This window comes from Bradyrhizobium sp. SMVTL-02 (assembly GCF_051853005.1).
Taxonomy (GTDB): domain Bacteria; phylum Pseudomonadota; class Alphaproteobacteria; order Rhizobiales; family Xanthobacteraceae; genus Bradyrhizobium.
The window spans coordinates 4,307,654-4,363,170 of the sequence record NZ_CP182469.1; the positions used below are offsets into that span (position 1 = coordinate 4,307,654).

52 protein-coding genes and 5 pseudogenes (1 of these 57 cut by a window edge) are annotated in these 55,517 nt (G+C 63.0%); 27 read left to right on the forward strand and 30 right to left on the reverse strand.

Going from position 1 to position 55,517, the window contains the following annotated elements:
* Nucleotides 1-1,572, reverse strand: the 5' portion of a protein-coding gene (locus tag ACNJYB_RS20310) for a DUF3141 domain-containing protein (protein WP_439368063.1). The gene continues 699 nt to the left of window position 1, outside the view; the window shows 1,572 of its 2,271 coding nt (coding positions 1-1,572); the start codon lies at nucleotides 1,570-1,572; the stop codon falls past the left edge of the window.
* A 73-nt stretch (nucleotides 1,573-1,645) separates the two neighbouring features.
* Here ACNJYB_RS20310 and ACNJYB_RS20315 point away from each other — a divergent pair, with 73 nt between their 5' ends.
* The 4 genes from ACNJYB_RS20315 (at nucleotide 1,646) to ACNJYB_RS20330 (ending at nucleotide 6,972) form a co-directional block, all read left to right on the forward strand.
* On the forward strand, nucleotides 1,646-1,819 hold the full coding sequence (locus tag ACNJYB_RS20315; RefSeq protein WP_439368064.1) for a hypothetical protein: 174 nt from the start codon (nucleotides 1,646-1,648) through the stop codon (nucleotides 1,817-1,819).
* Between the two features lie 131 nt (nucleotides 1,820-1,950).
* Entirely contained in the window at nucleotides 1,951-2,976 is a 1,026-nt protein-coding gene (locus ACNJYB_RS20320; protein WP_439375604.1) for an HlyD family secretion protein, read from the forward strand.
* A complete protein-coding gene (rbbA, locus tag ACNJYB_RS20325) occupies nucleotides 2,973-5,753 on the forward strand; it encodes a ribosome-associated ATPase/putative transporter RbbA (RefSeq protein WP_439368065.1) in 2,781 nt (926 codons plus the stop codon). Before ACNJYB_RS20320 ends, rbbA begins: the two co-directional genes overlap by 4 nt.
* A gap of 1 nt (nucleotide 5,754) precedes the next feature.
* A complete protein-coding gene (locus ACNJYB_RS20330) occupies nucleotides 5,755-6,972 on the forward strand; it encodes an ABC transporter permease (RefSeq protein WP_439368066.1) in 1,218 nt (405 codons plus the stop codon).
* Between the two features lie 12 nt (nucleotides 6,973-6,984).
* On the opposite strand, the pseudogene ACNJYB_RS20335 reads toward ACNJYB_RS20330, so the two are convergent.
* A pseudogene (locus ACNJYB_RS20335) lies at nucleotides 6,985-7,296 on the reverse strand (phosphate acyltransferase); the annotation flags it as partial.
* An 8-nt stretch (nucleotides 7,297-7,304) separates the two neighbouring features.
* Here ACNJYB_RS20335 and ACNJYB_RS20340 point away from each other — a divergent pair.
* Both ACNJYB_RS20340 and ACNJYB_RS20345 read left to right on the forward strand, forming a co-directional pair.
* Complete coding sequence (locus tag ACNJYB_RS20340) at nucleotides 7,305-7,550, forward strand: hypothetical protein (RefSeq protein ID WP_439368067.1); 246 nt, start codon at nucleotides 7,305-7,307, stop codon at nucleotides 7,548-7,550.
* Nucleotides 7,551-7,787: 237 nt separating this feature from the next.
* Nucleotides 7,788-8,135, forward strand: a complete 348-nt coding sequence (locus tag ACNJYB_RS20345) for a hypothetical protein (RefSeq protein ID WP_439368068.1) — start codon at nucleotides 7,788-7,790, stop codon at nucleotides 8,133-8,135.
* A gap of 608 nt (nucleotides 8,136-8,743) precedes the next feature.
* On the opposite strand, the gene ACNJYB_RS20350 is transcribed toward ACNJYB_RS20345, so the two are convergent.
* Complete coding sequence (locus tag ACNJYB_RS20350; protein ID WP_439368069.1) at nucleotides 8,744-9,097, reverse strand: hypothetical protein; 354 nt, start codon at nucleotides 9,095-9,097, stop codon at nucleotides 8,744-8,746.
* A 94-nt stretch (nucleotides 9,098-9,191) separates the two neighbouring features.
* On the opposite strand from ACNJYB_RS20350, the gene ACNJYB_RS20355 reads away from it, so the two are divergent.
* Nucleotides 9,192-9,335, forward strand: a complete 144-nt coding sequence (locus ACNJYB_RS20355; protein WP_439368071.1) for a hypothetical protein — start codon at nucleotides 9,192-9,194, stop codon at nucleotides 9,333-9,335.
* 10 nt (nucleotides 9,336-9,345) lie between these two features.
* Here ACNJYB_RS20355 and ACNJYB_RS20360 read toward each other — a convergent pair whose 3' ends face one another.
* Together ACNJYB_RS20360 and ACNJYB_RS20365 are read right to left on the reverse strand one after the other, a co-directional pair.
* Nucleotides 9,346-9,606: a hypothetical protein gene (locus ACNJYB_RS20360; protein ID WP_439368073.1), complete on the reverse strand. Its 261-nt coding sequence runs from the start codon at nucleotides 9,604-9,606 to the stop codon at nucleotides 9,346-9,348.
* A gap of 181 nt (nucleotides 9,607-9,787) precedes the next feature.
* Complete coding sequence (locus tag ACNJYB_RS20365) at nucleotides 9,788-10,573, reverse strand: SGNH/GDSL hydrolase family protein (protein WP_439368074.1); 786 nt, start codon at nucleotides 10,571-10,573, stop codon at nucleotides 9,788-9,790.
* A gap of 116 nt (nucleotides 10,574-10,689) precedes the next feature.
* Between ACNJYB_RS20365 and ACNJYB_RS20370 the strand changes: the two genes are divergently transcribed.
* From ACNJYB_RS20370 to ACNJYB_RS20390, 5 genes are all read left to right on the forward strand, one after another.
* Nucleotides 10,690-11,928: a hypothetical protein gene (locus ACNJYB_RS20370; protein ID WP_439368076.1), complete on the forward strand. Its 1,239-nt coding sequence runs from the start codon at nucleotides 10,690-10,692 to the stop codon at nucleotides 11,926-11,928.
* Between the two features lie 5 nt (nucleotides 11,929-11,933).
* Nucleotides 11,934-12,518, forward strand: a complete 585-nt coding sequence (locus tag ACNJYB_RS20375) for a protein-S-isoprenylcysteine O-methyltransferase (RefSeq protein ID WP_439368078.1) — start codon at nucleotides 11,934-11,936, stop codon at nucleotides 12,516-12,518.
* A gap of 488 nt (nucleotides 12,519-13,006) precedes the next feature.
* Entirely contained in the window at nucleotides 13,007-13,720 is a 714-nt protein-coding gene (locus tag ACNJYB_RS20380; protein WP_439368079.1) for a hypothetical protein, read from the forward strand.
* 333 nt (nucleotides 13,721-14,053) lie between these two features.
* Nucleotides 14,054-14,518 (forward strand): Rap1a/Tai family immunity protein, encoded by a 465-nt coding sequence (locus ACNJYB_RS20385; RefSeq protein WP_439368081.1) that lies wholly within the window; start codon nucleotides 14,054-14,056, stop codon nucleotides 14,516-14,518.
* A gap of 792 nt (nucleotides 14,519-15,310) precedes the next feature.
* On the forward strand, nucleotides 15,311-15,439 hold the full coding sequence (locus ACNJYB_RS20390) for a hypothetical protein (RefSeq protein ID WP_439368083.1): 129 nt from the start codon (nucleotides 15,311-15,313) through the stop codon (nucleotides 15,437-15,439).
* A gap of 653 nt (nucleotides 15,440-16,092) precedes the next feature.
* On the opposite strand, the pseudogene ACNJYB_RS20395 reads toward ACNJYB_RS20390, so the two are convergent.
* The 15 genes and pseudogenes from ACNJYB_RS20395 to pncA all read right to left on the reverse strand — a co-directional run.
* Nucleotides 16,093-16,581 (reverse strand): annotated as a pseudogene (locus ACNJYB_RS20395) (IS5/IS1182 family transposase); the annotation flags it as partial.
* Between the two features lie 286 nt (nucleotides 16,582-16,867).
* Nucleotides 16,868-17,911 (reverse strand): IS110 family transposase, encoded by a 1,044-nt coding sequence (locus tag ACNJYB_RS20400; RefSeq protein ID WP_128944741.1) that lies wholly within the window; start codon nucleotides 17,909-17,911, stop codon nucleotides 16,868-16,870.
* Nucleotides 17,912-17,934: 23 nt separating this feature from the next.
* A pseudogene (locus ACNJYB_RS20405) lies at nucleotides 17,935-18,840 on the reverse strand (IS5 family transposase); the annotation flags it as partial.
* Nucleotides 18,841-19,243: 403 nt separating this feature from the next.
* Complete coding sequence (locus ACNJYB_RS20410; RefSeq protein WP_439375460.1) at nucleotides 19,244-20,425, reverse strand: IS91 family transposase; 1,182 nt, start codon at nucleotides 20,423-20,425, stop codon at nucleotides 19,244-19,246.
* Between the two features lie 6 nt (nucleotides 20,426-20,431).
* Nucleotides 20,432-21,292: a tyrosine-type recombinase/integrase gene (locus ACNJYB_RS20415; protein ID WP_439368084.1), complete on the reverse strand. Its 861-nt coding sequence runs from the start codon at nucleotides 21,290-21,292 to the stop codon at nucleotides 20,432-20,434.
* 464 nt (nucleotides 21,293-21,756) lie between these two features.
* The gene (locus tag ACNJYB_RS20420) at nucleotides 21,757-22,938 is read right to left on the reverse strand and encodes an IS91 family transposase (RefSeq protein ID WP_439375460.1); all 1,182 of its coding nucleotides are present in this window, start codon (nucleotides 22,936-22,938) and stop codon (nucleotides 21,757-21,759) included.
* A 6-nt stretch (nucleotides 22,939-22,944) separates the two neighbouring features.
* Complete coding sequence (locus ACNJYB_RS20425) at nucleotides 22,945-23,805, reverse strand: tyrosine-type recombinase/integrase (protein ID WP_439368084.1); 861 nt, start codon at nucleotides 23,803-23,805, stop codon at nucleotides 22,945-22,947.
* Between the two features lie 229 nt (nucleotides 23,806-24,034).
* Nucleotides 24,035-24,358, reverse strand: a complete 324-nt coding sequence (locus ACNJYB_RS20430; protein ID WP_439375605.1) for a hypothetical protein — start codon at nucleotides 24,356-24,358, stop codon at nucleotides 24,035-24,037.
* A 237-nt stretch (nucleotides 24,359-24,595) separates the two neighbouring features.
* The gene (gene ilvD / locus ACNJYB_RS20435; protein ID WP_439368085.1) at nucleotides 24,596-26,446 is read right to left on the reverse strand and encodes a dihydroxy-acid dehydratase; all 1,851 of its coding nucleotides are present in this window, start codon (nucleotides 26,444-26,446) and stop codon (nucleotides 24,596-24,598) included.
* A gap of 151 nt (nucleotides 26,447-26,597) precedes the next feature.
* A pseudogene (locus ACNJYB_RS20440) lies at nucleotides 26,598-26,778 on the reverse strand (ABC transporter permease); the annotation flags it as partial.
* A pseudogene (locus ACNJYB_RS20445) lies at nucleotides 26,778-27,089 on the reverse strand (ABC transporter permease subunit); the annotation flags it as partial. The pseudogenes ACNJYB_RS20445 and ACNJYB_RS20440, both read right to left, overlap by 1 nt.
* Before the next feature lie 260 nt (nucleotides 27,090-27,349).
* Nucleotides 27,350-27,733 carry a GrlR family regulatory protein gene (locus ACNJYB_RS20450; RefSeq protein WP_439368087.1) on the reverse strand — a complete coding sequence of 128 codons (384 nt, stop codon included), beginning with the start codon at nucleotides 27,731-27,733 and terminating at the stop codon, nucleotides 27,350-27,352.
* A 36-nt stretch (nucleotides 27,734-27,769) separates the two neighbouring features.
* Nucleotides 27,770-29,803 (reverse strand): NAD(+) synthase, encoded by a 2,034-nt coding sequence (locus ACNJYB_RS20455; RefSeq protein WP_439368089.1) that lies wholly within the window; start codon nucleotides 29,801-29,803, stop codon nucleotides 27,770-27,772.
* 143 nt (nucleotides 29,804-29,946) lie between these two features.
* The gene (locus tag ACNJYB_RS20460; RefSeq protein ID WP_439368090.1) at nucleotides 29,947-31,062 is read right to left on the reverse strand and encodes an alpha/beta fold hydrolase; all 1,116 of its coding nucleotides are present in this window, start codon (nucleotides 31,060-31,062) and stop codon (nucleotides 29,947-29,949) included.
* A gap of 16 nt (nucleotides 31,063-31,078) precedes the next feature.
* Nucleotides 31,079-31,705 (reverse strand): bifunctional nicotinamidase/pyrazinamidase, encoded by a 627-nt coding sequence (pncA, locus tag ACNJYB_RS20465; RefSeq protein ID WP_439368091.1) that lies wholly within the window; start codon nucleotides 31,703-31,705, stop codon nucleotides 31,079-31,081.
* Nucleotides 31,706-31,973: 268 nt separating this feature from the next.
* Here pncA and glk point away from each other — a divergent pair, with 268 nt between their 5' ends.
* From glk to ACNJYB_RS20480, 3 genes are all read left to right on the forward strand, one after another.
* Nucleotides 31,974-32,951: a glucokinase gene (gene glk, locus ACNJYB_RS20470; protein ID WP_439368093.1), complete on the forward strand. Its 978-nt coding sequence runs from the start codon at nucleotides 31,974-31,976 to the stop codon at nucleotides 32,949-32,951.
* 149 nt (nucleotides 32,952-33,100) lie between these two features.
* Nucleotides 33,101-33,304, forward strand: a complete 204-nt coding sequence (locus ACNJYB_RS20475; protein ID WP_439368094.1) for a hypothetical protein — start codon at nucleotides 33,101-33,103, stop codon at nucleotides 33,302-33,304.
* Between the two features lie 151 nt (nucleotides 33,305-33,455).
* A complete protein-coding gene (locus tag ACNJYB_RS20480) occupies nucleotides 33,456-33,659 on the forward strand; it encodes a hypothetical protein (protein ID WP_439375793.1) in 204 nt (67 codons plus the stop codon).
* Between the two features lie 52 nt (nucleotides 33,660-33,711).
* On the opposite strand, the gene ACNJYB_RS20485 is transcribed toward ACNJYB_RS20480, so the two are convergent.
* Nucleotides 33,712-34,089: a response regulator gene (locus ACNJYB_RS20485; protein ID WP_439368095.1), complete on the reverse strand. Its 378-nt coding sequence runs from the start codon at nucleotides 34,087-34,089 to the stop codon at nucleotides 33,712-33,714.
* A 112-nt stretch (nucleotides 34,090-34,201) separates the two neighbouring features.
* The gene (locus ACNJYB_RS20490) at nucleotides 34,202-35,032 is read right to left on the reverse strand and encodes a Spy/CpxP family protein refolding chaperone (protein ID WP_439368096.1); all 831 of its coding nucleotides are present in this window, start codon (nucleotides 35,030-35,032) and stop codon (nucleotides 34,202-34,204) included.
* Nucleotides 35,033-35,534: 502 nt separating this feature from the next.
* Between ACNJYB_RS20490 and ACNJYB_RS20495 the strand changes: the two genes are divergently transcribed.
* From ACNJYB_RS20495 to ACNJYB_RS20520, 6 genes are all read left to right on the forward strand, one after another.
* Complete coding sequence (locus tag ACNJYB_RS20495; RefSeq protein ID WP_439368097.1) at nucleotides 35,535-36,875, forward strand: ABC transporter substrate-binding protein; 1,341 nt, start codon at nucleotides 35,535-35,537, stop codon at nucleotides 36,873-36,875.
* Nucleotides 36,876-37,023: 148 nt separating this feature from the next.
* Entirely contained in the window at nucleotides 37,024-37,962 is a 939-nt protein-coding gene (locus tag ACNJYB_RS20500; protein ID WP_439368099.1) for a carbohydrate ABC transporter permease, read from the forward strand.
* Nucleotides 37,962-38,873 carry a carbohydrate ABC transporter permease gene (locus ACNJYB_RS20505; RefSeq protein ID WP_439368100.1) on the forward strand — a complete coding sequence of 304 codons (912 nt, stop codon included), beginning with the start codon at nucleotides 37,962-37,964 and terminating at the stop codon, nucleotides 38,871-38,873. The genes ACNJYB_RS20500 and ACNJYB_RS20505 overlap by 1 nt, the downstream gene beginning before the upstream one ends.
* A 6-nt stretch (nucleotides 38,874-38,879) precedes the next feature.
* Entirely contained in the window at nucleotides 38,880-39,980 is a 1,101-nt protein-coding gene (locus ACNJYB_RS20510; RefSeq protein ID WP_439368102.1) for an ABC transporter ATP-binding protein, read from the forward strand.
* A 35-nt stretch (nucleotides 39,981-40,015) separates the two neighbouring features.
* Nucleotides 40,016-41,005, forward strand: a complete 990-nt coding sequence (locus tag ACNJYB_RS20515; protein WP_439368104.1) for a hydroxyacid dehydrogenase — start codon at nucleotides 40,016-40,018, stop codon at nucleotides 41,003-41,005.
* 167 nt (nucleotides 41,006-41,172) lie between these two features.
* Complete coding sequence (locus tag ACNJYB_RS20520; protein ID WP_439368105.1) at nucleotides 41,173-41,664, forward strand: hypothetical protein; 492 nt, start codon at nucleotides 41,173-41,175, stop codon at nucleotides 41,662-41,664.
* Nucleotides 41,665-41,886: 222 nt separating this feature from the next.
* Here the strand turns inward: ACNJYB_RS20520 and ACNJYB_RS20525 are convergent, their stop codons facing one another.
* Nucleotides 41,887-42,384, reverse strand: a complete 498-nt coding sequence (locus ACNJYB_RS20525; RefSeq protein WP_439375606.1) for a DUF1993 domain-containing protein — start codon at nucleotides 42,382-42,384, stop codon at nucleotides 41,887-41,889.
* Between the two features lie 113 nt (nucleotides 42,385-42,497).
* Between ACNJYB_RS20525 and ACNJYB_RS20530 the strand changes: the two genes are divergently transcribed.
* The 3 genes from ACNJYB_RS20530 (at nucleotide 42,498) to ACNJYB_RS20540 (ending at nucleotide 44,878) form a co-directional block, all read left to right on the forward strand.
* Complete coding sequence (locus ACNJYB_RS20530; protein ID WP_439368107.1) at nucleotides 42,498-43,292, forward strand: transporter substrate-binding domain-containing protein; 795 nt, start codon at nucleotides 42,498-42,500, stop codon at nucleotides 43,290-43,292.
* 227 nt (nucleotides 43,293-43,519) lie between these two features.
* Nucleotides 43,520-44,344: a DUF2147 domain-containing protein gene (locus ACNJYB_RS20535; RefSeq protein ID WP_439368108.1), complete on the forward strand. Its 825-nt coding sequence runs from the start codon at nucleotides 43,520-43,522 to the stop codon at nucleotides 44,342-44,344.
* A 177-nt stretch (nucleotides 44,345-44,521) separates the two neighbouring features.
* Nucleotides 44,522-44,878: a hypothetical protein gene (locus tag ACNJYB_RS20540; RefSeq protein WP_439368110.1), complete on the forward strand. Its 357-nt coding sequence runs from the start codon at nucleotides 44,522-44,524 to the stop codon at nucleotides 44,876-44,878.
* 65 nt (nucleotides 44,879-44,943) lie between these two features.
* Here ACNJYB_RS20540 and ACNJYB_RS20545 read toward each other — a convergent pair whose 3' ends face one another.
* Entirely contained in the window at nucleotides 44,944-45,348 is a 405-nt protein-coding gene (locus ACNJYB_RS20545) for a (R)-mandelonitrile lyase (protein WP_439368111.1), read from the reverse strand.
* A gap of 23 nt (nucleotides 45,349-45,371) precedes the next feature.
* Nucleotides 45,372-46,070, reverse strand: a complete 699-nt coding sequence (locus tag ACNJYB_RS20550) for a ribonuclease activity regulator RraA (protein ID WP_439368112.1) — start codon at nucleotides 46,068-46,070, stop codon at nucleotides 45,372-45,374.
* Nucleotides 46,071-46,329: 259 nt separating this feature from the next.
* Here ACNJYB_RS20550 and pxpB point away from each other — a divergent pair, with 259 nt between their 5' ends.
* Genes pxpB through ACNJYB_RS20565 form a run of 3 tightly spaced genes read left to right on the forward strand, consistent with a single transcriptional unit; the run spans nucleotide 46,330 to nucleotide 48,896 of the window.
* Nucleotides 46,330-47,061, forward strand: a complete 732-nt coding sequence (gene pxpB, locus ACNJYB_RS20555; RefSeq protein WP_439368114.1) for a 5-oxoprolinase subunit PxpB — start codon at nucleotides 46,330-46,332, stop codon at nucleotides 47,059-47,061.
* Nucleotides 47,058-48,095 (forward strand): biotin-dependent carboxyltransferase family protein, encoded by a 1,038-nt coding sequence (locus ACNJYB_RS20560; RefSeq protein WP_439368115.1) that lies wholly within the window; start codon nucleotides 47,058-47,060, stop codon nucleotides 48,093-48,095. The genes pxpB and ACNJYB_RS20560 overlap by 4 nt, the downstream gene beginning before the upstream one ends.
* 30 nt (nucleotides 48,096-48,125) lie before the next feature.
* Nucleotides 48,126-48,896: a LamB/YcsF family protein gene (locus ACNJYB_RS20565; protein WP_439368117.1), complete on the forward strand. Its 771-nt coding sequence runs from the start codon at nucleotides 48,126-48,128 to the stop codon at nucleotides 48,894-48,896.
* A gap of 52 nt (nucleotides 48,897-48,948) precedes the next feature.
* On the opposite strand, the gene ACNJYB_RS20570 is transcribed toward ACNJYB_RS20565, so the two are convergent.
* The 5 genes from ACNJYB_RS20570 to ACNJYB_RS20590 form a co-directional block, all read right to left on the reverse strand.
* The gene (locus ACNJYB_RS20570) at nucleotides 48,949-49,101 is read right to left on the reverse strand and encodes a hypothetical protein (protein ID WP_035666020.1); all 153 of its coding nucleotides are present in this window, start codon (nucleotides 49,099-49,101) and stop codon (nucleotides 48,949-48,951) included.
* A 327-nt stretch (nucleotides 49,102-49,428) separates the two neighbouring features.
* Nucleotides 49,429-51,036: a sulfite reductase subunit alpha gene (locus tag ACNJYB_RS20575; protein WP_439368118.1), complete on the reverse strand. Its 1,608-nt coding sequence runs from the start codon at nucleotides 51,034-51,036 to the stop codon at nucleotides 49,429-49,431.
* The gene (locus tag ACNJYB_RS20580; RefSeq protein WP_439368120.1) at nucleotides 51,033-52,814 is read right to left on the reverse strand and encodes a NirA family protein; all 1,782 of its coding nucleotides are present in this window, start codon (nucleotides 52,812-52,814) and stop codon (nucleotides 51,033-51,035) included. Before ACNJYB_RS20580 ends, ACNJYB_RS20575 begins: the two co-directional genes overlap by 4 nt.
* 335 nt (nucleotides 52,815-53,149) lie before the next feature.
* The gene (locus ACNJYB_RS20585) at nucleotides 53,150-54,313 is read right to left on the reverse strand and encodes a CmpA/NrtA family ABC transporter substrate-binding protein (protein ID WP_439368122.1); all 1,164 of its coding nucleotides are present in this window, start codon (nucleotides 54,311-54,313) and stop codon (nucleotides 53,150-53,152) included.
* A complete protein-coding gene (locus tag ACNJYB_RS20590) occupies nucleotides 54,310-54,900 on the reverse strand; it encodes an ANTAR domain-containing response regulator (RefSeq protein WP_008564898.1) in 591 nt (196 codons plus the stop codon). Before ACNJYB_RS20590 ends, ACNJYB_RS20585 begins: the two co-directional genes overlap by 4 nt.
* Nucleotides 54,901-55,517 lie beyond the last annotated feature (617 nt).

Consider the following 55,517-nt stretch of genomic DNA (forward strand, 5'->3'; position numbering starts at 1 on the left):
GAAAGAATAGCCGACCCGCAACGGGTTCAGCTCAATCACGGCGCGCGCCACCTGCGGACCGCTCACCATCTTGACCCACGGTTGCGCGAAGGTCTGATAGAGCGCATTGTTCAGCTCGGAGATGCGCGCGGCCGCAGCGAACTCGCGCTCGTCCTCCACCGTATTGCAGCCCAGCGCGCGGATGTCGTCGAGCCCACGCTCTTCGATAGCCAGATCGTAATCGGCAGCCTCTCCCTCGCCTGCGGACTTCTCCGTGATTACGATCTCGTAGAGCCCCGGCGGCATCGCATCGATAAGCTCCATGTTGTTGACGAATTGAGCATGATCCTTTGCCGCAATCTTGGTGCCTACGAAGATCGCCAAATGGCCGGCGGTGGCATCGATCGTATAGAAGATCCGCTGTCCGCAGTCCCGGATCTCGTCGACACTTCGATAGTTGTCCAGAATCCAGTCGAGCGCCTGCTGCGGCGGCGTAATATTATCACCGTGCGAACAGAAGCAAACGATCGGCGCCTTGATCTCGCGCAGGTCGAGGCGAATTCCCTCGCTGGTCACGATCTGACCCGTCGAGAGCTTGTTGCCGATGAACAAATTGTCGACCATCCATTGCATCTCTTCTCCGCGCAAGACGACGAAATCACCCCACCACTTCTCGAACTCCAGATAGCGGCTTCTCTCCTGCTCGGGGTTGGCCCAGATGTTGTATTGTTTGGTCCAGAACGTATTCGCCGGATTGAGATTGTCGAAATTCGCGACCAGCCATGCGGCGTCGAAGATGCCGTTTCCCATGTCGCTCATCATGCGATCGAGCCAGCTTCCGCCATACCAGCCGCCGAGATAGCGCATGGCATTTTTGCCGTGCACGCCGCCCCAATAGGACAGCGGAGTACCCGCCACGACGATCGGACCGACCAGATCGGGGCGCATGCAGGCGGCCAACATCGCATGCCAGCCCGCTTGACAATTACCGAACACGAACGGCTTGCCAAGTGCGCCGGGATGCAGGTCTGCCACCTTCTTCAGGAAGATGGTATGGGCGCGAGCCACGTCTTCGATCCGCTGGCCCTCGACGGGCGCGGCGGAGAAGCCGGCGAAGTAAACCGGATGTCCGGCCTTGAATGCGTCCCCAATCTCGCTCAGCTGTTTGAATCCCCCGATGCCGGGACCCTGTCCAGCGCGCGGGTCGACGACATAGACCGGGCGTTTGCGGTCATCGATCTCGACGCCCGCCGGCGGAATGATGCGCAGCAAGGAGTAGTTGACCGGATGAGGAAGCTCGTCGCCCCGCATCACCAGTTCGCTGTCGTAAATCAGGACAGAAGTGGCGCCATGGGCCATCATGTCCTCATGCTGGTTGCCCCGCTCGCGCAGGATGTCCAGGAAAAGAATGGATCTCTGCCAAAAGTCGCGCGCATAGTCGGCAACGGCATTGGATGGAATCGACTTTTCCCAAGCACGCGCATGCGCGCCGATTTCATGAAGAGCCGTTGGCGCCGCCTGTCCTATCTGGCTTAAGGCGTTCTCTAAGACGCGGGGCGGCCTCAGCGCTTGAAGTGAGCTCAGATCTGTCATGGCTTAAACTCTCGGTGTGGTCTACTCGCCGACGGGGCTCTTAAATGTTTATCTCCGCTTCGCTGGCGATCCGTTGATCGAGATCAATCCGCATCTTGCGAGATTGAGGTTGCTCGCGAAAATCGACAGCCGACAGGCTTTTCTCGTCGGGGTACGGATAGTGCGGTGTGTGCCGATTCGCGCCACTTTGATTGGGATCAACATGCCGGTGCTGTTTTCTGTCATCATTCTGTTGATCCGGACCTGAACCAGACGTTGCGGGCCCGGAGCATTCTCGATCGCAATTGGTAAAACGGTTCATTGGGTTACAGGAGAAGTATCGTGTCCGCACATACTTTACTTCAGCGCGAACTGAAGTTGCTTCAGACGTTTTTGGTCATGCTCATGGCCGTGCTTGGGATTTCCGCCGCCCTCGCGATCGGCAGCGCCAACGCCCAGGAGAAGCCGACGAACCCCGTTGCCGACGCCAAGAAAGCGGTAGAAACGCTGATCAATCACCTGCGCGGTCGCGACATGCCCGAGGGCATCGTGAAGACGAATGGTCGTATCGAGGCCACCCAGGTGGACGTGGCCGCCAAATATGGCGGTCGCCTCGCGACATTATCCGTCGACGAGGGCGATGAGGTCACCGCCGGCCAGGTTGTCGCCACCATCTCGTCACCGGAAACGGAAGCCCAACTGCGATCGGCGCAGGCCCAGGTGCTGAAAGCAAAGCAAGCCTATGCGGAATCTCTCGCTCTGATCGCGCAGCGCAATAGCGACTTGACGTTCGCGAGGACCGACTATGAGCGCGGAAAGACGCTGCTGCAAAATGGGAATATCGCGCAGCAGGTTGTCGACCAGCGGCGCAACAGGTTCGAAGCGGCCGACGCCGCCTTCGTTGCGGCCAACGCTCAGCGCGACGAGACCGAAGCGTCGATCAAGTCGGCCGAAGCCGAGGTCGAACGGCTTCAATCAATCATTGTCGATCTTGCGCTGGTCTCGCCGAGGAGCGGACGCGTGCAGTATCGACTTGCTCGAGCCGGGGAAGTGGTGTCCTCGGGGCAGCGCATTCTGACGATTCTCGATCTCAGAGACGTCTACATGACGATCTATTTACCTGCCGAACAGGCCGGCCGACTCAAGATCGGCGATGAGGCCAGGACCATTCTCGATCCGGTGCCGCAATACGTCTTGCCCAACACGATCAGCTTCGTGGCGACCGAGGCACAGTTCACGCCGAAGAGCGTGGAAACGACGGAGGAGCGTGAGAAGCTGATGTTTCGCGTCAAACTCCAAGGTGATCCGAAGGTACTGGATCAGTATCACAAGTTCGTAAAAACAGGCGTCCGCGGTCTCGCCTTCGTGCGTACGGACCCGAGAACCGCGTGGCCCAAAGAGCTTGAGGTAAAGCTCCCGCAATGACCGGAACCTTTGTCGCTCGAGTCGAGCACGTCGTGCACCGCTACGGCAAGCTGCAGGCGGTCGATGATCTCACGCTCGATATTCCCGCCAATTGCATGGCCGGGCTGATCGGGCCCGACGGCGTCGGCAAATCCACTTTGCTCGCCCTCATTTCCGGAGTGCGAAAGATACAAACCGGCAAGGTCACGGTGCTCGACGGCGACATGGCGGACGAGCAACATCGCCGGGAGAGTTACGCGCGCATTGCCTACATGCCGCAGGGGCTCGGCCGCAACCTCTACCCGACGCTCAGCGTCTTCGACAACATCGATTTCTTCGGCCGCCTGTTCGGCCAGGGCGCCTCCGAGCGCCGCATGCGCATTGACGAGTTGCTCAAGGCCACCGGCCTCGACCCCTTCGGCGATCGACCCTGCGGCAAGCTCTCAGGCGGCATGAAGCAGAAAGTGAGCCTCTGCTGCTCCCTGATGCACGATCCCGATCTCCTCGTTCTCGACGAACCGACCACCGGCGTCGATCCGCTCTCGAGACGGCAATTCTGGGAGCTGATCGATTCGATCCGCGCCCGCCGTCCGCAGATGAGCGTGATCGTCGCAACCGCCTACATGGACGAAGCCAGTCGATTCGACTGGCTCGCTGCCATGAATGACGGCAAGGTCATCGCCCAGGGTGCTCCGAAGGAGATCCTCGCCAAGGCAGGCAAGAGCAGCCTCGACGAAGCCTTCATTGCCCTGCTCCCTCCGGAAAAGCGTGGCCAACATCAGGAGGTCATCGTACCGCCGCGCACCGAGACCGACGACAAAACGGCGGCAATCGAGACCCAAGGGCTTACGCGCCGGTTCGGCGACTTCGTCGCCGTGGATCATGTGAGCGTCAGCATCGGGCGTGGCGAGATCTTCGGATTCCTCGGCTCAAACGGCTGCGGAAAAACCACCACCATGAAAATGATGACGGGACTTCTGCCCGTGACGGAAGGTTCAGCCAAGCTGTTCGGGAAACCGATGGCGGCCGATGACATGGAAGCGCGACAGAACGTCGGCTACATGTCGCAGGCCTTCTCGCTCTACAGCGAGTTGACCGTGAGGCAGAATCTGGAACTGCACGCCCACCTCTACCATCTGCCAGCGAACGAGATCGATGCCAGGATCGGCGAGCTGCTGGACAAATATGATCTGAAGGACGTGGTCGGCGCCAAGCCGGAAAGCCTGCCTCTTGGAGTCAAGCAGCGGCTGCAGCTTGCCGTTGCCGTGCTGCACCGGCCGCTCATGCTGATTCTCGACGAGCCAACGTCGGGGGTCGATCCGGTCGCCAGAGATGCTTTCTGGCGCACCTTGATCGATTTGTCGCGCAACGACGGCGTCACCATTTTCCTCTCGACGCACTTCATGAACGAAGCGGAGCGCTGCGACCGCATTTCCCTGATGCATCAGGGTCGGGTGCTCGCGGTTGGCGCGCCCAAGGAGCTCGTCAAGCAACGAGGCAGCGTCTCTCTCGAGGATGCGTTCATCTCCTATCTGGAGGAAGCTGGCGGAAAGGACAAGAAGTCCGAGCAGCCCGAGCCTGCTGCAGCGCCTGCCGAGAAAGCCGAGCCGCAACTGCCAGCGGCCGCGGCCCGACCCGCGGTGCCGCAATCGTCCAAGCTGTTTGATCCCGGACGGCTTTGGGCCTATGCGAGGCGTGAAGCCATGGAACTCATGCGCGATTCGATCCGGCTGGCGTTCGCGTTCGTCGGACCTGTCGTTCTGATGTTTGCCATGGGTTATGGCATCACATTCGATGTCGAAAACCTGAAATATGCAGCCTTCGACCAGGACCGGACGCCGGAAAGCCGCAGGCTGCTCGAAAGCTTCTCGGGCTCGCACTATTTCTCCGAACAGCCTCCGGTCAGCTCCGTCGAAGAGCTCGAGCGACGCATGCGCAGCGGCGAGCTGGCCTTGACGGTTGAAATTCCAGCCGGCTTCGGACGTGACGTCGCGAGTCGGCATTCGCCGGAGGTCGCCTTCTGGATCGACGGCGCCATGCCGTTCCGGGGCGAGACCGCGAAGGGCTACGTCACTGGCCTGACCATGCGTTACGTGCAGGACACCATCACAGAGCGGTACGGGCCGAATCCGCCATCCAGCGTCTATCTCGGAAACGTCAAGATCGAAAACCGATTCCGCTACAACCAGGCTTTCAAAAGCGTTTATTCGATGGTTCCGAGCGTGGTCGTCATCATCCTGGTCCTGATCCCGGCCATCATGGCGACGATCGGCGTCGTACGCGAGAAGGAAACCGGCTCGATCTCCAATTTCCGGTCCACGCCGATCACCAAATTTGAGTTCCTCCTGGGCAAGCTGTTTCCCTATGTGGTTGTCGGCATGCTGGCGTTTGTCCTCATGTTGCTGATGGCGTTCTTTGTCTTCCACGTGCCTGTCAAGGGATCCTTCGGAGCGCTGGTGCTGGGAGCCTTGCTTTACGTGTTCTCGACCTGCGGCTTCGGGCAGGTCATCTCGACCTTCACCAAGACCCAGGTTGCGGCAGTCTTTGCGACCACGGTTATTGCACTCATTCCGGTGATCAACTTTTCAGGTCTGCTCGTGCCAGTCTCTTCATTGACCGGCTCGGGAAGGATAATCGGTCTGGCATTTCCAGCGGCTTGGTTTCAGCCGATCAGCGTCGGCACCTTCACCAAAGGACTGAACTTTTCCGATCTCGGGCTCAATGCCCTCGTCCTCTTCGTTTTCTTTCTCGTTTACTTCACTGCGGCTCATATCTTCCTTCAGAAGCAGGAGACCTAAGATGTCGGTAGCGGGCCCGGCGGCCGATTCACGGCAACAGGCAACGACGCCTGCCGAGACCAAGAAGCGGGGCGAGGGTTGGTTCGGCAAGCTGCGGCTGCACGCGGCCAACATCTACCGTCTTACGGTCAAGGAGCTGCGCAGTTTCCGCTCCGACCCGATCATGATCCTGCTGGTCGTCTATTCCTTTAGCATCGCGATCTACGCCGCGGCCACCGGCGCCTCGACGGAAGCAACTAACCTCTCGGTAGGGATCGTCGATGAAGACCAGTCCGATTTGTCGCGCCGTATCGCCGATGGTCTCACGCCGCCCACGTTCAAGCGGGTGATACAGCTCACAGCCCCAGAGCTGGATCCCGCGATGAACGCGCAGCGTGTCCTTTACGTCATCGAGATTCCTGCCAAGTTTCAGGAGGATATTCTCGCCGGGCGGGAGGCTACTGTTCAGATCGATGTCGATGCCACGGCCGCCGCCCAGGCGTTCAATGGCATGACTTACATCCAGAACGTCGTTAACAACTACGTGATGCAGTTCGTTACAGGACGCGAGCCAGGGATAGGCATGCCGGTCAAGGTGCTGATCCACGCAAAGTTCAATCCGAATCTGAAGTCGAGCTGGTTCACCGCGGTGATGCAGATCATTAGCAACTTGACCATGATTACGGTCATGCTCACCGGCGCTGCGCTCATTCGCGAGCGCGAGCAGGGTACCGTCGAGCACCTCCTCGTCATGCCTGTTGTCCCGGTTGAGATCATGCTGTCGAAGATCCTTGCCAATGGCGTCATCATCGTGGTCTCGGCCGGCTTATCGCTGGTCCTGGTGGTGCAGTGGTGGCTGCAGGTGCCGACTGCAGGATCGACCCTGCTGTTTCTGGCAGGCTCGTGCTTTTATGTCTTCACGGTCGCAGCGCTGGGCATTGCGCTCGGGACCATCGCTTCCACGATGGCCCAGTTCGGCCTCCTGTCGATTCCGGTGTTGTTGGTCATGATGCTGTTGTCGGGCTCAACGACGCCATTGGAAAGCATGCCGGTGTGGTTGAAAAATATCATGTTGGTGATCAGCCCGACCCCGCATTTCGTGATTTTCGCGCAGGACGTGCTTTACCGCGGTGCGGATGCTTCGATCGTCTGGCCCGAGATCGTTGCCACAACCGCTATCGGCAGCGTCTTTTTTGGCGTTGCCCTGTACCGCTTCCGCCGCGTGATCTTTAGCGGCTGAGGAGCCGGCAGATCACCGGGCGCGCAGCTTGTCCGAACTACTCGTCAAGACGATCGGAACGCGGGCTCCCAGCACGATGGCCGCGCTAACGGCTCCCGACATGAACGTCAGCTGCTTGACCAACATGTTTCCGGATTCGATGTCGGGCACGAGCAGGATGTTCGCTCTGCCGGCCACCAGCGCCATCTTGCACAGCGCAGCCGCTTCCACGGTCGATGGGATCTTCTTGGTGACGTGTTCGACCGCCGAAAGTATCGCAAGCCTCGGTTCATCGAAACGAAGGACGTTCGCCAGATCTATCGAGGCCGACTCTGCGACCGAACGAACGCTGGATGGCGGCCCTCGTTGATGCCGGGATGGACCCGACCTACGTGGCCGAGCGCGTGCTCGCCGGGATCCAGAGCTATGATCTCTACATCCTCACCCATCCGGAGGTGCGCGACGTCGTTGCCGGCGGCTTCAATCAGATCCTGACCGCCTTCGACAAGGCCTCGCTCCACGAGCCCTCAGCGCCTCCGGAAGCAATCTCCGCGCGCGCCCAAGCGGCGGTCGCTGTGACGTGCGTCACACGCCCATAGGTGGGGCTCCCATCGATCGAAATTGGGTTTCTGATGCGCGCCGCCAAGTCTTTGGTATCAATACCTTTTTGCGCGAATGCCGCGAGGAGATTTGGAAGTGCGCGGGGCCCGGCTGTCCTCCCGGCAACGCCCCGCATCCAGGCGCAAGACGCAATACCGCGGGGTGGCATCGCCGAGCCGGAACTTTGCTCGTGTCACGCCGTTCCCGTGGGCAGCCGCGAACGAGAGCCAAAAGCTATGAAATGGATGCTGGTAGTGCTGGTTGGCGGCGTTTCGCCCGTCAACACAGACTTGGTGTTCGACAAGTTCACTGACTGTCTCGTCGCTGAGGAGCAGATGCGCCAGCATTACTCTGATGCGTTCGATGCGTGGGACCGGATGGCGGCGGCCCGGATCGACCGACGCAGGGACTACAAGAAGGCTCGCGAGGTTGAAGCCAAACGGCTGCTGAGCAACGTCGGGACCTGTGTCCCGCATGGTGGCGGCGATCGCCAGCCGGTCACAGCACCGCAGCAGCAACCTTCCGCTCCATCGGCTCAGCAGCCCGCTGCGACACCGTCGCCGCAGCCGACGCCGCGGACTTGAGCCATCCGGGTTGATCTAATCAAAACTCATCCCTCGTCGCAGGAGACCTGAGCGCGAAGCGGACACCAGAACTGGCATTGGCTACCCAGCGTTCAAGGCCTTGTAGCCCGGACGACAATCTGCCGCTGTGGTCTCCTTCAGAGGAACCGCGCTGTCGAGCCGTCGTTGCATTTAGCTGGCTCGCCGCCCGAGCCGGCGGAGCGGCCCCGGCCGATACCCCCTAGCCCCTGCGAGTCGGGGCCGTCTCTCCGCCCCCAAAGCTCCTCCAGCCGGCGCGTATTTCAAAGAGTGCGCGGCCTGCCGAAAGCAGGGTTTGGCACTCTAACCTGGTTGACTGCCAAATTCCGGAGTATGCAACCTACAAACATCAGCGCCCGCAAGGAAGGCAGCAGGTCGCAAGGCCCGCTCACGGGCGGAAAACTACGGTTGAGATATTGCTGGGGACGACCGTTGCAAACACAATGGCTATTCTTCCCGAGGCACAAGAAAAACCCAGTTGAATCAACATTGCCAAGATACCCCTTCCGCCCGTAGCCCGCCGCGATGGATCGCGAATTGCGGCCAGTGATATCCAGCTGCAAGACCTCTGGTTTGACCATGGATGTGGTCTACTTCTTGAGAATGCCAACATCGGTGTTGCCCAAGTTCTTCATGGCGCGTTCAGCGGCGGGCGTATCCACGGCGTTGTCGTGCGAGGTCGGAGCCTGAGTAACCGAGGAAGCATCCACGTCGCCGCCGGTCGTTGCATGGCTGAGCGCGTTGCCCACGTTGGGACCGGAGGAGCCAGCAGTGCCGCTTACGGTATGCCCGGTCGATAGGGTGCTGGCCGCATAACCTGCGGAGCCGGTGGCCGTAGTTCCACTCGGCGCGGAGCCGCCACTGCTCGATCCCCCCGCACTCTGGGCGAAGGCGAACGAGGCGCCGCCAACGAGTAAGATCAAGATAATGGCGGTCTGGGTCACAGAGCGGTCCTCTACAGAACAACCGCTCAATCAGTTGCACGTCTGATGGTTCCATAGAGGCCCACCGCTCCCCACCTACCACGTCGATGGCGGATTGGCTGGCAAAATCCTCGTCGTCCGCAGCGCCACCACTGTCGCAGCCGAGCGCCGCATTGTCATGATTCACTTGGCTCAACGCTCGGGCTTTTCTATTTTGTTTGCCGAGGTGCCGCTCCAATCTTTCTTTCTGCGCCTTTAGAATAGCTAGCCTACTTGCGTAGTTTCATACTGAAGCGGGACCAGATATGACCGGTCAGTGATAGGGCTATAGCGGCCAAAATGACCGGGAGCCAAACCGACGTGGTTATGATGAACAAGGAAATGATGACCGCACGTCCCAAGACCGATTCGCTGACGGGATTCTTAAGACGAGCGAAATAGGCATAGATAATAAAAATGGTCGCTGGCACCATCCACGCGGCGACAAGCACCAGTAATAGGTCAACAAGTTGACTGGCATATTGGTGCATGAGCGCACCTCCTGACAGCGTCGGAACGAATTGCCGTCACCACTGCGAGAGCTGCGATGATCGTCGAGGGGAATTGGTGTTTGTTCGCGTTGGCAGGCATCTGCACGCTCGCGCCGCTGTCAGGGCCGCTGTCCAAACTCACGTGAAGCCGCAGCCTTCGATTTGCCGGAGCTAGGGCCACTCAACGCGCGCTCGCTGAGATGGCGCGGGCAAGGGCTCGTCCAATGCAATCATAGCCATCGGCGGTGTTGTGCAATCCATCCCACGTTACAAGCGCGCTTTGCGCAACTCCGGCATTGATCGAGTTTCGCATCAGCGCAAAACGAGAGAATAACCCGACCCGTTCCTGCTTCGCGACATCGGCGATAATGCCCTCCATCGTTTGGTAGCTGGCGGACGCGAGCACCTGCGGCGCATATTGCAAATCCATCAGCACGACGTCGGCAGCCCCCGCCTTGAGCGCCCTTACCCCTTCAAGAACGCTCCTCTTGAGCTCTTGGTCCGGCCGGCCACCCCAGGCCACGTCATTTGTGCCCAATTGCCAGATAACGAGATCAGGTGCGTGGGCGAAAACGTCACGATGGAAGCGTGTGATGTTGTTCGGAATGGTGTCGCCGACTCGACCGCTGTTGATGACGTTGATCTTGGCGTTCGATCTAAGCCTCGATAGCTCCCGGCGCATCACCTCAGGGTATGTGGCCGCGGACCTAAGCACCCAGAGTCCTACTGTCGAGGATGATCCGATCGCTACAATCTTCAACGGCTCGCCAGATCTCAAACGCGCTGCCGTATGGGGCAATTGTGCACCAAGCGAGACATCCAAGTTTGCCGCAAGGCATCTCTCTCCCGATGATATCTCGTCCTGTGCTCGAGAGGGCGCCGTGCTGGACAATCCGACAATGGTGGCAGCACCGATCGACGCTATTGTTCGAGCGGTTCGGATTGCGCGAAGAATGGCAAAATACATCGACACATGTTCCCCAATAACCGGTCGATTCTCTCTTGACAACCCTTGGCGTCAAACGTTCTGTCGTTTGATGCAGGTCGATTGACGCGGAGCAGCGAAAAGCACGAGTCGCCCATATGACCATGTCCGAAAAGCATATAGCGAAGCGGCTGGTATTCCATGTCGGCGGCTATGATCCAATCACGTCGCATGCCAGCGCACAACGACGATTCGAGCGCGAAATTCGCAGGTTCCAACGTGCCTGGTCAGTGAAGGCGGCAGTTGGCGGTCTGCATGAAACCGCCGACCAGATACAATGGAACGTGACGACCCGCGGCCCCGATTGGCTCGTCGAAACCGATTACCGTCTGGTCCGATGGCACAACGTAATCGAGGCATTCGGCCGTCGAAGCATTGGCTCACGCATTTCTGTCGGCCTTCTTACGTTTCTGGATTTCGTGTTGACCGGCACTCTTTGGCGTTACTTGCTGACCAATTGGCGCTACGCACTTTTCTTTCTCTACCCATTGACCATGTTCGTACTGCTCATCGCGGCCGCCTTCTTGATCGGCGTGGTCACATTCAAGATCACCGGATCAATTCCCATTGCTACCGGCGGCGGTCTCCTCGGGTTCGCAGCCGTTTTTGCGGGCCCGTGGCGGTGGCTGCACCTGGGCGACTTGTTCGACGATTGGATTTTTTCTCGCGAATATATCCGATACGGCAATTCGGAAATCGAGCAGAGGCTAGACAGGTTGGCCGCCGAACTTGTGGCTGCGTCGGGCAACTCTGCCGCGGACGAAATATTGGTTATTGGGCACAGTCTCGGCGCCGTACTTGCGGTTGATCTACTTGGACGCGCCCTGAAGCTGGACCCCGCGCTTGGCCGGAACAAAATTCCCGTCACATTCTTGAGCGTTGGATCATCCATACTCAAGATTGGCCTGCACCCGAAGGCAACACGCTTTCGCGCGACGGTGGAACGCGTCGCCAAGTCGCCCGCGATATTCTGGGGCGACTATCAGGCTCTCGTCGACCCCCTGAACTTTTACAAAAGCCGGCCGATGGCCGAAATGGGCTTGTCGACGGAAAACGAAGCGACCATCAGAGTGGTGAGATTCAGCCGCATGCTCGACGACGACATCTATCGACGCATCAGGCTCAATTTCTTCCGCTTGCACGGCCAGTTCGTCAGTGGAAATGATAAGCGAGCATCGTACGATTACTTCATGCTGACATGCGGACCTATTTCGGCCAAATTCCAGACGCTTGCCCCCGATGGCGCCGTGTCGATGATTGCTGACGACGGAGGACTCATCGCGAGCGCGACGTTGTCGGAGGGCGAACTGCCAAGTCGTCCGGGCGCGGCAGCCTAGTTCAAATGACGCCCACCATTTCGAAAATCATTTTCGTTGCACTGGCGATCGGCTGGTACCTCATACGCTATAAGTACGCGCGGCGCTCCCGCCGCGCGAGGATTGTGCGGAGCGCTCGCGGCCCACTGGAAACCGCGCTCCTGCTCATATCCCTTTCGGGCCTTGGACTCGTTCCGCTCGTCTACGTGGCAACGGGAATACCTCATTTCGCAAATCACAGCTTCTATCCCGCGCTGGCTTGGCTGGGGTCTCTCTTTGCGATTGCGGCTTTGGGCGTGTTTCACCTGACTCACCGTGCACTCGGCCGGAACTGGTCGATAAGTCTCGACGTGCGTGAAAACCATGAACTCGTGACGGAAGGGATTTACCGGAAGGTTCGACACCCGATGTATTCCGCATTTTGGCTGTGGGCTATCGCCCAGGCATTGCTGCTGCCTAATTGGATTGCCGGTTTTGCGGGCCTCGCCGGCTTCGGGATTTTGTTCTTCGGCCGCGTCGCGAGAGAAGAGCGAATGATGCTGCAGACGTTTGGCGACAGCTATCGCGAGTATATGGCACGGACCCACCGGGTCTTCCCGTGGATACTCTGAAGTGGGTCCTGACACGTCTTCTGGACCACGGAACCGACATGGAACCAGACACCTCAATTTGTGCGTGCCATTTCCGCAACATACGGGAAAAAAGGGCTCTCGGGGGTGCTGAAGCCTCGGTCTAGTGATTGCCGATGTGGCTCGCCTCTGGTTATTTCTATGCGTGTAAGGTGAATCCCAAGCTACTCCAATAATGGTGGGGACAAGATGTTGAAATTCGCAATCCTCGGTATCGCTTCTTTGGCCTTCGTTGGGACCGCAGTTGCTGCGGACCTGCCGCGGCCTCAGCCTGTTGCCGCTGCCCCTGCGCCGGTTGGCAAATACCCGGTCGGCAAATACCCTGTCGGTAAGAGCCCGGTGGGCAAATATCCGGTGGCGTCCCCGGTGGTGACCAAAGGTTGATCTGACTGTCCGATCGTACGCCGACGGCGTTCGTTTGGGTAGTTAGCTACCTTTGCAACGGATCTTTGATCCAAGAGGATTCGAAGATGGTGGGACTGATTCGGAAATATCCGGGTCTGGAGCTTTTTGCGAAGGCCGCCATACTGGCGGCCTTCGTGGGCTTGGGGGCCGGGATCAGCAGCGCACAACCACTCGCCGCGCGTCCCGATCAGCAGCAGCGGGACGCTCTGCTCAATTCGGCGACGAAGCATGCGGGGAGCATGGCTGCCGTTACGGGTGCCACGCCCGCCACGTCAGACGTGAAGCCAGCAGTTGCGAAGCCAGTCCGAAGTACTGCTGCCAAAGGTCCCTACTACGTTGATTTTCGTGCCCGCACGGCAGCAACGTACGGTCATGCATTCATCTGGTACGGGAAGACCAGCGAAAAGCAGGTCGAGGTCGCTGGTCTGGCTCCGGCCGGCGACGAAGTGCCGTACATCTTGGGACACCTCATATTTGTCCCCTCTGAGACAGGCGCGAGCTATGGCGATCTTGACGAGCAATATCTGACCGCCAGCTATCGCGTCTATTTGAATGAGGCCGATGCCAAGAGGGTCTTTGCCTATATCAAACACCTGCAGCAGACTTCTCCGCTGTGGAATGCAGCAACGACCAACTGCACTGCTTTTATCGGACGCATAGCGACTTTCATGGGCCTCAACGCTCCGTTTCATCTGCTGAAGCCTGAGGAATACGTAAACCGACTCAGAGAGCTGAACGGTGGGCGGAAAACGGTGCAGCTTGAACCCGAACGAAGCTAGGTCGCTCAGCATTGAGCTCATGCGGCCTTCCTGATCAGCCATCTCGATAGGCGCCAGATCTTCACGAATTCAGTCAATGGCGTCATCCGAGAAAGTGCGGCGCAAGATTGACCGTCGAAAACTGGCAACCAACCGTCGATCGGTTGGACGGCCCGCCCCGAAAAGCCCAAGATGCGCATAGCCCGGGATCAAGACGACCGCGATGCGAATCATGGCGCCGTCGAGGAAGGTTAGCGTTTCGCTAGAACTTTCGCGCAAGGGACGCGCCAGATCGAAATTTAAGCCATCAGTGCGCTGATCGCTGCTGTCATTACGCTGGTATTCGGGGACGCGATGCGGGTCTATATCATTCTTGCCGGCCTAGCCCTCTTGCTCATTGGAAGGGTCAGCGGCACGGTCGTCGATAAGGGAACCGACGCGCAGAAATCTTGCGGGCTACTTATTCAGAAGTCGTTGCGTGATCAGGACGAAGCCCGCCTCGCCGGCTCGTGTGAGGGAATGATCGAGACTGCGATGCTCTTTTCACCAAATCTGCCGGCTGACGTGCGTGCATGTCCCCCAGCGCAAGGCAGTGCCTTGGAAAGTGCCAAGGTCCTTCTTCAATACATCGACAATAATCCGGATCGACTGAATGAACCGGGCATTACCCTAGCCCTCGAGGCGTTCAGAGATGCCTGGCCTTGCCATGGGGACGAAGCCGGGGGGCCAGGTGGTCCAAGACAAAAAAAGCGCGTGCCGAAAAAGCCAAAGCAACAGCCTACATCGCCTGCGAACGATGGGAACAGTGGAACGAGATGACCAATCGCCTGGCGACAGAGAGTATGAAGGGTCAGGGAAGCAGAAGACCATCAGGCGGGCGCTGATCTCCCCATCCCGCACGAGGTCATCGCTTGCGCCGAGCAACCAAAGCTCGTCCGCCTCGACTCGCATCAAGCTCCGTGACCACCAGCGCTCGATCATTGCCGCGAGAATCGCGGCCTCGTGGGCATCCAGATCGTCCATCAGATTCCAGAACCCGACGACGTAGAGATCCGTCGTCGGCGACCGAGCGCGCGCTCGACCGCATGGAAGAGGTTCGCGCCATCGCGCTGCTCGGGGTGGCCCCGAAGAGAGAGCCGTCCCCGATTCACATTCCCGGAGAACGGCCGCCGGACCTCGGCCCTGATCGGTCCGAGCCCGGTCAGGGCCGAGCGACGGCCGGGTTCGATGGCCGGCGGCTCGAAGCCGAGGGCACCGCAGATGGTGGCGTGCACACGCTCCCGCCGCCTGTCTAGCACGTGCCAGCCCACCTTGTTCGCAAAGGGAGCCGTCCGCAGTTCGGCATTAAGGGCCGCGGCTTCGTTCCGCCAATGGGTTAGAACAGCTCCGCCGCAAGCCGACACCACCGGGCCCCTTCGGTTGCACCCACACAGAGGGAGATCCAGGGCACTGCAAATCCGGGGTACGCCGGTTGCCCCATCGCGAGCGACCTGGCTTCGATGCCAAATGTCGCTCCGGGCTAAGCGTAAGCCTTGCTCGCCCGGCAACTTCGGCCCCAACTCCTCCTGTCACGGAGTTGGGGCCGTTTCCCCAAAACGCGACAGCGCCGCAATGATTGCCGCGCCACAATTCTCGACGATCTCGCTCGACCCCGAGCAGCAACAACTGGCGGGCGGCCAAGCGGTGAAGCCGTGGCAGGAAGCAGGGAAAATCGCGAGATACCTGGCGCCCGCCGCTTAACGGCTCCCCGCGCGCGGTGACATGAGGACACGTAGCAACCGTTCGGCGTGCTCCTTCGTCAAGTTTGCCGCCATGTCGGTCCCGATCAGTGCTGGGCCCATTCGCTCGCGGTCATAGACCATCCAACCCTTGCCTCCCATTCGAATGAAAAACCTGCTCTGCGTCGGCTCTTTGTCAGTCATTGGTGACGCCCCGGTTGCTCGACGGAGCAAGGAAAGGCGGCCATCCTTCTGCTTGCATTAAGCTGTGTGAATCGGCGCGGGAAAAACTGGAAAAGTTCCGGTCTGGAACGAGCCCGCAATGTGCTGAAGCGAACAGAAGCGCGCCGGGCGTGCAGAGTAAGCTACGATCGCTTGGCCTTCCCCAAGAGTCCAAGCACCTCCAGCGGCCCCGGCCTTACCACAAGCCCCCCACCATAGCCGGGGCCGCCCCTCGCTCCCACGGAAATCGATCTGTCAGGCGAGTGTCAGGCCGGTGCACTAGCCTTGGTGGGACCGTCGACACCGCCCAGGGCGTTGCCGGTTGCGGGGCCCGGCCTGAGTTTCTGCTCCAGTTCCGGGCCCCGTTAGCTTGCGGCCAAAAGAAAACGCGGCGCCCCGACGGAGCGCCGCGCGAAACTCGTTCGTTGTCGTATGGGTGTCAGTAGTCGTCCGTTAAGAAGGCGAATTGAGCGGGGCGGGACGGCCGAACGTGCGCCATAGCTGGAGCAGGATGAGGCACAAGAGTTCTCTGAGCCAGGCGAGGATGCGGCGGAAGTTGTGGCCCACGGCTGAGAGGATGACGTTAGCCGCATCGCCGGCGCGGCCTTTGAGGTAGCAGCGGCCGAGGTGACCATCGGCCTTCAGGTGTCCGATGATGGGTTCGATGGCGGAGCGGCGGCGCAGCTCGCGCTTGATGACACCGAAGACGCCGCGCTTCTGGCCGGAGATGAAGATCCGTCGGGGATTTTGTGCGTCGTGGCCGCGGTATCCCTTGTCGACATAGGCCCGCTCGATCGCGCAGCCGGTGAGTGTCTCGGTGCGGTCGATGACGTCCCGCAAGGTGTGACCGTCGTACGGGTTATCGGGTAGCGCCCTGGCGTGCAGCACGAACAGGCCCCCGGGAGAACGGCGGTTGTTGGTGACGATGGAGGCTTTGACGCCGATCTATGGACCACGCCCGCGTTGCAAGAGGAATCGACAAAGGGATGAAGCGGTTTGCGCCAATCTATCCGGCTTCAATTTGGGGCTGTTGCCCCGAGCCATCATGGATATCCGCTCACTTCTGTCCTCAATAACTCGCCGGCCTCAAGAAGGGCCATGGAGTCGAACCAGGCTTCAGAAGTGTCGGTGGAACCGTTTCTCCATTCGTCCTTTCCGTCTCGCAAACCTCGGCGGGTTATTGTGCCTTCTGATCCCGACCTTGGATTTTCCTTTCCGGCCCTGTTTCTTATGCGGTGCGGCCCAGGAGGTTGGCGTCGTAGTCACGGCCCTTTGCGAGCATGCTCCAGGCCATGCGCGCAAGTTTTGCGGCCAGGGCAACAACCAAGACATTGGAGTGGAGCCGCTTCGACGCTGCCTCTAACCAGGCTGCGAAGCCATGCCGAGGCCAACTCTGACGCTGCAGAAGTACGGCTCTGGCACCTTGAATAAACAGCGTTCGCAGGTACCGATTACCGCGCCTCGATATGCGCCCGAGAATGGTTCGATCGCCGGTCGAGATTTGCTTTGGTACCAGACCAAGCCATGCTGCAAAGTCTCGGCCTTTATGGAAGGCATCACCGGTTCCGATGGCGGCGACCATCGCGCTTGAGATGATCGGCCCGACGCCGGGCGCACTCATTAGGCGGCGACAGTGTGGATCTTGATCAGCGAGTTCGTCGATTTCTTTCGTCATTGACGCGACCCGTCGGTCGAGATAGCGCCAGTCCTCGGCCAAGTCCTGAATGAGCTGGATCACGCGAGGCGATAAGTTGTCGTTTGGCGCTGAGAGAATCTGAGGAAGTGCCAGTCGGAGTGCTGCCGCTCCCTGCCGCACTGGTAGCCCTCGCTCAAGCAAAAAGCCCCGGATTTGATTGATGACCGCCGTTCTCTGCGTCACCAATCGACTGCGAACTCTGTGTAGTGCCTGTAAATCAAGTTGTTCGGCTGACTTCACTGGAACGAACCGCATTGTCGGCCGCTGAGCGGCCTCGGCGATCGCTTCAGCATCCCGAAAGTCATTCTTGTGACCCTTGAGGTATGGTTTGACGTACTGCGCCGGCAAGAGCCGTACTTGATGGCCTAATTTCTCGAGCCTGCGCCCCAGATGATGTGCGCCTGCACACGCCTCCATTCCGATCAGACAACGCGGAATATTGCCCAGCGACTGGTCAAGCTGATTTCTCGACCGCTTCTTGCGTAGCGTAATTGCGCCTGTGGCATCGAGACCGACGACGTGGAATGTGTTCTTCCCGAGATCGATGCCGATTGTGACAAGGTTCGTATTCGACATGGCTTGCGCTCCTGCTGCTGCCCCCCGCCGGGCTGCACGTTGCCGCTGAGAGCGGGCGTGGTCCATGCCATTAACTCGTAAGGCGCGGCTGCTTTGCCCTTGCCGATGCACTCCACCTCCGGGGCGTGGAAGGAATAAAGCTTGAAGCCGCGCTGGCGTTGCTGCTGCGAGCGGATCTGCGAGGCCCGGCTGAGCGGGAGGGCGAACGTGTTCTCAAGCACAGCCTGACCTTCGATCTTGCGGCGGATATCGCGGATGATCCGGCCCAGTCGGCTGCGCAGGATGCGCAACTGCCGCTGATGCCGCTTGAATTGCTTGGCATGGCCGTAGCGTCCCGCCATCATTGTCGCGGTTTTGGCAATGCGCAGATAGGACTGCCGCAGCTTGACCCCGTGCTTCCTCGCCAGACGGTTGAGCCCCTTGATCGCCGCGTGCAAGAGCTTGGCATCGGTCGGGAAGGTGATCGCCTTCGGCTGCACGGTGGTATCGACTGTGACCCGCTTGATGTCCTGGCTGCGTAACGCGCCGGCCTCGTGTGCCACCCGCAAGCTCTCGGCCAGCAACAGCTCCAGCTTGTCGCCGAGCCGCTTGCGCCAGTGGCTCAGGTCCGAGCGCTCGTGCGGGAATGCGTGCTGGAAGAACTCTTCGCCGGTGAAGTACTGGAAATATGGGTCGTGGACCCAGCGCTCGCACACCCCCTCATCGGACAGCCCGTAAATGTGCTTGAGCAGCAACAGCCCGATCATGAAGCGGCTCGCGATCCCGGGCCGACCATTCTCGCTATAGAGCGGCGCGATCTCGCCGTCGATCCAGTCCCAATCGACCTTGCCGGCGAGCTGAACCAGCTCGTGCTTCATATTGATGATTTGGTCCAGCCTGGCCCGGAACAGATCGCCCGATCCCGTCGTCCTGTGCTTCTTCGGTCGCATCGCCACCTCCGATGTGATGACGGAATCATGGTTGGCGATTCGACGGAATCTTGAGGGTTCTGTGAGGTCGCGTGGCAGGCGCGAGCCGCGCGCTCTGTGGTGCGTGCGACCTCATAGAAGCCGGATTGAACGAAGCTGCGGAGTTGTGGGCGCTATGGGAATAGTGCAGCGGGTGCGGCTGCGGGGAACGCTCGCCTGTGGTCGCCGCGCGTCCGCGAGTCATTCATCGGATGTGAGGGGCCCGATTGATCGGGCCAAGGGCGCGATCCAGCGAGCGATTTGCAGCGCTGGGATGCGCTACCGAACGATTGGCGGGGTGTTCGGTGACGAGCGCGGCCACGGCGACTTCGGACGTTGCCACCAAGAAGGTGATTACGGAAGGGGTGGATGGTACAGACGCTGGTCATGACGTATCACAATGAAACGGCTGGTCGCGCGCGCAGGCTCGCGGGACGATATCGACGCGCCGCATGGTGCCGCCACAATGCGGGCAGACGGGGATCTCGCATTTGGTGAGGGGATCGGCGCCGGCTTCTTGATCAGTCGGAGCGTTGCGGACAGCAAGGAGTTGACGGCAGAAAGCGATTTTATCGTTGCGTCCGCCATTGGCGAGGAAACCATAGTGGCGGATGCGGTGGAAGCTGTCCGGCAGGGTGTGCAGGAGAAAGCGACGAATGAACTCATCGGCCTTAAGCGTCATCACTTTGGTTTTACGATTCTGCCGATAGTCCTTCCAGGCAAAGCTCACCTTGCCGTCGGCAAGCGAGATCAGCCTACTGTTGGCGATGGCGACGCGATGCGTATAGCGGCCGAGATAAGCCAGCACCTGTTCGGGCCCACCGAATGGCGGCTTGGCATAGACGACCCAGTCGGTCCATCGAAGTTGAGCGAGGCGCTCGGCGAATGCGGCGGGATCGGCGAGACGGGCGAGATCGCCAAAGAAGCCCAACTGGCCAGCCGCGAAGGCAGCTTGCAGCTCTTGCAGAAACAGGCGGCGGAACAGCCTGGAGAGGACGCGCACCGGCAGGAAGAAGCCGGGCCGGCAAGCGACCCAGTGTGTGCCGTCGAGTGAAGGTCCACCACCAGGCACGACGCAGTGGATATGCGGATGGTGTTGCAGGGTTTGACCCCAAGTATGGAGGACGGCGGTCAGACCGAGCTGAGCGCCGAGATGCTTGGGGTCGGCCGCGATGGTGGTGAGCGTCTCGGCCGCGCAGCGGAACAGAATGGCATAGACCACCGCCTTGTTCTGGAAAGCAATCTCTCTGGCCGGCGCCGGCAAGGTGAAGACGACGTGGAAGTATGGCACGGGAAGGAGTTCGGATTGTCGCTCGGCAAGCCATTGCGCGCGCGCCGAGCCTTGGCACTTCGGGCAATGCCGATTGCGACAGGAGTTGTAGGCGATCCGGGTGGCACCGCAGTCGTCGCATTGCTCGATGTGGCCGCCAAGCACAGCCGTCCGGCATGCCGTGATCGCGCCCATGACGCGCCGCTCGACGCGACCCAGATGTCCGGCACGAGCTTGCCGAAACGCTTCGCCGTGGCGGCGGAAGATATCCGCCACTTCCAGAACTGGAGTCATCAGGTCCGCTCAGCCGGGCGGCACGACCTCCAGGCGGAGCCGGTCAAGCGGACTTGGCGTATTGCTGATGGTCTTTGTGGCGACTTGGGTATAGCGCGCCGTGCTCTGCAGACTGGCATGGCCGAGCAGCACCTGGATGATGCGCACGTCGGCCCCGTTCTCCAGGAGATGGGTCGCGAATGTGTGCCGCAGCGTATGCACTGTCACCGACTTGCTCAAGCCGGCCGCCGTACAGGCTGAACGGCAGGCGGCGTGCAGCACGTTAGGGACGAGCGGACGCTCGTCGTCGCGGCCGGGAAATAGCCATCGTTTGGGCCGAGTGAGCCGCCAATACGTCCGCAGAATCCTCAAAAGCTGCGGCGAGAGCATAACGTAACGGTCCTTGCCGCCCTTGCCGTGCTCGACCCGGATCAACATCCGCTGGCTATCAATGTCGACAACCTTCAAGAGGACCACTTCCGATACGCGCAAGCCTGCGGCATAGACGGTGGTCAGCGCGGTACGGCTCTTGAGGCTTGGGATTGCTTCCAGGAAGCGCACGACCTCGTCGGCGCTCAGCACCACCGGCAGTTTGCGCGGTTTACGCGCATAGGCGATGCGCTCCGGAACGGTGTCATGACCCAGCGTCACACCGTAGAAAAACCGCAGTGCGCAGACGATCTGGTTCAGCGCCGGCCAGGACATCCCCGTCGCAACCAGATGAACCTGGAAAGCACGGATATCCTCCAGGTCGAGGCGGTCAGGAGAACGACCGAAATATCGGCTCAACTTCGCTACGGCGTTGAGGTAGGATTGCTGCGTCGCCGGTGACAGATTGCGGACCGTCATGTCCTCGATCATGCGGCGGCGAAGTGGGCTGATCTCAGCCATCGGAAAACCTCCTGTCTAAAGGGTTGGGCTTCGAAAACCCGCAATCCTCTCAGACAGGAGGCAATCCTTGCTATGCCTCCCTACATGCCGCGCCAGCGGCTTCGTTCAATCTTGAGGGTTCTGTGAGGTCGCGTGGCAGGCGCGAGCCGCGCGCTCTGTGGTGCGTGCGACCTCATAGAAGCCGGATTGAACGAAGCTGCGGAGTTGTGGGCGCTATGGGAATAGTGCAGCGGGTGCGGCTGCGGGGAACGCTCGCCTGTGGTCGCCGCGCGTCCGCGAGTCATTCATCGGATGTGAGGGGCCCGATTGATCGGGCCAAGGGCGCGATCCAGCGAGCGATTTGCAGCGCTGGGATGCGCTACCGAACGATTGGCGGGGTGTTCGGTGACGAGCGCGGCCACGGCGACTTCGGACGTTGCCACCAAGAAGGTGATTACGGAAGGGGTGGATGGTACAGACGCTGGTCATGACGTATCACAATGAAACGGCTGGTCGCGCGCGCAGGCTCGCGGGACGATATCGACGCGCCGCATGGTGCCGCCACAATGCGGGCAGACGGGGATCTCGCATTTGGTGAGGGGATCGGCGCCGGCTTCTTGATCAGTCGGAGCGTTGCGGACAGCAAGGAGTTGACGGCAGAAAGCGATTTTATCGTTGCGTCCGCCATTGGCGAGGAAACCATAGTGGCGGATGCGGTGGAAGCTGTCCGGCAGGGTGTGCAGGAGAAAGCGACGAATGAACTCATCGGCCTTAAGCGTCATCACTTTGGTTTTACGATTCTGCCGATAGTCCTTCCAGGCAAAGCTCACCTTGCCGTCGGCAAGCGAGATCAGCCTACTGTTGGCGATGGCGACGCGATGCGTATAGCGGCCGAGATAAGCCAGCACCTGTTCGGGCCCACCGAATGGCGGCTTGGCATAGACGACCCAGTCGGTCCATCGAAGTTGAGCGAGGCGCTCGGCGAATGCGGCGGGATCGGCGAGACGGGCGAGATCGCCAAAGAAGCCCAACTGGCCAGCCGCGAAGGCAGCTTGCAGCTCTTGCAGAAACAGGCGGCGGAACAGCCTGGAGAGGACGCGCACCGGCAGGAAGAAGCCGGGCCGGCAAGCGACCCAGTGTGTGCCGTCGAGTGAAGGTCCACCACCAGGCACGACGCAGTGGATATGCGGATGGTGTTGCAGGGTTTGACCCCAAGTATGGAGGACGGCGGTCAGACCGAGCTGAGCGCCGAGATGCTTGGGGTCGGCCGCGATGGTGGTGAGCGTCTCGGCCGCGCAGCGGAACAGAATGGCATAGACCACCGCCTTGTTCTGGAAAGCAATCTCTCTGGCCGGCGCCGGCAAGGTGAAGACGACGTGGAAGTATGGCACGGGAAGGAGTTCGGATTGTCGCTCGGCAAGCCATTGCGCGCGCGCCGAGCCTTGGCACTTCGGGCAATGCCGATTGCGACAGGAGTTGTAGGCGATCCGGGTGGCACCGCAGTCGTCGCATTGCTCGATGTGGCCGCCAAGCACAGCCGTCCGGCATGCCGTGATCGCGCCCATGACGCGCCGCTCGACGCGACCCAGATGTCCGGCACGAGCTTGCCGAAACGCTTCGCCGTGGCGGCGGAAGATATCCGCCACTTCCAGAACTGGAGTCATCAGGTCCGCTCAGCCGGGCGGCACGACCTCCAGGCGGAGCCGGTCAAGCGGACTTGGCGTATTGCTGATGGTCTTTGTGGCGACTTGGGTATAGCGCGCCGTGCTCTGCAGACTGGCATGGCCGAGCAGCACCTGGATGATGCGCACGTCGGCCCCGTTCTCCAGGAGATGGGTCGCGAATGTGTGCCGCAGCGTATGCACTGTCACCGACTTGCTCAAGCCGGCCGCCGTACAGGCTGAACGGCAGGCGGCGTGCAGCACGTTAGGGACGAGCGGACGCTCGTCGTCGCGGCCGGGAAATAGCCATCGTTTGGGCCGAGTGAGCCGCCAATACGTCCGCAGAATCCTCAAAAGCTGCGGCGAGAGCATAACGTAACGGTCCTTGCCGCCCTTGCCGTGCTCGACCCGGATCAACATCCGCTGGCTATCAATGTCGACAACCTTCAAGAGGACCACTTCCGATACGCGCAAGCCTGCGGCATAGACGGTGGTCAGCGCGGTACGGCTCTTGAGGCTTGGGATTGCTTCCAGGAAGCGCACGACCTCGTCGGCGCTCAGCACCACCGGCAGTTTGCGCGGTTTACGCGCATAGGCGATGCGCTCCGGAACGGTGTCATGACCCAGCGTCACACCGTAGAAAAACCGCAGTGCGCAGACGATCTGGTTCAGCGCCGGCCAGGACATCCCCGTCGCAACCAGATGAACCTGGAAAGCACGGATATCCTCCAGGTCGAGGCGGTCAGGAGAACGACCGAAATATCGGCTCAACTTCGCTACGGCGTTGAGGTAGGATTGCTGCGTCGCCGGTGACAGATTGCGGACCGTCATGTCCTCGATCATGCGGCGGCGAAGTGGGCTGATCTCAGCCATCGGAAAACCTCCTGTCTAAAGGGTTGGGCTTCGAAAACCCGCAATCCTCTCAGACAGGAGGCAATCCTTGCTATGCCTCCCTACATGCCGCGCCAGCGGCTTCGTTCAATCCTGAAAATGAAATTGCAAGGTTCCGACGCCCGAAGCATCAAACCCCTGCAAACGCAAAACAGTCCACAACGACAAATGCGATTCTAGCTCAATCGCTTAGCCACTCTTCACGGACGACTCAGTAGCCGCAGGAGGCGCAGCCCATCTGCACCGGGGCGTAATAGGAATAGCCTGGCGACACCATCTCGACGCGCTGGCGCGTGGCGTATTGCGGCGGGATGCGCTCGTACTGGACGCCGGGCGGAGCCACCATCACGGTCTGCGGCACCATCACGGTGCGGTACTGCGCCGGCGTGCGATGCGCGACCACCGAGCCCGGCGAGACCATGACGGTCTCATCGACGGTGCGGTATTGCGGCGGAATGTATTGCTGCTGATAGCAGGTCGTGCAGGGCGGCGGCGTGTAGCAATTGTAGCAGCCGGCAGAGGCCGCGCCCGTCATGGACATCGCGGCGACAGCCGTTGAGAAAACGACAGCAAGAGTACGAGACATTGTGGTGGTGCCCCAGTTGCCCGAAATGGATGTGCGAAGGTCGTTGGCAGTATACGCTGTCAAATCCAGAACTGCTGAAGTTCGTCGGAGCATCCTTAATGCCAACGGCCGGCTCTCGCCGGCGGTTCAGAACTCGTTGACCATGTGCGATCGCGGCGTTCGCGATCATGCATGTGCGAAACGCGCTCAGTTCGAGCGCCGCTTCAACTCGCGCACCGCGCCGCGCGCGGCGCTGGTGGTGAGGGCAGCGTAAGCCTGCAGCGCGGTCGAGACGTTGCGCTTGCGGCCAGTCGCCTGCCAGGCAGCAACGCCCTTCGCCTCTTCCGCCGCGCGACGCTTGGCGAGCTCCTCGTCGGAGACCTCGAGCGTGATGCTGCGGTTCGGGATGTCAATGGAGATGACGTCGCCGGTCCGCACGAGGCCGATGTTGCCGCCCTCGGCCGCCTCCGGCGACAGATGGCCGATCGACAGCCCGGACGAGCCACCGGAGAAGCGTCCGTCGGTGACCAGCGCGCAGGCTTTGCCGAGGCCCATCGATTTCAAATAGCTGGTCGGATACAGCATCTCCTGCATGCCGGGGCCGCCGCGCGGGCCTTCGTAGATGATGACGACGACCTCGCCGGCGACAACCTTGCCGCCCAGAATGCCTTCCACGGCTGCGTCCTGGCTTTCGAACACGCGCGCGGGGCCTGCGAATTTCAGGATCGAGGAATCGACGCCGGCGGTCTTCACGATGCAGCCGTCCTGCGCGAGGTTGCCGTAGAGCACGGCGAGGCCGCCGTCCTTGCTGAAGGCGTGCGCGAGGTCGCGCACCACGCCATTCTCGCGGTCGGCATCGAGCTCGTCGTAACGGCGCTCCTGGCTGAACGCGACTTGCGTGGGGATGCCGCCGGGCGAGGCGCGGTAGAAGGTGCGCACCGCCTCGCTCTTGGTGCGCTTGATGTCCCAGCGCTCCAGCGCCTCGTTCATGGTCGGCGCGTGCACGGTGGACACCGAGGTGTCGATCAGGCCGGCGCGGTCGAGCTCGCCGAGAATGCCCATGATGCCGCCGGCCCGGTGCACGTCCTCGACATGCACGTCGGCAACCGACGGCGCGACCTTGCAGAGCACGGGCACACGACGAGAAAGCCGGTCGATGTCGCGCATGGTGAACTCCACCTGCCCTTCATGAGCGGCGGCGAGCAGATGCAGCACCGTGTTGGTCGAGCCGCCCATGGCGATGTCGAGCGTCATCGCGTTCTCGAACGCCTTGAAGTTGGCGATGTTGCGCGGAAGCACCGAGGCATCGTCCTGCTCGTAATAGCGGCGCACGAGGTCGACGATGGTGTGGCCGGCCTCGACGAACAGGCGCTTGCGGTCGGCGTGGGTCGCGACCACCGAGCCGTTGCCGGGGAGCGCGAGGCCAAGCGCCTCGGTGAGGCAGTTCATCGAGTTGGCGGTGAACATGCCCGAGCAGGAGCCGCAGGTCGGGCACGCCGAGCGCTCGATCACCTTGACGTCCTCGTCGCTGACCGTGGAGTCGGCTGCGGCGACCATGGCATCGATGAGGTCGACGGCCTTGGTCTTGCCCTGCAGCTTGACCTTGCCCGCCTCCATCGGCCCGCCCGAGACGAATACGGCGGGGATGTTGAGCCGCAGCGCCGCCATCAGCATGCCGGGCGTGATCTTGTCGCAGTTGGAGATGCAGACGAGGCCGTCGGCACAGTGGGCGTTGGCCATGTATTCGACGCTGTCGGCGATCAGCTCCCGCGACGGCAGGCTGTAGAGCATGCCGTCATGGCCCATGGCGATGCCGTCGTCGACGGCGATGGTGTTGAACTCCTTTGCCACGCCGCCGGCCTGCTCGATCTCGCGAGCGACGAGCTGGCCGAGGTCCTTGAGATGGACGTGACCGGGCACGAACTGGGTGAAGGAGTTGACGACCGCGATGATCGGCTTGCCGAAATCTGCGTCCTTCATGCCCGTCGCGCGCCAGAGGCCGCGGGCGCCCGCCATGTTGCGGCCGTGGGTGGTGGTGCGGGAGCGATAGGCTGGCATGGCGGTTTCCGTCCTCGGGGCTTGACCGGCCGGGCGGAAGAATGTGGAGCCGCCTCAGGCCTTTCCGGCCGGATAGCGCAGGGGCCGGCGAGGTGCAACGGGAACTTGGGCCTGACAGGGCTCCCCTGCTCCCGGCGCGGGCTACAGGCGCCTATTGCAGGGTCGGATCGAGCCGGTCGCGCAGCCACTCGCCGATCACCGAGACCGCCAGCGTGGTCGATGGTGGTCGCCGGCGCCAGCATGATCCAGGGCGCGTGGGTCAGGTATTCGCAGCCATAGCAGCCGACCATGTTGCCGAGGCTGGTCATCGGCGGCTGTACCCCGAGGCCGAGGTCGGGATCGCGGCGTTCGGCAGCGCATGCGACGTCACCACCTTGCGCCACGGCACGCCTTTTGCGGAGGCGGTGCGGATATAGGGCTGGCCCAGCACCTCGAGCATCGCGCTGCGGGTGAAGCGCGCCAGCACCGCCGCGCCGCCGAGGCTGAGCGTCGTGATCGGCAAAATGGCGTGGCGCCAGCTGTCCCGTCCGCTCGACGGCAACCAGCCGAGCTGCACGGCGAACACCAGAACCAGCAGCAGCGCGAGGACGAAGCTCGGGACCGTGAAGCCGGCGACCGCCGTCATCATCACGGCGCGAGTCCGTAGTGCTCCGGAATAGAATCCTATTTCGATCTCGCGTACATCGCGCGATATCGATCGGCGGCCAGTTCCAGGGCATCACCCTCTGATCGCGCACCAAGGGGTTGGGGGACCACATGGGGGGTGGGATCGAAGGCTGGGGCGAGGTGACGAGGTCCGGACTCCTAGGCACTCCGGACCTCGCGCTTTCCATCAGCGCGGGCGCCGGCATATCCCAGAGTTCACATGTGCTTGCCGCGACACAGCTCGGTGCGGGCGTCAGCTCACATTGCATCCTTCAGCGTCAGCCGTGCCGTGAACGTCACGCTGGTCTTGCCGACCAGCGCCATGCCTTGGACCTCGGCGCCGCCGGGGAAATAGTCGCCGGAAAAGCCGCAGGTGACCTCCCTGCCTCCGAACACAAGCGTCCGGCCGACCGCTTCCGTGTGCTGGTTGACGATCATGTCACCACGCCACTTCCCGTTCCGGAACGTGTAGCTGCCGGTATAGTAGAAATAGCTGTCGCCGCCCATGATGCGGCCGTCGCAGAGCACGACCACGCCTCGCGCCTGCCCGCGCTTTCCCTCACGCATCTCGATGTCGAAGATGTAGAGGCCGTTGACGACGCTGGCCGCCTCACCTGCTTCTGCGCCTTTCCCGGCCGACATCAGATCGTCTCCCCGGCAATCGATCCGCCGCGCCAATCAGCTCGGCACGTTGCGCTCGAGATCCTCGAGCCAGGCCGCGGCGCTGGAATCCGATGGTGCGCGCCAGTCGCCGCGCGGCGACAATGAGCCGCCGGCCGAGACCTTCGGGCCGTTCGGCATCGCCGATCGCTTGAACTGGCTGAAGGCGAAGAAGCGGCGCAGGAACACCTCTAACCAGCGCCGGATCTCCGGCAGATCATAGGCCTTGCGCTTGTCGCTCGGGAACGCCGGCGGCCACTCGCCCTTGCCGACGTCCCTCCACGCCTGCAGTGCCATGAAGGCGATCTTGGACGGCCGCATGGCGAAGCGGAGGGTGTAGAACAGGTTGAAATCCTGCAGCTCGTAGGGACCGACGGAGGCTTCCGTGCTCTGCGGCTTTTCGCCGGGCTGCACGGGAACCAGCTCGGGCGAGATCTCCGCCGCGAGGATCGAACCCAGAGTCCGGTTCACGTCGCCGCTGAACTGCTTCGAGGCGATGACCCAGCGGATCAGATGCTGGATCAGCGTCTTCGGCACGCCGGCGTTGACGTTGTAATGCGCCATCTGGTCGCCGACACCATAGGTGCACCAACCGAGCGCGAGCTCGGAGAGGTCGCCGGTTCCGATGACGATGCCGCCATGGTGATTGGCGAGGCGGAACAGATAGTCCGTGCGCAGGCCGGCCTGCACGTTCTCGAAGGTGACGTCGTAGACCTTCTCGCCCTTGCCGAAGGGGTGGCCGATGTCCTTCAGCATCTGCGTCGCCGTGGTGCGGATGTCGAGCTCCTGCGAGCTCGTCTGCAACGCCTTCATCAGCGCCAACGCATTGGTCTTGCTCTCGCTGCCGGTGGCAAAGCCGGGCATGGTGTAGCCGAGGATGTTTTCACGCGGCAGGCCGAGCAGATCGACCGCCTTGGCGGCGACGATCAGCGCATGCGTGGAGTCGAGGCCGCCGGAGACGCCGATCACGACGCGCTTGGTGCCGGTCGCGCGCATGCGCTGCACGAGGCCGGCGACCTGGATGTTGTAGGCCTCGTAGCAGTCCTGCTCGAGCAGGCTCTCATCGCTCGGCACGAACGGGAAACGCTCGATCTTGCGAAGGAAGCCGATGTCGGCGGCCGGCGGCTTCAAGGCGAACGCGATCTTGCGGAAGAACGCCTCGCGCTGTCGGCGGTTGTCGTCGAACGTGCCCATCAGCGCGCGCTCCTGCCGAAGCAGGTCGAGGTCGACGTCGGCATAGGTGATCTGGCCGCCCTGGCGGAAACGCTCGCCCTCAGCCAGCAGCACGCCGTTCTCGTAGATGGCGGTCTGGCCGTCCCAGGCGAGATCCGTGGTCGATTCCCCTGCCCCCGCGGCGGAATAGACATAGGCCGCGAGGCAGCGCGCGGAGGTCGACTGGCACAGCAGCGCGCGCGAGCGGGCCCGGCCGATCGTGATCGGGCTGCCCGAGAGATTGATCAGCACGCTGGCGCCGGCGAGCGCCAGCTCCGAGGCCGGCGTCACCGGGATCCACATGTCCTCGCAGATCTCGACGCCGATGGTCAGGCCCGGGACGTCCTCGGCTGCGAACAGCAGGTCGACGCCGAATGGCGCGTGCAGACCGCCAAAAGCAATGGTCTCGCCGGCGATGCCGGCGCCTGAGGCGAAATGGCGCCCCTCGTAGAACTCGCGGTAGGTCGGCAGGTAGGATTTCGGCACGACGCCGAGGACGTGGCCGCGATGGATGACGACGGCGCAGTTGTAGATACGATGACCAAAACGCAGCGGCGCGCCGACGATCAGCACGGTCATCAGAGCGGCAGAGGCCCCGACGATGGCGGCGAGCCCGCGCTCGGCCGCATCGAGCAGCGGATCCTGCTTCACCAGGTCTTCGATCGCATAACCGCACAGGCACAGCTCGGGGAACACGGCCACCGCCACCGACTGCTCGTGGCAGGCATTGGCCGCCGCCAGGATCGCCTCCGCATTGGCTGAGGGATCGGCCACATGGGAGGTGGTCACGCAGGCCGCCACGCGCGCAAATCCGTGGGTGTAGATTGAGTGGAACGTCATCGAGCGCAGTACCCTTGAGTCTCTTCCGGCCGACCGCCGCCATCAGCTCCGGTCATATGTAGCCCATCGATCCGGCCCCGTGCAGGCCATCCGCCATCATGCATAACGGGTTTGCGCCCCGGCCGGTCCAGCGTCCGGCGACGTCAAGCGCTGCGGGCCAGGACGCCGGACAGGTCGCCCCGCAGCCACTCCGCGATCCGGGGCCAGGCATGCGCGTGGGTTCGCGCGCCCATGAACAGGCCGAGATGATTGCTCGGCTCGGAGGCCGCTGCAATGAAGGCGGGCGGCGTACCGACAAGCCGGGCGGTCGCGAGTGCCTGAGTCGCCGGCACCACCTCGTCGTCGAGCCCGGCCAGCAGGAAGATCGGCGCCTTGACGTTCTTGAGACGAATCTTGCGGCCGAGCGCGACGAAATCGCCGCCGGCGATCCGGTTCTCCCGGAAAATCCGGTTGACGATCTCGAGATAATACGTGCCCGGCAGATCGAGCGTCTCCACGTTCCACCGGTCGAAGCGCACGAGCAGCGCCGCCCCCTCCTCGTCCGCAAGCTCCCTCTGCATGGCCACCGCGATATCATCGCGGCTTGGCGTTCTCGACCAGAAGCGCAGCATCTCCTCGCCACTGACATTGCCGCCGCCGCGGGCGACGAGCTGATCATAGACCATCTCGGGCGCATTGCGGGTGAGCCGGGACAGCGCGGAATCGATCGACAGGTCGACCGGTGCGCCTGCCAGCACCAGCCGCCGCACCTTGGCCGGAAAGCGCGCCGCATAGAGCAGCGACAGCCAGCCGCCCTGGCACAGACCGACGAGATCGACCGGCGCACCGATCTCGTCGATGGCGACGTTGAGATCCGAAAGATAGCTGTCGATCGAGAGATAGCGCATGTCTGGCGTCGCCGACCGCCAGTCGGTGAGATAGACGCGGTCGATGCCGCCATTTTGCAGCGACTGCAGAACGCTGTGCCCGGGCGCGAAATCGGCAATCAGCGCTCGATGCAACGCATAGGGCGCGCAGACCAGCGCCGGCTGGCCGGAGCGGCCCGTCGAGCATTCGCGCAGGCGCATGGTCGCAAGCTCCAGCGCGACCGTGCTCGGCGTCGTCCAAGGCAGGCTGCTGTCGGCCGGCTCAGGCGGTCCCCGCTCCATCCACCAGAAGCAGGCATCCATGGCGAGCCGGGCCGCTGCAAATGGCCACAGCAGCGGGTCGTCGGGGATGGGATCCGGTCCGCCCGGCTGTTTGCCTGTCTTCTGTGCCACGTCTATCTCGCACTCCTCACAGGAACGCCTCGAAGCTGATGACGGAAATGCCGAGCTCGCCAAAACTGCGATGGGCCGCCGCCATGGAGCCGTGGAGGTCGATGCCGCGGCAGGCATCCTCGATCACCGCGACCTCGAACCCTGCCTTGCGGGCATCCTCGGCCGAAAAGCGGACACAGAAATCCAGCGCTAAACCCGCAACGAAGACGGTCTTCAGCTCGCGCTCGCGCAAATAGCCGAGCAGGCCCGTCGGCGTCCTGTGGTCGTTCTCGAACAGCGCCGAATAGGAATCGATGCCGCGGCGAAAGCCCTTGCGCACGACCAGGCACGCTCTTGTGACATCCAGATCTCGGTGAAATTCGGCGCCGGCCGTGCCCTGCACGCAATGTGGCGGCCAGAGCACCTGCGTGCCGTAGCTCAGCTCGACGGTCTGGAACGGCTGCTTGCCCGCATGGTTCGGCACGAAGGACACATGATCGGCCGGATGCCAGTCCTGGGTCAGCACCACATTGGTGAATTTTTGAGCGATGCGATTGATGGCGGGCACGACTTTCTCGCCGGCGGGCACGGCCAGAGCACCACCGGTGCAGAAATCGTTCTGCACGTCGATCACCAGCAGCACGTCGCGATCGGCAATCTTCATCGCAAGGCTCCATCGGATCCGCCCGGCGTCGGGCGCCGAGCGCTCCAACCAATGTCGATCTTCCGGAGCAGCTTCGCAACCACCGCCAGCATGGGGCGATACCGCACCGATGGCCAGCGGGCATGCCAGGATGCAACGCTTCGGCCCAGTCCGTGTTGACTAGGCACAATCAAGCGAGGATTCTCGGACCGTCCGCGCCGTTGCGGATCGGATCAGGAACGGAGACAGGGTTCCCGTAGGCTGGCACGGCCGCGGCAGCCGCAGGGTCATGGGTATCGGCAAGACAGGAAACATTCTTCTCGCCGATATCGGCGGCACCAATGCGCGCTTCGCGCTGAGCCAGCACGATGGCGGCCAGACCGGGCCGATCGACTACGTGAAGGTCGCCGACTTCCCGACCGTCCGGGAAGCCATCGTCGAAGTGCTGGCCCGCGAAACTGGCGGCGAGCCGCCCCGACGCGCCGTGCTGGCTGTAGCGGGCCCGGTCACCAACAATCGCTGCGTCATGACCAACAGCCCCTGGGTCATCGACGGCAACGAGCTCCAGCCGGCGCTTGGCTTCGACAGCGTCCACGTGCTCAACGATTTCGAGGTTGTGGCCTGGTCCCTGCCGGCCTTGCAGGCGGCCGATCTGATCCCGCTCGGCGGACAGGACGGCTTGCCCGGAGAACCGCTGCTGGTGGTCGGGCCTGGAACCGGCTTTGGCGTCTCCTGTCTGGTCGAGCGCCACGGCGCGCGCCTGGCTGTCGTCACCGAAGCTGGGCACGCGACGCTGCCGGCCGAGAACGAGCGCGAGGAGCGCGTGATCGCGTGCTTGCGCCGGCGCCTCGGCCATGTCTCGATCGAGCGCGGCGCACTGTCGGGCTCAGGCTTGCAAAGCCTCTACGAAGCTCTCGCGGAGGTCGACGGCGCCCAGGTGCCGCAGCGCGATGCCGCTGCCATCACCAAGGCGGCCCTGGACGGCAGTTGTGCGCATAGCCGCGCGACGCTGAAGATGTTTTGCGCCACCCTCGGCTCGGTCACCGGCAATCTCGCGGTGACCTTCGGCGCCCGCGGCGGCGTCTACATCGCCGGCGGGATCGCCCCGCGCTTTCCCGAGTTCCTCGCCGCCTCGGCCTTCCGCGCCCGCTTCGAAGCCAAGGGACGCTTCCAGGATTACTTGCGCAACATTCCGACCCGGCTGGTCACCAGACCCGATGCGAGCTTCCTCGGCCTGAAGATGTTCGCCAACCACAATCCGGATTGAAGCGCAGCCGGCGGACACCTTCCGGTCCGTTAACCAATCCACAGCTGATTGCATCCAAAGCCGGATTCCACGCAGGATGGTGCTTGCCGGATTGTTTCCCATGGGAAACAATCCGGCGAGTGTGTGGCGTTGGTTGCGGGGGGCGTGACATGCGTAAGCAGGACGTTGGATTCGACTATCGCCGCTATCACCGCCTGCTGACCGAGGCGGACGACGAGGACAAGCGGCTGGCCCTCATCGAGCTCCTGATCGAGGAGAAGGCGCGAGACCGGCTGGCCGCCCAGCGCGCCTCGGATCGCGCCGCCATGACGGCCCATACCATCGCAACCGTCCTGAGAAACGGCCGCAGCTGAGACTTGCGAGCCCGGGGCCGGCACGCGCGCTGATGCGTGCCGGTTGCGATTCCGTTAAGGATCCCTCGCAATCTCACGTCAAACTTTTTGCTCCAAGAGTTCCCTCACCTGATGCAATTCAGGATCAACAAAAGGGGCAATGAATATGAGCATGATTTCGCTCGCCGCGATGCCGGCCGTCGCCGAAACGCGTTTCGCCAGTTCTTCGTTCAAGACAATCTTGCTGTTCTGCTGCGCCGGCCTCTTCGCCTCGTTCGGCCTGATGGCGCGCGGCATCGATCTCAGCGCCGGCCTGATCCGAGGCCGCGCGCAATTCCTTCGTGAAATCGCCCCCACGGGCGACCATTTTGGTTGACGATCCTACGCGGCATCTTTGCCGTCGTTCGGCGCGGCATCGTTGCCCTCGCTCAGCGCGGCACCTCCGCTGTAGCTTCCGGAAACAGCGAATCGATCATCCCCTTGAGCTGATCGATCGAAATCGGTTTGCGCAGGATGGGTCTGCGCCGGAGCAGGGACGGCAGCAATTCCGGCCCGTAGCCGGTGGCGAACAGGAACGGCTTGCCGCGGCGCTCGATCAGGTCGGCTACAGGATCGACGTAGAGACCCTTGAGATTGATGTCGAGGATGGCGAAATCGTATTGCGCGGTCATCGCAAAGGCGCTCGCGTCCTGGACATTGTCCGCTTCCGCGACGACGTGGTGGCCGAGCTCAACCACCATGTCGGCCATCATCATCCGGATCAACGCCTCGTCTTCGACCAGGAAAACGGAGAGTCCGTCCGCCATATCAACCCCGCAGTCAGCCTCGCGAAGCTAACCATACCCGAATTGCGGGGAGGATTCACGAATTCGTGGCGGGCGCCGTTAATTCAGGCGCCCGCCATCCGATTCAACTTGATCAATCCAGGCCGCGCTCGTGGCTGAGGCGCACCATCTCCTGGATGAAGACCTGCTTCTGCTTGTCATCGAGGCTCGAATAGAGCGGCTCGGCGGCATCGGCGACGTTGCGTTGATCGGCGGCCCGGTCGATCAGGAATTGCGCCTCGTTGCGCATCTGCTCGATGATGTCGTCGGGCGGATCGCGCTTGGCGCGCGCAACCCGCAGGTTGAGGCGCTCTGCACCATTATGCCCCAAGTAGTGCATTGCGCTCGAGAAGCCATACCAGTGCTTCTCCTGGTCGGGCGTGAGGTTCAGCTCGGTCTTAATCCGCTCGATATAGGAATCGCTGTTGGCCACGATCTGCTCGGCGGTCTGTTGCGGCGCGCCGGGCTGGGTGAGGACGGTGACATCCTTATTGTCCTTGTTGTCCTGCGGCGAGCTCGGCGCGTTCTTGGCTTCTTTGCTCGCCTTTGCGCCTTTGCCTGCCTTGGCGCTCTCCTTGGCGCTCTCCTTGGCGCTCTTGGCATCCTTGTCCTTGCCGGCGCCCTGCTGCTTGGCGTCCTTGCCGGCGTCCTTGTTGGCGTCCTTGGCGGCCGGCGCCTGGTTGGTGTTGTTGTTGCCGACGCCGAGCACGCCGGTGAACACGCCGACCACGCCGCCGATCGCGCCGCCGAGCACGCCACCCACCGGGCCGGCCGCCTTGTTCCCGGCCGCCGCCCCCTCCTGCACGCCCTTGACCAATCCTTGAGCGTTCGCGACTGCGGCGACACCGAGCAACAACGCGAGGACAGAACCCAGCACGAGCGATCGTCGCAAGTAATGTCGCGCTGGCGCCGCCGGGTGGATCATTCTCGTCTCCATCATCGAACTCATTGGCCTGTCGGGTGGGAGCTATCCCGCCGGTCGCAACTCTATCGTTTCCGCCGCTTCGAGGTCCAGACGCAGCCGATTGCTGTCCACGCCCGAAAAGCGTTGCGTGCGAAGCGGTTAGGGAGGCTTATTCGGAACTGCGGCGTAATTGCGCACGGATCGTTTCCGACCGGCCGAGGCGATGTGTGCATCGCAAAAACGAGCGCGTGCGCTTCACTTCCGGCACGTGATGCAAGCGGCACTGCCGCGCTTTCAGGCACAACGTTAGTTCTAGATGAAGTGCCTTCGCCTTTCTCGACAGACGCGATCAATCATGATCTGATCGCGCTACCAATTTTGTCGCGCGGCGCATGATCCAGATCGACGCTGACGGCACCGACAAGAACGACCGACAAGAAACGCCAACAAGAAAATCAACGCAAAACTCGGAAGAGTTCAGAGGAAACACCAGAACAATAAAACACCCAAGCGAGGAAACGAGATGTCACGAAAGACACTTACGCGACGTCAATTTGTGGCTGCCACTGCAATGTCCTCCGCGGCGCTGATCACGGCGCCCTATGTCCGGGGCGCCTACGCCGCCGGCAAACTCTCGATCGGCTTCTGGGACCATTGGGTGCCGGGCGCCAACAAGGCCTCGACCGATCTCGTCAACGAATGGGCTGCGAAGGAGAAAGTCGAAGTCTCCATCGACTACATCACCAGCAACAACAAGAAGCTCGAGCTGACCGCGGCGGCCGAAGCGCAGGCCAAGTCCGGCCATGACATCCTGCAGATGCCGAGCTGGTGGCCGCAAGCCTATGCCGAGAATCTCGAGCCGCTCAACGACATCATGGAGCCGCTGCTCAAGCAGAACGGCGAGGTGAACGGCACCGTCAAATATCTCGGACAGTCGGGCGGCAAATGGCTCGCGACGCCCGCGACACCCGGCAGCCAGATCAAGGGCCCCTGCTCCCGCATCGATCTGATGAAGAAGCATGCCGGCATCGACGTGCAGGAGATGTATCCGGTCGGCGGCCCGCCCAAGGTCGAAAACTGGACCATGGAGACCTTCCTGAAGGCGGCCGAGGCTTGCCACAAGGCGGGCTTCGCGTTCGGCATCGGTCTCGGCGAGACCACCGACAGCGTGGACACCGCGGGCGCGATCTTCCAGTCGTTCGGCGCCGAGCTCGTCAATGCCAAGGGCGATATCACGGTGAAGACCGATCAGGTTCGCCAGGCGATGGAGTTCTACAAGAAGCTGATCGCCTTCCTGCCGCCGGATGCACCGTCCTGGGACGACGCCTCCAACAACAAATGGCTGATCTCCGGCCGCGGCGCGATGATCCTCAATCCGCCGAGCGCCTGGGCCGTTGCCAAGCGCGACGCGCCGCAGGTCGCCGAGCAGTGCTGGACGCACGGCTTCCCGTCCGGCCCCAAGGGACGGTTCGCACCGTACCTGCCCTACTTCTGGGGCGTCTGGAGCTTCGGCAAGAACAAGGAGGCGGCCAAGAGCCTGCTCGTTCACCTGTCCTCGCCATCGTCGATCGAGAAGTTCGTTGCGGTGAGCGGCGGCTATGACCTGCCGGCCTATGCGAACATGAGCAAATTCCCGACCTGGGCGGAAGAAGGGCCGCCGAAGGGAACGCTCTTCCACTATCCTGACCCCTACAAGCACCAGACGCTGTCGATCGCCGCGTCGCCCGCGCCGCCCAAGATCGCGCAGCAGATCTACTTCCAGGCGACGCTGACCAAGATGGCGCTGCGGTTCGCGCGCGGCGAGACGATGGAGCAGGCGCTCGCCTGGGCCGAGGGCGAGTGCGAAGGCTTCATGCGGAGCTAGGCGGGGATGAGCGAAGGCGGCTTGCGCAAGGCGCGCGAGCCGCCAGGGCTCCGCCCTCCGGTCCGCAAGATTTGAGGCCGACCGCTGTGGCCGGCTCCAAGGTTGGACTGCCTACAACTTGCAAGAAGACTGACCCAGGGATGCTGACATGGCCGATGTCGTCGTTGAGCGAGGTCGCGTCGCCCGTGCGACGGGCGCGCGCAAGGGAAAGAGCCTGCGCAATGCGCTCGGGCGAAAATCCACGGTTGCGTTCTTCCTGACGCTGCCGCTGATCCTCCTGATCGCGCTGCTGGTGCTCTACCCCGCCTTCTATTCGCTCTATCTGGCGACGTTGAACAAGGCGATGACGAAATTCGTCGGCCTCGGCAATTTCACCTTCCTGTTCAAGCGCGAGACTTTCTGGATGGTGGTGCAGCAGTCCTGCATCTTTGCGATCACCGCCGTGATCTTCAAGGCGCTGATCGGCTTCATCGTCGCGCATTTCGTCCACAACATTCCCGGCAAGAAGCAGCGCAAATGGCGCGGCATGCTGCTGGTGCCCTGGGTGATTCCGCCGGCGATGAGCACGCTGGCCTGGCTCTGGCTGTTCGATCCGTCCTACAGCGCATTCAACTACACGCTCTCCTTCTTCGGCGTCGGTCCGATCCCATGGCTGGGTGACACCTTCTGGGCGCGCTTCTCCGTCATCCTCGTCAACGTCTGGTACGGCGCGCCGTTCTTCCTGATCATGTATCTCGCCGCGCTGAAGTCGGTCCCCGACCAGCTCTATGAGGCCGCCGCGATCGACGGCGCCAATTGGTGGCAGCGGATCTGGTACGTCACGCTGCCGATGATGCGCAACATCATCGCCATCACCACCCTGTTCTCGCTGATCGTCACCTTCGCCAATTTCGACATCGTGCGCATCCTGACATCAGGCGGCCCGCTGGATACGACGCATCTGTTCGCCACCTGGGCATTCCAGGTCGGCATCCAGAGCAGCGACATTCCGCTCGGCGCCTGCGTGTCGCTGTTCATGGTGCCTATCCTCGCCGTCGCAGCGATCTTCATCCTGCGCGACGTCAACAAACGCGGGAATGAAGCCTGATGAGCACGCTCACAATCGACAAGGCCGGCCCCTCCCGCAAGGTCAAGTATGGCAGCATGAGCCGCGACCGCGCCTGGGCGCTGCGCTGGTCCTATTTCTTCCTGGTGCTGTTCGCGATCTTCTTCCTGACGCCGCCGATCTACATGCTGATCACCTCTCTCAAGAGCAGCGCGGAGATCTCGGCGGCGACCAATCCCTGGTGGGTGTTCCACCCGACGCTGTCGAACTATGTCGAGCTGCTGACCTCGAACCAGTTCCTGCGCTTTTTCTGGAATTCGTCGGTCGTGTCGATCGTGGTCGTGTTCATCACGATGCTGATCAGCATCCCCGCCGCGTTCGCGCTGGCGCGGATGAAGTTCTGGGGCTCGGCTACCTTGGCCACCGGCGTCTTCCTCACCTATTTGATCCCCGACAGTCTCCTGTTCATCCCGCTGTTCAAGATGCTCGGTGTGGTTCAGGATTACACCGGCATCACGCTGCTCAACCGATGGTACGTGCTGCTGTTCATCTATCCGACGCTGACGGTGCCGTTCTGCACCTGGATCATGATCGGCTATTTTGCCTCGATCCCGAAGGAGCTCGATGAGGCCGCCCTCATCGACGGCGCTTCCTGGCTGCAGACCCTGACGCGGATCTTCATCCCGGTCGCGTTGCCGGGCCTGATCGCCGCGACCATCTTCGCCTTCACGGTGTCCTGGGCGCAATTCCTCTATCCCCTGGTGTTCACGACGTCGGTGGATCAGCTCGTGCTGCCGGTCGGCATCACAACCACGCTGATCAAGGGCGACGTGTTCAACTGGGGGCAGATCATGACCGGCGCGCTGCTCGGCGCCGCGCCGCCGCTGATCATCTATGCATTCCTGATGGACTACTACATTGCCGGCCTGACCGCCGGTGCGACAAAGGGTTGATGACTCATGGCTGACGTTGCTCTGCGGAAGGTAGTCAAGCGTTACGACGATGTCGAAGCCGTGCGCGGCATCGACCTCGATATCGCCGATCATGAGTTCATCGTGCTGGTCGGCCCCTCCGGCTGCGGCAAGTCGACGACGCTGCGCATGATCGCCGGGCTCGAGGACATCAGCGACGGCGACATCATGATCGGCGGCGACGTCGTCAACGACGTGCCGCCGAAGGACCGCGACATCGCGATGGTGTTCCAGAACTACGCGCTCTACCCGCACATGACGGTCGCCGAGAACATGTCGTTCGGGCTGCGGCTGAAGCACTACCCGAAGGCAGAGATCAAGGCGCGTGTCACCGAGGCCGCCCGCCTCCTCGACATCACCGACCTGATCGACCGCAAGCCGAAGCAGCTCTCCGGCGGCCAGCGCCAGCGCGTCGCGATGGGACGCGCCATCGTGCGCAATCCCAAGGTCTTTCTGTTCGACGAGCCCTTGTCCAATCTCGACGCCAAGCTGCGCGTGCAAATGCGAATCGAGATCAAGAAGGTGCACCAGAAGGTGCGCACCACCACCGTCTACGTCACCCACGACCAGGTCGAGGCGATGACGCTGGCCGATCGCGTCGTGGTGATGAACAAGGGCCGCATCGAGCAGATCGGCACGCCGAACGAGCTCTACCACAAGCCTGCGACCCGCTTCGTTGCGGGCTTCATCGGCTCGCCCGCGATGAACTTCATCCCGTGCCGGCTCGAGGATGTCGGCGGCACGCTTCAGCTTCGCCTCACCGACCGCATCGCCTTCGCGCTGCCGCCCGCCCGCGCCGCGCGCTACAACGCGCTGCCGCGCACCGACAAGCTGCTGCTCGGCATCCGGCCCGAGCATCTCACCGAGTCCCACGCGCATCTTGCGCCGGGGGTCGAGACCTTCGACACCGTGCTCGACGTCACCGAGCCGATGGGGATGGAGACCCTGGTCTATTTCGGGCTCGACGGCACGCCGGTCTGCGGCCGCGTCGATCCCAATGCCGGCGCTACGGACGGGGCTCCCATGCGTTTGGCGATGGACCTCAACAACATGCACCTGCTAAACGAAGAAACCGGCGTCGTGCTGTGACGCCGGCTTAAGAAACGCGAGCAGGCACGGGAGCGATGACGACCAACAAGAAGAAGATTTTCGTTACACAAACTTTGTCGCAAGGGGCGCGCGCCCTCCTCACCCAGCGGGACGATATCGAACTCGTCGAATTTTCGAACCTGATTTCGGCCAAGGACTTCGAGGCCCTGCTGAAGAGCCATGCGCCGGTCCATGGCGTCGCGCTCGGGGCCACCGCCTTTGGCGAGACCGAGCTCGAGGCCGCCCGCGACATGAAGGTGGTGACTCGCATCGGCGTCGGCTACGACGCCGTCGACGTGCCGGCCCTCTCCCGGCGCAAGGTGCCGCTGATGGTGGCGGGCAGCGCCAACTCGCCCTCGGTCGCGGAAGCGGCACTGTTCATGATGCTGACCTTGGCCAAGCGCGCGCAGGAGCTGCATTCCTGCGTCAAGGACGGCACATGGGCCGACCGGCTCGGCATGCTGCCGTTCGACCTCTACGGCAAGACCGGGCTCGTCATTGGCTTCGGCCGCATCGGCAGTCGCACCGCCAAGCGCTGTTTGGCGTTCGAAATGAAGGTGCAGGTCTACGACCCCTACAAGCCCGCCGCCGACATTAAGGCGGCCGGATGCGAGCCGGTCACCGACCTCGACGCCGCACTGCCTCACGCCGACTTCGTCACCATCCACTGCCCGAAGACGCCGGAGACGGTCGGCCTGTTCGACGCGGCGCGGATCGGCCGCATGAAGCCGAAATCCTACCTCATCAACACCGCGCGCGGTGGAATCGTGAAGGAAGCGGCGCTCTATGATGCGCTGGTGTCCGGAAAGCTCGCTGGCGCCGGCATCGACGTGTTCGAGGTGGAGCCGCCGCCGGTCAGCAACGCGCTGTTCGCGCTGCCCAACGTCATCATGGCCCCGCACGTCGCCGGCGTCACGGTCGAGGCGGTCCAGCGCATGAGCGAGCAGACCGCGCGCAACATCCTGAGCGCCCTGGACGGCGATCCGATCCGGCAGAACGTGATCAATCAGGACGTGCTGGGCTGAGCGACCGAGAGGCCGGCGGCCTCCTGCCCGCCTTCGGGAGGCCAGAAAGCGTCCCATTTTGGTGCAGATCGGGCCGCAACTCAGCCTTAATCAGGCGCGCCTAATGTTCCCGGCCGCGGCGGCAGGGGGACGGACTTGCCGGCCGCGTCGAGCTGGAGGATGGACCCTTGTCAGAGATCGACCCGACCGACCACGCGCTGGCGACCATCGCCAGCATTTTGGAGCACCCCGAACCGGCCCTCGTCGTCCGCGAAACCGAGATCGTCCGCGAGACCGAATACGTCGTCGTCGGTGAGCAGCCGGCCGGCGAAGAACACGCCGAGGAACATCCTGCGGTTGAGGACCATCCGGTGGTCGACGAGCAACCCTTGGTGCCGGAGCACACCGATTCCGACGGCTACAGCAAGGTCGGACCGGGACCGATGGTGGCGATCCGCCTCAAATGGACGGTGCATCGGGGCGATGACGGCCAATACTACGTCCACGAGACCATCGGCGAGCAGTCCGCGCCCGTTGTCAGCGGTCCGATGACGAGCGAGGCCGCCGTGCGTTTCGTCGATATGCATGAGGAGGAGGCGAACAAGCGCTTCGAGCTGCTCCGCAGCGAGATCGCCGGCCGCAGCTCGCTCGCCGATTACGAGCGCAAGGGCGAAGCCTAGGCGTTGTTGCGGATAGCTCGCCCGCAACGCATCCTTCGAGACGCCCGCCGATGGCGGGCCCTCAGGATAAGGGCGAGTTTCAACCTGACTAATGCTGCTTAGCCTCATCCTTGAGGAGACCGCTGGAAGCGGTCGTCTCAAAGGATGAGGCGCTTGTTCAGGCCGCCACCAAGACGCGATCTGCGATGGTCCTCCCCGTCGGGGAGGACAGCGAGCCTGTCCCTACTTCCTTCCGAGATAGTCCTTCTTCACGAGTTCGACGCCGGCGTGCCGCAACAGGTCGTAGGCGGTCGTGACGTGAAAGAAGAATTGCGGGACGCTGAACGTCAGCAGCAGCGTCCGTCCCGTGAACGGCAGCTCGGTGCCGTTCTTCAGCCTGAAGAAGACGGTCTGCTCGGCCGCGGCATCGATCGCGGCGCGCGGCAGGCTCTCGATGAACTCGATCGACGTCGCAATGCGCGCCTGCAGCCCGGCCATGTCGTGCTCCAGCACCGGCAGCACCACCGGATCGCGCTGCGCCAGCAGGGCCGGCGCAACCGTGGCGTGACGGCAGGCCTCGCCGACCTGCTGGGCCAGATCGTACATGTTCGGCGCGAGGCGCATCCCGAGCAGCACCGCCGGATTGAACTTGCGGGCTTCCGCATAGGCCACGCCCTTGTCGAGCAGGACGGACAGATTGCGCAGATAAGGCACGAACAGGCCGACCGAGGCCTCGTAGATCGAAATCGTCACCTCGAGCTTCCTTTCAATTCCGCCTCGCCAGCGACGGGCATCTGGTCTAAATCCAGTCAGAGTAGCTGTACAATGACAGCTCGGGCGTGGGTGGAAAAGAGATGACCGTTCGAATATCCGTTCGAGTGTTGGCGGCTTTGGCGGTGGCGCTGCTGATGAACCTTTCGGCCCACGCCCAGCAGGCCGCGCCCTCGCGCCTCGACGAGATCATCAAGCGCGGCACGTTGCGCGTCGGCATGACCGGTGACTACAGGCCCTTCACCTATCTGGACAAGGCCACGCAGCAGTTCTCTGGCTTCGACGTCGACATGGCTGAGGCGCTCGGCAAGGCACTCGGCGTCAAAGTCGAATTCGTGCCGACGGCCTGGCCCAAGCTGATGAAGGATTTCGAGGCCGACCAGTTCGACATCGCCATGGGCGGCGTATCCGTGACGCTCGACCGGCAGAAGAAGGGTTTCTTCTCGATGCCGATCATGCGCGAGGGCAAGACGCCGATCGCGCGCTGCGCCGATGTCGGCAAGTACCAGACACTCCCCGACATCGACAAGAAGGGCACCCGCGTCATCGTCAATCCCGGCGGCACCAACGAACGCTTCGCGCGCGCCAACATCAAGGACGCCGAGATCACGGTCTTCCCCGACAACACCGTGATCTTCGACGAGATCGCCAAGGGCAATGCCGATCTGATGATGACGGACGCCTCCGAGACGCGCTATCAGCAGAAGCAGCATCAAGGCGTGCTCTGCGCGGTGCATCCGGACAAGCCGTTCGACTTCTCCGAGAAGGCCTACTGGCTCCAGCGCGACATGGCGCTCAAGGCATTCGTCGACCAGTGGCTGCACATTTCCATGGAAGACGGCAGCTACAAGAAGATCTACGCCGCCTGGTTCGACTAGAGCGTTTTCGCGCGTTGGATCTCGAGCCCCGTTCCGATTCCATCGGAACGGCGCCTGCGGCCTGGTCCTGCTGTCGCCTGCCTCTGCCAAACTTTGGACCGGCCCCAAGCCTATTGAACCCGGAACGTTGGGACGACGACCCATACCGAGACAGTGATCTAGATCACGTTTTGGAATGGAGCCGGCGCGTAAGCGTCGGTGCGGGGACATCTGTTCAGGAGATGGAAATGAGGAAGCTGTTGGCCACGGCCGCATTCCTTTTGTTGGCAAGCACCGCTGCTCAGGCGCAATACACCTTCGAGTATGGCGGGCGGACCATCCGCATCGATCCAGACCGCGGCACGGTGCAGATTCCCGGCGTGTACGACAACAGCGGCCAGGGCAAGGCCAAGAAGGCCACCAAGAAAAACGAGACGAGCCCGGGCCAGCAGGCGCCGCAGGAGGCCAAGGCCGATCCGCAGGCGCCGGCCGCGCCGGCGCCTCCACCTGCCGCTGCAGCAGCACCGCCCGCAGCCACGCAGGTTCCCGCGCCCGTCGTAGTGGCGCCACCCGCCGCGCCGCCGGCCGCGATCACCAATGCTGCGCCGGCCGCTACGGCTGTCGCGCCTCCCCCCGCACCGCCTCCGGTCCCGGCTCCCGTCGAGCAGCAGGCAGCCCCTGCGACGCCGCCACCGCCGGCCGCCGTTGCTGTTGCACCGTCCGCGCCCCCGGCGCCGCCGCCGGCTCCGGCAGCCGCATCCACGCGCGATCTCAACTCGCCGCTCGGGGTCTGGCTCACCGAGGAAAAGGAAGGCAAGGTCCGCATCGAGCAGTGCGGCAGCAATCTCTGCGGCTATTCGGTCGACAGCAAGTCGAACCAGAACGGCGAGCAGGTTCTGATCAACATGAAGCCCGGCAAGGACCAGAAATGGTCCGGCCGCATTCTGGATCCCAACTCCGGCTCGACCTACGACTCCACGATCGCCATGAAGGGCACGGACAGGTTGCGCGTGCAGGGCTGCGCCTTCGGCGGCATGTTCTGCGGCGGCCAGACCTGGACGCGCGTGAACTGATTTCGGCTTCGACGCTCTGACCACAACGAGGGGCTCGTGATCCGGGCCCCTTTGCTTTTGCGCGTGCAGTCAGGATGTGTGCCAACTCACAGAGCCTGCCCCGGCGTGAGCCCCCTCACATCGCCGTTTCCGCGAGCCGTGCCACGTTCCCCGCATGGTCAACCACAGAGGCGTGCCATGGACGGCATTCGCAAAGGACTCTTCGCTATCCTTGTCGCCACCGCCTTCCCGCTGACACAGGCCGGTGCTGCGACAAGCACTTTCGACGGCACGTGGAACGTCCGTATCTCGTCATCAAGCGAGACCTGCGGCAACGGCGCGACCGTCGCGATCGGCATCAACAACGGTCAGATTGCATCGAGCAGTGCCGCCGTTTCGGCGTCGGGCCGCGTCGCCGATGCCGGCAGCATCAATGTCACCTTGAGCACCGGCATCAAGCGTGCCGTCGGCTTCGGCCACCTCAGCGGCACGTCCGGCTCCGGTACCTGGCGCGGCGCGCTGTGCACGGGCACGTGGACGGCGGAGCGGATGTGAATTGCCGTGCCTCGGCTCGGCGACGCATCGCCTTCAGGCGATGCGCCGTGCCCGGGGCACGCGCGTCAGCCGACCGGCGCGCCGTACTCCGCGTCCGTCACGGGCTCCAGCCAGGTCGAGTAGACGCCGTCGAGCGCTTCCTGCATGGCGATGTGGCACATGCTGTTGTTTGGCGAGGCGCCGTGCCAGTGCACTTCACCCGGCGGAATCCAGACGGTATCGCCCGGACGGATCTCCTGCACCGGCCCGCCCTTGGTCTGGACGCGGCCGACGCCCGAAATCACGTAGAGCGTCTGGCCGAGCGGATGGTGGTGCCAGTTGGTGCGGGCGCCGGGCTCGAACGAGACGCGCGAGACGTTCAGCCGCGCCGGCGCGGGCGCCATGTTGATGGGGTCCTGCAGCACGGTGCCGGTGAAGTTTTCCTTCGGCGCGCGGCGGGTCGGCCGCGTGCCGGCGAGCGTGATGTCCATGGAGGTCCTCGTTTCCTTATCCGTTACTTCTTGCTGGCGGCGTAGCGCGCCTTGGTCTCGGCGTTCATGGGATAGAGGCCCGGCAGCACCGAGCCGTTGTTCACCTCGTTGACGATCCAGGCTTCCATGCGCTCCTGCTCGACGCCCTCGTTGAGCACGTGGTCGAGCATCGCCTGCGGGATCAGCACGCAGCCGTCCTGGTCGGCGACCACGATGTCGTTCGGGAAAACGGCAACGCCGCCGCAGCCGATCGGCTCGCCCCAGCCGACGAAGGTGAGGCCCGCGACCGACGGCGGGGCGGCGTAGCCGTCGCACCACACCGGCAGGTTGGTGCCGAGCACGCCCTCGACGTCACGCACCACGCCGTCGGTGACGAGCGCGGTGACGCCGCGCTTGACCATGCGCGCGCAGAGGATGTCGCCGAAGATGCCGGCATCGGTGATGCCCATGGCATCGACCACGGCGATGCAGCCCTCCGGCATCGCCTCGATCGCGGTGCGGGTCGAGATCGGCGAGGACCAGGATTCCGGGGTCGCCAGATCCTCGCGTGCCGGCACGAAGCGCAGCGTGAAGGCAGGTCCCACCAGGCGCGGCAGGCCCGGGCGCAGCGGACGCGCGCCGCGCATCCACACATTGCGCAGGCCCTTCTTCAGCAGGACCGTGGTGATGGTGGCAGTGGTGATGCCGGCGAGGGTCTTGCGGGCTTCGGGGGACAGCGACATGGACGAGAACGAGCTCCGGATAGGCGGGAAAGGAACGCGCGCATCTTGCGAGCCGCGAGCTTTGCGTCAAGAGCCAAAAGACCCACAAGGATGCAGGGCCGCAAGGCCGTTATGCGACGCGATAACAAGGCCTTATCGTTTGCCCCTGCATTAATTTATTGGACTTGTCGGCGCATTTACGCGAAGCAGGGACAAGCGGAGCTCAAAGTCGAGCCCGCGTTTCCCGAGAAGCCCGACTTCGACAGCGCTCTGACAGCTCATGGCCTCGACGCTTCCCCCGCCCCGCCTCCTGCCCAGTGGCGACAGTGCCGTCACGGTCGAGTTCAGTCGCACCATCGATGACGACGCCAACCAGCGCGTGCTGGCGCTCGACAAGGCGCTCGCAGCAAGTCCCATCGACGGCGTCACCGAAACTGTTCCGACCTATCGCTCGCTCCTCGTGCATTACGACCCCTGCCGGATCGGCTTCGACGCGCTCGGCGAGAAGATCCTCCCGATCGCCACCCGGCCGCTGCCGCCGGCCACCAAGGCGCGCCGCTGGCGCATTCCCGTAGCCTATGGCGGCGAGCACGGCATCGACCTCGAGAATGTCGCGAAGGCGCTGAACACGACGCCTGACGACATCGTCGCCCGTCATGCGGGCGGCGACTACAAGGTCGCCATGATCGGCTTCACGCCGGGCTGGTCGTATCTCAGCGGGCTCGACAAGTCCCTGCACATGTCGCGCCGGCAGTCGCCGCGGCTGCTGACGCCGGCCGGCACGATCTCGATCGGTGGTATCCAGGCCGGCATCCAGTGCCTGGCCGCCCCGAGCGGCTGGCACCTGCTCGGCCGCACGCCGGTCAGGACCTATCAGCTCCACCGCAATCCGACCTTCCTCACCGAACCCGGCGATCGCGTGACGTTTTTCGCCATCGACCACAAAACGTTCGAGGAGATGGACCGCGCGGCCGAGGCCGGCGAGATCGTCGCCGAGCAGGTGAATGCATGAGCCGGCTCGTCGTCGCCAGCATCGGCCCTGCCAGTTCCGTCCAGGACGGCGGGCGGCATGGCGCGCAGCGCTACGGCCTGACGGTCAGCGGTGCCATGGATCGGCTGTCGCTGGCAGCGGCAAACACCCTCGTCGGTAACGAGCCGCTCGCGGCAGCCGTCGAGATCGGCCCATTCGGCGCGACCTTCACCGCGTGTGACGGCGCCGTGCGCCTCTCCATTGCGGGCGCGCCGCGCAACGCCGACGTCGCCGGGCGCCCGGTCGCGATGGACACGTCGGTGACGCTGAAGGACGGCGAGACGCTGACGCTGGGCTTTGCCCGTGGCGGCGCGTTCACGTATCTGGCGATCGAAGGCGGGATCAAAGGCGAGCCGGTGTTCGGCAGCCTTGCGGTCAACGCCCGGGCCGGCCTCGGCAGCCCCTACCCGCGTCCGCTCCAGGCCGGCGACGAGTTCAGCGTCGATGCCGCGAGCGGTGCACCGGAGCTGCGGATCGAGCTACCGAAGCCTGCGACGGGTCCGATCCGCGTGCTGCTCGGGCCGCAGGACGACGAGTTCGACGACGCCGACAAGGCGCTGTTCCTAGGGAGCGAGTGGAAGATCTCGGCGACGTCGGATCGCATGGGGTACCGGCTCGAAGGCCCCGCCATCAAGCACCTGCACGGCCACAACATCGTCTCCGACGGCACGGTCAACGGCAGCATCCAGGTGCCCGGCAACGGCGCGCCGATCGCGCTGATGATGGACCGCGGCACCTCCGGCGGCTATCCGAAGATCGCGACCGTGATCACGGCCGATGTCGGCCGCCTGGCGCAGACCTCGGCGGGGACCGCGTTCCGCTTCAAGCAGGTCAGCATGGCCGAGGCGCAGGACGAGGCGCGCAAGTTCGCCCAGCTGATCCGCAGCCTCCCGGACCGGCTGCGCCCGTCCGACACCGTCGAGCTCAACATCAAGGCGCTCAGCGATGCTAACGTTGCCGGCTACGCGGTGAGCGCGGTCGATGCCGGGACGTGGCAGGTCACGGCGGAACCGTAAACGGCAGCAAGACCAGAGGCGGAGAGCACCATGAAGACCATCGATCTCAATTGCGACCTCGGCGAAGGGTTTGGCGCGTGGGAGATGGGCAACGACGCTGCGATGATCGAGCTCGCAAGCTCGGTCAATGTCGCCTGCGGCTTCCATGCCGGCGACCCCGACATCATGCGCCGGACGGTTGAGCTTGCGAAGGCGCGCGGCGTCTCGGTCGGCGCGCATCCCGGCTATCGCGACCTGCACGGCTTCGGCCGCCATCCGATCGCAGGGCTCAAGGCTTCCGAGATCGAAAACCTCGTCGCGTACCAGATCGGCGCACTGCAGGCGATCGCGACCGCGGCCGGCCACAAGGTCACGCATGTGAAGGCGCATGGCGCGCTCTCCAACGTCGCCTGCGAAGACGACATGACGGCGAAGGCGATCGCCGCCGGCATCAAGGCGGTCGATCCCAGCCTGATCTTCGTCGTCCTCGCCAATTCGAAGCTGGTGAAAGCCGGCGAAGAAGCCAACCTGCCGATGGTGCACGAGGTGTTCGCCGATCGCGCCTATGAGGACGACGGCAACCTCGTCTCGCGCAAGAAGCCCGGCGCGCTGCTGCACGATGCGAAGTTGATCGCCGACCGCGTGGTGCGCATGGTGCAGGACGGCGCGGTGGTGTCGGTGACCGGCAAGGTCATCAAGATGCGCACGGACACGGTGTGCATCCACGGCGACACGCACGGCGCGGTCGAGATCGCGCGGACCTTGCGTCGGGCATTGAAGGAAGCCGGGATCGAGGTCGCGCCGTTCAAGCGCGGGGCGTGAGGCCTTCCGTCTTGAGGTTCCAGGTTCGGCTTCGCCGCCCCGGAACGACGATTTAGAACGGGTGCACCGATAGCGTGCCGAACACGATCGCTGCGATCACGGCAAAGGCGCTGTACAGCGCCAGATGATGGGCGCTCGCCCCGGTTCGACGCGAGAGCGAGCGCGCGTAGAAGTGCAGTCTGGCTTCCGCCGATAGTTCGCGCATGGTCGATCTCCAACGCCCCATTTGCGGGAGTATGAAGGATCAACCCTGGCGGGAGGCAAGATGCCGCCAGAAATAGCGATGCGCCTTCTCTGGAGCAGCCTCAGCACAGGCGCAAATTCTCCTCCGGGGCGGGGTTCCGAGAATGTTATTCGTTAGGATTCGAGCCAGTTGGAACCGGCGTGGATGACGGTGGGATGACAGCCGCACTCAAGTCATCCCGCCCAAACTGAAATAGCGAAAACAACCCCATGCACAGTACAAGCCGGACCAGACGAAAAGGCCCGGCGGTTGCGCCGCCGGGGCGATTTAGGCTGATCTACTCTCGCCTTAGTACACGTCAGCCTGGAAGCGGCCGGTCTTCTTGAGCTCGGCGACGAAACTCACGGCCTCATCGGTCGAACGCGCGCCGAACTGGGCGACGATGTCGACCAGCGCACGCTCGACGTCCTTGGCCATGCGCTTGGCATCGCCGCAGATGTAGAGATGCGCGCCTTCGGCGAGCCAGGTCCACAATTCGCGGCCGACCTCGCGCATGCGGTCCTGCACGTAAAACTTCTTCTCGCCGTCGCGCGACCAGGCCAGCGACAACCGCGTCAGTTGGCCCGAGGTCTTCATCGCATTGAGTTCTTCCTGGTAGAAGAAATCGCAATCGCTGCGCTGATGGCCGAAGAAAAGCCAGTTCCTGCCGGGCGCGCCGGTCGCCTTGCGGTCGAGCAGGAAGGCACGGAACGGCGCGATGCCCGTGCCGGGGCCGATCATGATGATGGGCGTCTTCGGATCCTGCGGCAGGCCGAAATTGTGCGCCTTCTGCACATAGACCTTGAGCTTCTCGCCCTCCTTGATGCGCTCGCCGAGGAAGGTCGAGGCGACGCCGACGCGCTTGCGCTTGCCGATCACGTAGCGCACGGAATCGACCGTCAGCGAGAGCTTTCCCGGCGTCGCATTGTGCGAGGACGAGATTGAATAGAGCCGCGGCTGCAGCGGCTCCAGCGCCTCGACGAAGGCCTCGGGATGCGGCCGCGTGCCGGAGAACTTCTGCAGCGCCGCCATCACGTCGAGGGTCGCGGCATCGCCATCGGGATCCTCGCCCTGCGCCAGCGCCCGCGCCTTCTCGCGTTGCGCGCCGCCGGTGATGAAGGAGATCAGCTCGAACAGCGAGTCCGGCGCGGGCGACAGCGAGACGTCGTCGATCAGCACCTCGCGCAGCGTCTTGCCGTTGACCTTGGTGGTGTGGGAGGCGCCGAGCAGCGCGATGATCTGGTCCACGAGACCGACGTCGTTGCGCGGGAACACGCCGACGCTGTCACCAACCACGTAGTCGAGCTTGCTCGCGGAGAGATCGAACTCGATGTGATAGGTCTCCTTCTCCGACTTGCCCTTGTTGAGAAGACGGCGCGACAGGAAGGTCGCTTCGGTCGGATTGTCGCGCGATCGGCCGGGCTCGGCGATGGTCACGGTCACGGCGGGCGCGGCCACCGGGTCCGTCTTCTCGGGTGCCTTCGCCGCGGGCGCCTTGTCGAGCTCCTCGTAGAGCGACTTCAGCATTCGCGCGGTTTCCTTGCCGCCGGGAACGCACAGATTGAGCCGCGCTTCGCTGCGGCTCGCGATCGCCTCCGAATAGTCGTGGCAATTGTAGCCGCACTGGCCGCAATCCTGTTGCGCCATCGCCGCCATCATCTTGCGACGCAGAGGCCGGCCCTCGGCGAGCTTCATCCGCTCGGCGATCGGCATGGTCTGGTCGTGCCACGGCGCTTCGCCGTCGTCACCGTCACCGGCCTGCATGACGGCGGCGCCCTGCTCCGCCGACAACGGCGTTGCGACGTCAGGCGAGAGCAGTCCGGCAAAGAAGCCGTTCAACCAGGAGCGCTGCGCCTCGGAGAACGGCGCGCTGGCGGGGATGATGTCGAGCTTCGGCGGAGGCGTGATCTGGTTCATGCGGACACCTGTGCATCGGCAAGCTTGCGCAGCGTTTCGCCGTCATGGCGGCGCGCAAAGGAGAGGAAGGTTTCGTCGGGCGACGAGCGATGGGCGAGATAGGCCTTGAGCAGCGCCTCGACCGTCTTCGGCGCATCCTCCGCCTTGAGGTCGTGATAGACCTCCTGCCCGACATCGGCGTCGGGGCCGAACCCGCCACCGGTGAAGAGATGATAGCCCTCGACCGTGTCCTCCTCGTTCACGGGCACGCGCGCGCCGATCAGTCCGATGTCGCTGATGTAGTGCTGCGCGCAGGAATGGTGGCAGCCGGTCAGATGGATGTTGACCGGCTTGTCCATGGCGACGCGCGGCTCGCACCAGTCGCCGATCTCGGCCGCGTTGCGCTTGGTATTGGACGCCGCGAAACGGCAGCCCGCATTGCCGGTGCATGCAATCAGGCCGGCCCGGATGGGCGAGGCCTCGACCGCGAGCCCGATCTGCTTGATCGCGGCAATGGCGAGCTCGACATTCTCGTCGCCCACGCCCGAGATCAAGAGGTTCTGCCAGACCGTCAGGCGGATCTCGCCGTCGCCGAAGTCGCGCGAAACCTTGGCAAGGCCGCGCATCTGATCGCAGCTGAGCTTGCCGAGCGTCAGCGACACGCCGATCCAGTTGAGACCGTCCTGCTTCTGCTCGTGCACGCCGATATGGGCCATGCGGTCGGCAGCCGGCCGCGGCGCGAACGCCTCTTCCGGCACGCGCGTGAACGGCGTCTTCAGCCGCTCCTCGACCAGCTTGAGGAAGCCATCATGGCCCATCGCGTCGAGCACGTATTTGAGCCGCGCCTTGTTGCGGTTGGTGCGGTCGCCATGGTCGATGAAGACGCGCACGATGGCATCCGCGACGGCGGTCGCCTGCTCCGGCTTGACGATGATGCCGGAATATTTCGCAAAGTCCTTGTGGCCGGTGATGCCGCCGAGGCCGAGCCGGAACCAGACCCCGGGCTCGACGCCGAACCCGTCCTTCACCTCATAGGCGGTGAAGGCGATGTCGTTGGTCTCTTCCAGCACCGCGATCTTGCCGGCGCCGTCGAAGGCGACGTTGAACTTGCGCGGCAGACCGTAGAGCGAGCGGTCGTTGAGGATGTGGTAGTGCCACTCGCGCGCATAGGGCCGCGTGTCGATGATTTCCTGCGGATCGATGCCGGCGGTCGGCGTTCCCGTCACATTGCGGATGTTGTCGGCGCCGGAGCCGCGCGAGCACAGGCCGAGCTCCTGGATGCCCTCGATCATTCTGATCGCGTATTTCGGCGGGATCTCGCGCAGCTGGAGATTGGCGCGGGTCGTTACGTGGCTGTAGGGACCGCAGAGCTCGCCGGCGAGATCGGCAAGGCCCGACAGCTGCCAGTGCTTCATCATGCCGTTCGGGATGCGCAGGCGGCACATGTAGGAGTCCTGCGTCGGCGCGACGTAGAAGACACCGTAATAGCGCCAGCGGAAATTGTCCGCGGGGCTCGGCGGAGCGTTGTCGAGCGCCTGCTGGCGCAGGCGCGGATAGGCATCGAAGGGATGCTCGTCGCGCTTGAACTTCTCCTGGTCGGCGAGCTTCTTGCCCGACGCGATCACCTTGTCCTGCGCCTTGATGTGCACGGCGTCGGGACCAACAGGCTCGGCATTCGCCTTGCCGCCGCCGCCAGCGAGGCCGCGACCGACCCGGCTGATCTGCAGGCCGGTCGTGAAGCCTTCGAGGTAGCGTTTCTGCTCGTCGGTAAAGTCGACTGAGACCGTATCGATTTTCATGGTCGGTAACGAAGCTCCTGCGGCCACCTCGGTGGCTTCGACGGAAATTGTGCGACCCGCGGGAAACTCGGCTGGCTTTGACGCCTGCTTCGCAACCCGACGGTCCAATCAGCTTCGTTGCTGTGGGACTTGGCTCAGCAGGCACCAATGACAAGCTGGCCGCAGTGCAACATACAAGTTGCGTGCCAGCTCGCTCGGAAAAGAAATTTTTGATGTTTCAACGAGGTACGGCGGCCCCCGGAAAATGCCGGCCCCGGAACTCACACGGAATTCGAGCACTCGGCTCAAAATTTAGTCGCTCGCCCCGTTCGCCTGAAAACAATGCAGCAGACGAATCAGGCCTTCCAGCGACCGACCTCGAACGCCTCGAGGTGCCCCCGGATATTGTCGGGATCGAAGACGGGGCCGGCGAATGCGCCGAAGGGTGCGGGCGCCTCGGAGGGCGGCTTGTGGCCAATGGCGGCATCGTAGAGGTCCGGCCTGAACACGGCCATGGCCGTCTTGACGCCGTCAGGCGTCAGCGCCGTCTGCCCCCAGCGCACCATCTGGGCGTAGAGCCAGGCGGCCTGGACCGGATCGGGGCGCCCTGCCCCTTCACGGCCAACGAGGAGATAGCGGCCACTTTCGCGGAGCGTGCCATCGGGCGAGATCTTCAGGCGTCCCGTGAGGGTACGCTGGATCACCTCGGCATCGACGCCGATCCGCTCCGGCTGCGCCAGGATACGAGCCGCCTCGGTGAGGTTTGCCGGCTGCTCGATGAACTCGGCGGCCTTCACCGCCGCGCGCACCAAGCTAGCAACCACATCCTGATTCTTGTCGGCCCAGACCTGACGGACCGCCAGCACCTTTTCGGCAGCGCGCACGAGGATGTCGGAGACGAAATGCAGGATATGGCCGACGCCGAGATCGACCGCGACCGAATTCCAGGGTGCGCCGACACAGAACGCATCGACATGGCCGCTCTTGAGGCTGTCGACCATATAGGGCGGCGGCAACACCACCAGGCGCACGTCCTCGTCGGGATCGACGCCGGCCGCCGCCATCCAGAACCGCAGCTGGTAGTTGTGGGTCGAGAACGGGAAGGTCATGCCGAAGGTCAAAGGTTCTGCACCTGCCTTGCGGCGCTTGGCGACCACCCTCGCCAGCGCTTTCGCGGTGACAAGCGGATCGAAGCGATCGCCGTCGATCTCCTCCATCAGCGCCGCATGCAGCGCCGGGGACACCGTGATGGCATTGCCATTGATGCCGAGATTGAAAGGCGCGGCGATCGGCACCTTGACGTGGCCGAGCCCGAGCGAGGACGCGATCGCGACGGGCGCCAGCAGATGTGCCGCATCGAACAGGCCGATATTGAGCTTGTCGCGCACGTTGGACCAGGACACCTCGCGCACCAGCTCGACGTCGAGCCCTTCGGCGGCGGTGAATCCCTTGTCGACGGCGACGATCAGGGCTGCGGCATCGACCAGCGGGATGAACCCGATGCGAAGCGGTCCAGTCATTTCAGCATCTCCGATGCGGTGATGATCGACTGGGCGATCTCGCCGATTTTCTTCTTCTCGCGCATCGCAGTCGAGCGAAGCAGCACATAGGCCTCGTCCTCGGTGAGGCCCTTCACCTTCATCAGGATGCCCTTGGCGCGCTCGATGATCTTGCGGTCCTCGAGCTGCGACTTGGTGCGCTCGAGTTCCTCCTGGAGCTTCGCGAAGGCATTGAAACGGGACACGCAGAGGTCGAGGATCGGCTTGATGCGCTCCTTCTTCAGCCCGTCGACGATGTAAGCCGACACCCCCGCCTCGACCGAGGCCTGGATCGAGGCTGAATCGCTCTGGTCCACGAACATCGCGATCGGCCGCTTCACGGCGCGGCTGACCTGGAACATTGCCTCCAGCACGTCGCGGCTGGGGTTTTCCAGATCGATCAGGATGATGTCGGGGTCCACCGCGTAAATACGGGCAAGCAGGCTCTGCATCTCGCGGATATGCACGACCTGGGTGAATCCGGCCTCCCGCAACCCCTCCTCGAGGATCGCAGCCCGGATCGGGCTCTCGTCGACAATCACGATTTTGGGCGACTGTTCTGCGCTCATGGCTCACTCACCGCAGGTGATTCATCCATAGCACGCCGGAGGGCCATGCAAAGGGTTGTAATTATGGGCAATTGGGACTAGCTCCGGCCGGTCGATCAGGCAGATCAGATATGGATCAGACGGCTGCGCCCAAGGTCAGCTTCGTGTCGCTCGGGTGCTCCTGAGGCAACGAATGTGAACTTTCGGAGATCAATTCACGCCCAGGCGTTCATGCATCATCGATGGCGTAGCGGATCAATTGATCGCAGGCTTCCTGGCTGACATCGTTTGTCGATGCCCCTAGGTCATCCAGGAAGTCGCGAGCGATGAACCCTTCAAGGAAGTAGGCGTAGCGCTTGCCCGACCGGAAGATCGGATCGGTTGCGTCGGCGGCTTCGCTGATCAGGAGCGCCTCGGCATCTCGGCTTCAAGGCTCCCACGTAAATAGTTTCGTCCACCGTCCAACGACACGAGCAACTCTAGCAGAGTCATATTGGCCTTCGATCCCAACCAGCAACTAGTGCCTTGGCGGTGCAAAGCGCAACCGCCGTCCGAAGGCGGTGTCATCTGGACCGTCAACTCATCGATTACGGCACGTACTCGTTAAGCCGCGATGTCGGTTTTGGGATGCGAAGGGG

What these genes read in the sequence shown, in the direction of transcription:
- ilvD (WP_439368085.1), bottom strand. Translation starts at nt 26,446, where the DNA reads ATGCCAGCCTATCGCTCCCGCACCACCACCCACGGCCGCAACATGGCG.
- ACNJYB_RS20380 (WP_439368079.1), top strand. Translation starts at nt 13,007, where the DNA reads ATGGTGGGACTGATTCGGAAATATCCGGGTCTGGAGCTTTTTGCGAAG.
- ACNJYB_RS20575 (WP_439368118.1), bottom strand. Translation starts at nt 51,036, where the DNA reads ATGAACCAGATCACGCCTCCGCCGAAGCTCGACATCATCCCCGCCAGC.
- ACNJYB_RS20530 (WP_439368107.1), top strand. Translation starts at nt 42,498, where the DNA reads ATGACCGTTCGAATATCCGTTCGAGTGTTGGCGGCTTTGGCGGTGGCG.
- ACNJYB_RS20485 (WP_439368095.1), bottom strand. Translation starts at nt 34,089, where the DNA reads ATGGCGGACGGACTCTCCGTTTTCCTGGTCGAAGACGAGGCGTTGATC.
- ACNJYB_RS20370 (WP_439368076.1), top strand. Translation starts at nt 10,690, where the DNA reads ATGACCATGTCCGAAAAGCATATAGCGAAGCGGCTGGTATTCCATGTC.
- ACNJYB_RS20450 (WP_439368087.1), bottom strand. Translation starts at nt 27,733, where the DNA reads ATGTCGGCCGGGAAAGGCGCAGAAGCAGGTGAGGCGGCCAGCGTCGTC.
- ACNJYB_RS20375 (WP_439368078.1), top strand. Translation starts at nt 11,934, where the DNA reads ATGACGCCCACCATTTCGAAAATCATTTTCGTTGCACTGGCGATCGGC.
- ACNJYB_RS20385 (WP_439368081.1), top strand. Translation starts at nt 14,054, where the DNA reads ATGCGGGTCTATATCATTCTTGCCGGCCTAGCCCTCTTGCTCATTGGA.
- ACNJYB_RS20535 (WP_439368108.1), top strand. Translation starts at nt 43,520, where the DNA reads ATGAGGAAGCTGTTGGCCACGGCCGCATTCCTTTTGTTGGCAAGCACC.
- ACNJYB_RS20345 (WP_439368068.1), top strand. Translation starts at nt 7,788, where the DNA reads ATGAAATGGATGCTGGTAGTGCTGGTTGGCGGCGTTTCGCCCGTCAAC.
- ACNJYB_RS20400 (WP_128944741.1), bottom strand. Translation starts at nt 17,911, where the DNA reads ATGTCGAATACGAACCTTGTCACAATCGGCATCGATCTCGGGAAGAAC.
- ACNJYB_RS20455 (WP_439368089.1), bottom strand. Translation starts at nt 29,803, where the DNA reads ATGACGTTCCACTCAATCTACACCCACGGATTTGCGCGCGTGGCGGCC.
- ACNJYB_RS20580 (WP_439368120.1), bottom strand. Translation starts at nt 52,814, where the DNA reads ATGAAAATCGATACGGTCTCAGTCGACTTTACCGACGAGCAGAAACGC.
- ACNJYB_RS20545 (WP_439368111.1), bottom strand. Translation starts at nt 45,348, where the DNA reads ATGGACATCACGCTCGCCGGCACGCGGCCGACCCGCCGCGCGCCGAAG.
- ACNJYB_RS20505 (WP_439368100.1), top strand. Translation starts at nt 37,962, where the DNA reads ATGAGCACGCTCACAATCGACAAGGCCGGCCCCTCCCGCAAGGTCAAG.
- ACNJYB_RS20430 (WP_439375605.1), bottom strand. Translation starts at nt 24,358, where the DNA reads ATGACGGGCGCGGCCTCTGCCGGCTGCTACAATTGCTACACGCCGCCG.
- ACNJYB_RS20390 (WP_439368083.1), top strand. Translation starts at nt 15,311, where the DNA reads ATGATTGCCGCGCCACAATTCTCGACGATCTCGCTCGACCCCGAGCAG.
- ACNJYB_RS20490 (WP_439368096.1), bottom strand. Translation starts at nt 35,032, where the DNA reads ATGATCCACCCGGCGGCGCCAGCGCGACATTACTTGCGACGATCGCTC.
- ACNJYB_RS20550 (WP_439368112.1), bottom strand. Translation starts at nt 46,070, where the DNA reads ATGTCGCTGTCCCCCGAAGCCCGCAAGACCCTCGCCGGCATCACCACT.
- ACNJYB_RS20340 (WP_439368067.1), top strand. Translation starts at nt 7,305, where the DNA reads ATGGCGGCCCTCGTTGATGCCGGGATGGACCCGACCTACGTGGCCGAG.
- ACNJYB_RS20500 (WP_439368099.1), top strand. Translation starts at nt 37,024, where the DNA reads ATGGCCGATGTCGTCGTTGAGCGAGGTCGCGTCGCCCGTGCGACGGGC.
- ACNJYB_RS20320 (WP_439375604.1), top strand. Translation starts at nt 1,951, where the DNA reads ATGCTCATGGCCGTGCTTGGGATTTCCGCCGCCCTCGCGATCGGCAGC.
- ACNJYB_RS20540 (WP_439368110.1), top strand. Translation starts at nt 44,522, where the DNA reads ATGGACGGCATTCGCAAAGGACTCTTCGCTATCCTTGTCGCCACCGCC.
- ACNJYB_RS20480 (WP_439375793.1), top strand. Translation starts at nt 33,456, where the DNA reads ATGATTTCGCTCGCCGCGATGCCGGCCGTCGCCGAAACGCGTTTCGCC.
- ACNJYB_RS20330 (WP_439368066.1), top strand. Translation starts at nt 5,755, where the DNA reads ATGTCGGTAGCGGGCCCGGCGGCCGATTCACGGCAACAGGCAACGACG.
- ACNJYB_RS20415 (WP_439368084.1), bottom strand. Translation starts at nt 21,292, where the DNA reads ATGGCTGAGATCAGCCCACTTCGCCGCCGCATGATCGAGGACATGACG.
- pncA (WP_439368091.1), bottom strand. Translation starts at nt 31,705, where the DNA reads ATGAAGATTGCCGATCGCGACGTGCTGCTGGTGATCGACGTGCAGAAC.
- ACNJYB_RS20585 (WP_439368122.1), bottom strand. Translation starts at nt 54,313, where the DNA reads ATGACTGGACCGCTTCGCATCGGGTTCATCCCGCTGGTCGATGCCGCA.
- glk (WP_439368093.1), top strand. Translation starts at nt 31,974, where the DNA reads ATGGGTATCGGCAAGACAGGAAACATTCTTCTCGCCGATATCGGCGGC.
- ACNJYB_RS20560 (WP_439368115.1), top strand. Translation starts at nt 47,058, where the DNA reads ATGAGCCGGCTCGTCGTCGCCAGCATCGGCCCTGCCAGTTCCGTCCAG.
- ACNJYB_RS20565 (WP_439368117.1), top strand. Translation starts at nt 48,126, where the DNA reads ATGAAGACCATCGATCTCAATTGCGACCTCGGCGAAGGGTTTGGCGCG.
- ACNJYB_RS20590 (WP_008564898.1), bottom strand. Translation starts at nt 54,900, where the DNA reads ATGAGCGCAGAACAGTCGCCCAAAATCGTGATTGTCGACGAGAGCCCG.
- ACNJYB_RS20360 (WP_439368073.1), bottom strand. Translation starts at nt 9,606, where the DNA reads ATGCACCAATATGCCAGTCAACTTGTTGACCTATTACTGGTGCTTGTC.
- ACNJYB_RS20495 (WP_439368097.1), top strand. Translation starts at nt 35,535, where the DNA reads ATGTCACGAAAGACACTTACGCGACGTCAATTTGTGGCTGCCACTGCA.
- ACNJYB_RS20510 (WP_439368102.1), top strand. Translation starts at nt 38,880, where the DNA reads ATGGCTGACGTTGCTCTGCGGAAGGTAGTCAAGCGTTACGACGATGTC.
- ACNJYB_RS20515 (WP_439368104.1), top strand. Translation starts at nt 40,016, where the DNA reads ATGACGACCAACAAGAAGAAGATTTTCGTTACACAAACTTTGTCGCAA.
- rbbA (WP_439368065.1), top strand. Translation starts at nt 2,973, where the DNA reads ATGACCGGAACCTTTGTCGCTCGAGTCGAGCACGTCGTGCACCGCTAC.
- ACNJYB_RS20570 (WP_035666020.1), bottom strand. Translation starts at nt 49,101, where the DNA reads ATGCGCGAACTATCGGCGGAAGCCAGACTGCACTTCTACGCGCGCTCG.
- pxpB (WP_439368114.1), top strand. Translation starts at nt 46,330, where the DNA reads ATGGCCTCGACGCTTCCCCCGCCCCGCCTCCTGCCCAGTGGCGACAGT.
- ACNJYB_RS20425 (WP_439368084.1), bottom strand. Translation starts at nt 23,805, where the DNA reads ATGGCTGAGATCAGCCCACTTCGCCGCCGCATGATCGAGGACATGACG.
- ACNJYB_RS20365 (WP_439368074.1), bottom strand. Translation starts at nt 10,573, where the DNA reads ATGTATTTTGCCATTCTTCGCGCAATCCGAACCGCTCGAACAATAGCG.
- ACNJYB_RS20475 (WP_439368094.1), top strand. Translation starts at nt 33,101, where the DNA reads ATGCGTAAGCAGGACGTTGGATTCGACTATCGCCGCTATCACCGCCTG.